The sequence below is a fragment of the Mesorhizobium sp. M1088 genome, assembly GCF_040318575.1.
Classification (GTDB): Bacteria; Pseudomonadota; Alphaproteobacteria; order Rhizobiales; family Rhizobiaceae; genus Mesorhizobium.
The window spans coordinates 1-57,216 of the sequence record NZ_JAMYMO010000038.1 but is presented as its reverse complement, the minus strand read 5'-3'; the positions used below and the strand labels follow the sequence as shown (position 1 = coordinate 57,216).

At 61.1% G+C, this 57,216-nt stretch carries 53 protein-coding genes and 4 pseudogenes (1 of these 57 only partly in view); 39 read left to right on the top strand and 18 right to left on the bottom strand.

The window, feature by feature from the left end:
- Positions 1-105 carry the 5' portion of a hypothetical protein gene (locus tag NKH49_RS28345; RefSeq protein ID WP_352594214.1) on the bottom strand. Its footprint begins 87 nt before the window's first position, so the window shows 105 of its 192 coding nt (coding positions 1-105); its start codon is at positions 103-105; its stop codon lies beyond the left edge, outside the window.
- A gap of 1,059 nt (positions 106-1,164) precedes the next feature.
- On the opposite strand from NKH49_RS28345, the gene NKH49_RS35000 reads away from it, so the two are divergent.
- Positions 1,165-1,509: a Y4lK-related protein gene (locus NKH49_RS35000; protein WP_502907957.1), complete on the top strand. Its 345-nt coding sequence runs from the start codon at positions 1,165-1,167 to the stop codon at positions 1,507-1,509.
- A gap of 123 nt (positions 1,510-1,632) precedes the next feature.
- Complete coding sequence (locus NKH49_RS28340) at positions 1,633-1,929, top strand: hypothetical protein (RefSeq protein WP_352622119.1); 297 nt, start codon at positions 1,633-1,635, stop codon at positions 1,927-1,929.
- Here the strand turns inward: NKH49_RS28340 and NKH49_RS28335 are convergent.
- Positions 1,813-2,397 carry a hypothetical protein gene (locus NKH49_RS28335; RefSeq protein WP_352928914.1) on the bottom strand — a complete coding sequence of 195 codons (585 nt, stop codon included), beginning with the start codon at positions 2,395-2,397 and terminating at the stop codon, positions 1,813-1,815. The genes NKH49_RS28340 and NKH49_RS28335 overlap by 117 nt on opposite strands.
- Before the next feature lie 889 nt (positions 2,398-3,286).
- Here NKH49_RS28335 and NKH49_RS28330 point away from each other — a divergent pair.
- From NKH49_RS28330 to NKH49_RS28320, 3 genes and pseudogenes are all read left to right on the top strand, one after another.
- Positions 3,287-3,583, top strand: a complete 297-nt coding sequence (locus NKH49_RS28330; protein WP_352622114.1) for a DUF982 domain-containing protein — start codon at positions 3,287-3,289, stop codon at positions 3,581-3,583.
- Complete coding sequence (locus NKH49_RS28325) at positions 3,525-3,935, top strand: DUF982 domain-containing protein (protein ID WP_352529051.1); 411 nt, start codon at positions 3,525-3,527, stop codon at positions 3,933-3,935. Before NKH49_RS28330 ends, NKH49_RS28325 begins: the two co-directional genes overlap by 59 nt.
- 891 nt (positions 3,936-4,826) lie before the next feature.
- Positions 4,827-5,391, top strand: a pseudogene (locus tag NKH49_RS28320) (ArdC-like ssDNA-binding domain-containing protein); the annotation flags it as partial.
- Between the two features lie 353 nt (positions 5,392-5,744).
- On the opposite strand, the gene NKH49_RS28315 reads toward NKH49_RS28320, so the two are convergent.
- Positions 5,745-6,398 (bottom strand): TetR/AcrR family transcriptional regulator, encoded by a 654-nt coding sequence (locus NKH49_RS28315; RefSeq protein ID WP_352517369.1) that lies wholly within the window; start codon positions 6,396-6,398, stop codon positions 5,745-5,747.
- Positions 6,399-6,670: 272 nt separating this feature from the next.
- On the opposite strand from NKH49_RS28315, the gene NKH49_RS28310 reads away from it, so the two are divergent.
- From NKH49_RS28310 to NKH49_RS28280, 7 genes are all read left to right on the top strand, one after another.
- On the top strand, positions 6,671-7,786 hold the full coding sequence (locus NKH49_RS28310; RefSeq protein WP_352928911.1) for a sugar ABC transporter substrate-binding protein: 1,116 nt from the start codon (positions 6,671-6,673) through the stop codon (positions 7,784-7,786).
- A 69-nt stretch (positions 7,787-7,855) separates the two neighbouring features.
- A complete protein-coding gene (locus NKH49_RS28305; protein ID WP_352928909.1) occupies positions 7,856-8,821 on the top strand; it encodes an ABC transporter permease in 966 nt (321 codons plus the stop codon).
- Positions 8,822-8,829: 8 nt separating this feature from the next.
- The gene (locus tag NKH49_RS28300; RefSeq protein ID WP_352517367.1) at positions 8,830-10,335 is read left to right on the top strand and encodes a sugar ABC transporter ATP-binding protein; all 1,506 of its coding nucleotides are present in this window, start codon (positions 8,830-8,832) and stop codon (positions 10,333-10,335) included.
- An 8-nt stretch (positions 10,336-10,343) separates the two neighbouring features.
- Complete coding sequence (locus tag NKH49_RS28295) at positions 10,344-11,285, top strand: ABC transporter permease (RefSeq protein WP_352642360.1); 942 nt, start codon at positions 10,344-10,346, stop codon at positions 11,283-11,285.
- Positions 11,286-11,358: 73 nt separating this feature from the next.
- Entirely contained in the window at positions 11,359-12,330 is a 972-nt protein-coding gene (locus tag NKH49_RS28290; protein ID WP_352928907.1) for a zinc-dependent alcohol dehydrogenase, read from the top strand.
- A gap of 24 nt (positions 12,331-12,354) precedes the next feature.
- Complete coding sequence (locus tag NKH49_RS28285) at positions 12,355-13,851, top strand: aldehyde dehydrogenase family protein (RefSeq protein WP_352496354.1); 1,497 nt, start codon at positions 12,355-12,357, stop codon at positions 13,849-13,851.
- The gene (locus tag NKH49_RS28280) at positions 13,851-15,503 is read left to right on the top strand and encodes a GMC family oxidoreductase (protein WP_352928905.1); all 1,653 of its coding nucleotides are present in this window, start codon (positions 13,851-13,853) and stop codon (positions 15,501-15,503) included. Before NKH49_RS28285 ends, NKH49_RS28280 begins: the two co-directional genes overlap by 1 nt.
- Before the next feature lie 51 nt (positions 15,504-15,554).
- Here NKH49_RS28280 and NKH49_RS28275 read toward each other — a convergent pair whose 3' ends face one another.
- The gene (locus tag NKH49_RS28275; RefSeq protein WP_352928903.1) at positions 15,555-16,373 is read right to left on the bottom strand and encodes an aldo/keto reductase; all 819 of its coding nucleotides are present in this window, start codon (positions 16,371-16,373) and stop codon (positions 15,555-15,557) included.
- A 138-nt stretch (positions 16,374-16,511) separates the two neighbouring features.
- Between NKH49_RS28275 and NKH49_RS28270 the strand changes: the two genes are divergently transcribed.
- From NKH49_RS28270 to NKH49_RS28260, 3 genes are read left to right on the top strand one after another with little or no spacing between them, the layout of a single operon-like run.
- Complete coding sequence (locus tag NKH49_RS28270) at positions 16,512-18,083, top strand: acyl CoA:acetate/3-ketoacid CoA transferase (protein WP_352578182.1); 1,572 nt, start codon at positions 16,512-16,514, stop codon at positions 18,081-18,083.
- Positions 18,080-18,850, top strand: a complete 771-nt coding sequence (locus NKH49_RS28265) for an enoyl-CoA hydratase/isomerase family protein (protein WP_352928901.1) — start codon at positions 18,080-18,082, stop codon at positions 18,848-18,850. Before NKH49_RS28270 ends, NKH49_RS28265 begins: the two co-directional genes overlap by 4 nt.
- 40 nt (positions 18,851-18,890) lie before the next feature.
- Entirely contained in the window at positions 18,891-20,150 is a 1,260-nt protein-coding gene (locus NKH49_RS28260; protein WP_352928899.1) for a glycerate kinase type-2 family protein, read from the top strand.
- Between the two features lie 42 nt (positions 20,151-20,192).
- Here NKH49_RS28260 and NKH49_RS28255 read toward each other — a convergent pair whose 3' ends face one another.
- The gene (locus tag NKH49_RS28255) at positions 20,193-21,209 is read right to left on the bottom strand and encodes an aldo/keto reductase (protein ID WP_352928897.1); all 1,017 of its coding nucleotides are present in this window, start codon (positions 21,207-21,209) and stop codon (positions 20,193-20,195) included.
- 156 nt (positions 21,210-21,365) lie between these two features.
- Here NKH49_RS28255 and NKH49_RS28250 point away from each other — a divergent pair, with 156 nt between their 5' ends.
- From NKH49_RS28250 to NKH49_RS28205, 10 genes and pseudogenes are all read left to right on the top strand, one after another.
- The gene (locus tag NKH49_RS28250) at positions 21,366-22,508 is read left to right on the top strand and encodes an acyl-CoA dehydrogenase family protein (RefSeq protein ID WP_352496361.1); all 1,143 of its coding nucleotides are present in this window, start codon (positions 21,366-21,368) and stop codon (positions 22,506-22,508) included.
- Positions 22,505-23,284: a 3-ketoacyl-ACP reductase gene (locus NKH49_RS28245; protein WP_352928895.1), complete on the top strand. Its 780-nt coding sequence runs from the start codon at positions 22,505-22,507 to the stop codon at positions 23,282-23,284. Before NKH49_RS28250 ends, NKH49_RS28245 begins: the two co-directional genes overlap by 4 nt.
- 8 nt (positions 23,285-23,292) lie before the next feature.
- A complete protein-coding gene (locus NKH49_RS28240) occupies positions 23,293-24,441 on the top strand; it encodes a dihydrodipicolinate synthase family protein (protein ID WP_352928893.1) in 1,149 nt (382 codons plus the stop codon).
- Between the two features lie 3 nt (positions 24,442-24,444).
- Entirely contained in the window at positions 24,445-25,302 is an 858-nt protein-coding gene (locus NKH49_RS28235) for a sugar phosphate isomerase/epimerase family protein (protein WP_352578188.1), read from the top strand.
- Between the two features lie 18 nt (positions 25,303-25,320).
- Positions 25,321-26,085 carry an electron transfer flavoprotein subunit beta/FixA family protein gene (locus tag NKH49_RS28230; protein ID WP_352928891.1) on the top strand — a complete coding sequence of 255 codons (765 nt, stop codon included), beginning with the start codon at positions 25,321-25,323 and terminating at the stop codon, positions 26,083-26,085.
- Positions 26,086-26,107: 22 nt separating this feature from the next.
- On the top strand, positions 26,108-27,040 hold the full coding sequence (locus NKH49_RS28225; RefSeq protein WP_352529017.1) for an electron transfer flavoprotein subunit alpha/FixB family protein: 933 nt from the start codon (positions 26,108-26,110) through the stop codon (positions 27,038-27,040).
- A 16-nt stretch (positions 27,041-27,056) separates the two neighbouring features.
- Positions 27,057-27,532: pseudogene (locus NKH49_RS28220) on the top strand (NAD(P)/FAD-dependent oxidoreductase); the annotation flags it as partial.
- 723 nt (positions 27,533-28,255) lie between these two features.
- Positions 28,256-29,389, top strand: a complete 1,134-nt coding sequence (gene wecB / locus NKH49_RS28215; protein ID WP_352928889.1) for a non-hydrolyzing UDP-N-acetylglucosamine 2-epimerase — start codon at positions 28,256-28,258, stop codon at positions 29,387-29,389.
- Between the two features lie 130 nt (positions 29,390-29,519).
- Entirely contained in the window at positions 29,520-30,245 is a 726-nt protein-coding gene (locus tag NKH49_RS28210) for a hypothetical protein (protein WP_352928887.1), read from the top strand.
- A 183-nt stretch (positions 30,246-30,428) separates the two neighbouring features.
- The gene (locus NKH49_RS28205) at positions 30,429-31,247 is read left to right on the top strand and encodes an aldo/keto reductase (protein ID WP_352928885.1); all 819 of its coding nucleotides are present in this window, start codon (positions 30,429-30,431) and stop codon (positions 31,245-31,247) included.
- A gap of 117 nt (positions 31,248-31,364) precedes the next feature.
- Here NKH49_RS28205 and NKH49_RS28200 read toward each other — a convergent pair.
- Positions 31,365-31,592: pseudogene (locus NKH49_RS28200) on the bottom strand (DDE-type integrase/transposase/recombinase); the annotation flags it as partial.
- A gap of 876 nt (positions 31,593-32,468) precedes the next feature.
- On the opposite strand from NKH49_RS28200, the pseudogene NKH49_RS28195 reads away from it, so the two are divergent.
- Positions 32,469-32,998, top strand: a pseudogene (locus NKH49_RS28195) (transposase family protein); the annotation flags it as partial.
- Between the two features lie 139 nt (positions 32,999-33,137).
- Here NKH49_RS28195 and NKH49_RS28190 read toward each other — a convergent pair.
- Positions 33,138-33,644 carry a flavin reductase family protein gene (locus NKH49_RS28190; RefSeq protein WP_352578191.1) on the bottom strand — a complete coding sequence of 169 codons (507 nt, stop codon included), beginning with the start codon at positions 33,642-33,644 and terminating at the stop codon, positions 33,138-33,140.
- A 27-nt stretch (positions 33,645-33,671) separates the two neighbouring features.
- Positions 33,672-34,256, bottom strand: a complete 585-nt coding sequence (locus NKH49_RS28185) for an FAD/NAD(P)-binding protein (RefSeq protein WP_352578192.1) — start codon at positions 34,254-34,256, stop codon at positions 33,672-33,674.
- Positions 34,257-34,535: 279 nt separating this feature from the next.
- On the opposite strand from NKH49_RS28185, the gene NKH49_RS28180 reads away from it, so the two are divergent.
- The gene (locus tag NKH49_RS28180; RefSeq protein WP_352928883.1) at positions 34,536-36,566 is read left to right on the top strand and encodes a conjugal transfer protein TraG; all 2,031 of its coding nucleotides are present in this window, start codon (positions 34,536-34,538) and stop codon (positions 36,564-36,566) included.
- 102 nt (positions 36,567-36,668) lie between these two features.
- Here NKH49_RS28180 and NKH49_RS28175 read toward each other — a convergent pair whose 3' ends face one another.
- Complete coding sequence (locus tag NKH49_RS28175) at positions 36,669-37,040, bottom strand: hypothetical protein (RefSeq protein WP_352928882.1); 372 nt, start codon at positions 37,038-37,040, stop codon at positions 36,669-36,671.
- Between the two features lie 56 nt (positions 37,041-37,096).
- Between NKH49_RS28175 and trbB the strand changes: the two genes are divergently transcribed.
- The 10 genes from trbB to NKH49_RS28125 are packed head-to-tail and all read left to right on the top strand — an operon-like array spanning position 37,097 to position 46,429.
- On the top strand, positions 37,097-38,065 hold the full coding sequence (trbB, locus tag NKH49_RS28170) for a P-type conjugative transfer ATPase TrbB (protein WP_352928880.1): 969 nt from the start codon (positions 37,097-37,099) through the stop codon (positions 38,063-38,065).
- An 11-nt stretch (positions 38,066-38,076) separates the two neighbouring features.
- The gene (locus NKH49_RS28165) at positions 38,077-38,385 is read left to right on the top strand and encodes a TrbC/VirB2 family type IV secretion system protein (RefSeq protein WP_352528997.1); all 309 of its coding nucleotides are present in this window, start codon (positions 38,077-38,079) and stop codon (positions 38,383-38,385) included.
- On the top strand, positions 38,385-38,657 hold the full coding sequence (locus NKH49_RS28160) for a VirB3 family type IV secretion system protein (protein ID WP_352928878.1): 273 nt from the start codon (positions 38,385-38,387) through the stop codon (positions 38,655-38,657). The genes NKH49_RS28165 and NKH49_RS28160 overlap by 1 nt, the downstream gene beginning before the upstream one ends.
- On the top strand, positions 38,651-41,101 hold the full coding sequence (gene trbE, locus NKH49_RS28155; protein ID WP_352928876.1) for a conjugal transfer protein TrbE: 2,451 nt from the start codon (positions 38,651-38,653) through the stop codon (positions 41,099-41,101). Before NKH49_RS28160 ends, trbE begins: the two co-directional genes overlap by 7 nt.
- On the top strand, positions 41,098-41,823 hold the full coding sequence (trbJ, locus tag NKH49_RS28150) for a P-type conjugative transfer protein TrbJ (protein WP_352928874.1): 726 nt from the start codon (positions 41,098-41,100) through the stop codon (positions 41,821-41,823). The genes trbE and trbJ overlap by 4 nt, the downstream gene beginning before the upstream one ends.
- Before the next feature lie 36 nt (positions 41,824-41,859).
- Positions 41,860-43,182 carry a P-type conjugative transfer protein TrbL gene (gene trbL, locus NKH49_RS28145; RefSeq protein ID WP_352928872.1) on the top strand — a complete coding sequence of 441 codons (1,323 nt, stop codon included), beginning with the start codon at positions 41,860-41,862 and terminating at the stop codon, positions 43,180-43,182.
- Positions 43,183-43,914: a conjugal transfer protein TrbF gene (gene trbF, locus NKH49_RS28140; protein WP_352928870.1), complete on the top strand. Its 732-nt coding sequence runs from the start codon at positions 43,183-43,185 to the stop codon at positions 43,912-43,914.
- Entirely contained in the window at positions 43,904-44,932 is a 1,029-nt protein-coding gene (gene trbG / locus NKH49_RS28135; protein WP_352928868.1) for a P-type conjugative transfer protein TrbG, read from the top strand. Before trbF ends, trbG begins: the two co-directional genes overlap by 11 nt.
- 10 nt (positions 44,933-44,942) lie before the next feature.
- The gene (locus tag NKH49_RS28130) at positions 44,943-46,160 is read left to right on the top strand and encodes a TraB/TrbI/VirB10 family type IV secretion system protein (protein ID WP_352928866.1); all 1,218 of its coding nucleotides are present in this window, start codon (positions 44,943-44,945) and stop codon (positions 46,158-46,160) included.
- Between the two features lie 11 nt (positions 46,161-46,171).
- Positions 46,172-46,429: a DUF2274 domain-containing protein gene (locus tag NKH49_RS28125; RefSeq protein ID WP_352622081.1), complete on the top strand. Its 258-nt coding sequence runs from the start codon at positions 46,172-46,174 to the stop codon at positions 46,427-46,429.
- A gap of 196 nt (positions 46,430-46,625) precedes the next feature.
- Here NKH49_RS28125 and NKH49_RS28120 read toward each other — a convergent pair whose 3' ends face one another.
- The 9 genes from NKH49_RS28120 to NKH49_RS28080 form a co-directional block, all read right to left on the bottom strand.
- Entirely contained in the window at positions 46,626-46,901 is a 276-nt protein-coding gene (locus NKH49_RS28120) for a VUT family protein (RefSeq protein WP_352928864.1), read from the bottom strand.
- Positions 46,902-47,221: 320 nt separating this feature from the next.
- A complete protein-coding gene (locus NKH49_RS28115) occupies positions 47,222-47,581 on the bottom strand; it encodes a pPIWI-associating nuclease domain-containing protein (protein ID WP_352706185.1) in 360 nt (119 codons plus the stop codon).
- A gap of 5 nt (positions 47,582-47,586) precedes the next feature.
- Positions 47,587-48,249, bottom strand: a complete 663-nt coding sequence (locus tag NKH49_RS28110; protein ID WP_352706183.1) for an FRG domain-containing protein — start codon at positions 48,247-48,249, stop codon at positions 47,587-47,589.
- A 107-nt stretch (positions 48,250-48,356) separates the two neighbouring features.
- A complete protein-coding gene (locus NKH49_RS28105) occupies positions 48,357-49,511 on the bottom strand; it encodes a hypothetical protein (RefSeq protein ID WP_352706181.1) in 1,155 nt (384 codons plus the stop codon).
- Complete coding sequence (locus NKH49_RS28100) at positions 49,511-49,855, bottom strand: hypothetical protein (RefSeq protein WP_352706179.1); 345 nt, start codon at positions 49,853-49,855, stop codon at positions 49,511-49,513. The genes NKH49_RS28105 and NKH49_RS28100 overlap by 1 nt, the downstream gene beginning before the upstream one ends.
- Positions 49,855-50,457 (bottom strand): 7-cyano-7-deazaguanine synthase, encoded by a 603-nt coding sequence (locus NKH49_RS28095; protein WP_352928861.1) that lies wholly within the window; start codon positions 50,455-50,457, stop codon positions 49,855-49,857. Before NKH49_RS28095 ends, NKH49_RS28100 begins: the two co-directional genes overlap by 1 nt.
- Positions 50,454-51,641, bottom strand: coding sequence for a nucleoside 2-deoxyribosyltransferase (locus NKH49_RS28090; RefSeq protein WP_352928859.1), 1,188 nt, complete (start codon positions 51,639-51,641; stop codon positions 50,454-50,456). Before NKH49_RS28090 ends, NKH49_RS28095 begins: the two co-directional genes overlap by 4 nt.
- The gene (locus tag NKH49_RS28085) at positions 51,638-52,030 is read right to left on the bottom strand and encodes a hypothetical protein (protein ID WP_352928857.1); all 393 of its coding nucleotides are present in this window, start codon (positions 52,028-52,030) and stop codon (positions 51,638-51,640) included. The genes NKH49_RS28090 and NKH49_RS28085 overlap by 4 nt, the downstream gene beginning before the upstream one ends.
- A 56-nt stretch (positions 52,031-52,086) precedes the next feature.
- A complete protein-coding gene (locus NKH49_RS28080; protein ID WP_352928856.1) occupies positions 52,087-52,797 on the bottom strand; it encodes an endonuclease III domain-containing protein in 711 nt (236 codons plus the stop codon).
- A gap of 649 nt (positions 52,798-53,446) precedes the next feature.
- On the opposite strand from NKH49_RS28080, the gene NKH49_RS28075 reads away from it, so the two are divergent.
- Together NKH49_RS28075 and NKH49_RS28070 are read left to right on the top strand one after the other, a co-directional pair.
- The gene (locus NKH49_RS28075; protein WP_352928854.1) at positions 53,447-55,252 is read left to right on the top strand and encodes an ATP-dependent nuclease; all 1,806 of its coding nucleotides are present in this window, start codon (positions 53,447-53,449) and stop codon (positions 55,250-55,252) included.
- Positions 55,245-57,023: an ATP-dependent helicase gene (locus NKH49_RS28070; protein WP_352928852.1), complete on the top strand. Its 1,779-nt coding sequence runs from the start codon at positions 55,245-55,247 to the stop codon at positions 57,021-57,023. Before NKH49_RS28075 ends, NKH49_RS28070 begins: the two co-directional genes overlap by 8 nt.
- Positions 57,024-57,216 lie beyond the last annotated feature (193 nt).

Genomic DNA, 57,216 nt, shown 5'->3' with positions numbered 1-57,216 from the left:
CAGGTCCAAGGCTTCGCGTCCCCTTCGACTCATCGGGTCATCGCCACAAAGGTAGTCATACGCTCGATCTAAATGCACTCGGGCGGCGGAAAAATCGCTTGTCATAGGACCCTCTCTAACTGCCCGCATTGCCGTCTACGAGGTGAAGGTCGCGCAATCGTCAATATCTACAGACAAATCTGAATTAAATCGGAGATGATCGGGGGAGTAGCTAGGATGTCACCCACGGTGACTGAACCGATCGACATCGACGCCGAGGTCTCGGCATTCCTCGCGCGGCTGGAGGCCGAAGTCCCCTGACATGATGCCGCCGTCGAGCCCGCCGACGGGTCACTCGCTGGCGCTCGGTCGGATCATAAATGCCGAGCACCCCGTTCCGAGACCACCTTTGACTTCCGTCATTCGATGCAGACGCGCGGAATCGGCCCCGATCTTTGCGGCGTAGAGCCAGAGGCCGGCCGCCAGGTCCCAGGCCGGTTGGCTCCAATCGCGCTAGGTCGTGTGGATCAGGTTTGTCCACACCACTTAGCTAGGGGCGACAATATGCCATCGAAGAAGAAATGGCGCAGGTATTGGGTATCGATCCGTCGGAGCACCCAATCCCGCCCGCAACGCGGTTCGCAGCCATCTCGACCGATTGGTGGACTCCTGACTGCGGGATCTAAGGAGCTTTTCCTAGTCTATAGCTAAATTGAAAGACGCCGGACCCCCGATCGAGCCAACCGCGACCCAACCTACTGGACTCCAGAGCGAATAGAGCGCGTGCGGCTCGAGCGACTTGAGAGGAAAAGGAAATGGCGCCTCGGCATGACTGACTCCGACTGCCTGAGCGCCGGCATCGCCTTTCAGTGCGCGCAAGGGGAGCGTTCCGGTGGCCAATGCTGCTGTTGGAACGGAGCAGGTGGGTTGTTCTAGCAACACGGTTGAGTGTCCGGGGTGCCAACAATGAACAAATGCGCAGGAACACTCGATCCGCGCATTCGGCAGGCCTGCCTACAACCTGTGCAAGTGCACAGGTAGCGAAGGTGCGCGCGTTCAAGCACGTTTGAGTGTCGGCGCAATTTCCATGCCGACCACCAACGGAGATTTCTGCGATGACCAACAACATGCGACTAATGAAAGCGAGCGAGATTCCGCCTTCGTTAACAAGGTGATCGAGGCTGGCTGCGACATCTGCGCATCGGCCACTTAGGCTATTCGCTAGGCGACGATGACGGGAAGGTACCCTGGCGCAAGGTAAAAAGAATCGTAGAAGAGTTTGGGGATCGTGATCACCTGCTACCGGAGATCGTTGCCTACCTTCGCTCGAGTTGGTCGGTATATAGAACCCGAGTCGTCAACGAGCGAGGGCCGGGAGAACGCACTAAACACGCACTCGAAGTTGGAGCCCGCCGCGCCCGCTGCAAAAGTCTGCGACGACTTTGGTGCCTTTTTGGAAACTTCCCCGGTTGGACGGTATGGGTGGTCTCCAGCGGCACCGATGGAGCAACGTTTGGTGACGTTATATAGACGCCCGAGAGCCGTGGCGCACTGGCAGAAGACGGCTGGACACCTTTGACTTCGCATCAACCTTGACGAAACTCTTCCCTGGAATTGGATACCTGTCACCGTGACCTACGCCGAGGCCGCTTGATGGCGACAATAACCCACGTCTTCACAATCGACCACGTTTCGCAAATGATCGGGGAGGATCTCGAGCTCCTTCAGGCGATCGTCAGCAACGATGACAATCTCAGCTCTGGCAGTATCATCAGTGTCCATGACGGTAAGGAGAAGGCAATAACCGCTCTCACCGACGACGGCATTGACGAGCTAACACAGATGCTTACCCATGCTCGCCGCTCGGCCGAAAAGTGGAGCGACTTCCTCGATGACTTCGTCTCGGATCCCGACAGCATCGCGCGCATCAAGGCGAGGTCTTCGGCGTAAGACCGACGGCTGCGGCAAAGTTGAGGACAAGCCGATCAATATGGTTAACTTTGCCGCCACCTCGTCCAGAGTAGCGGTAAGCCGGTTTATCTGCGAGGCGGTTGCAGCCAGCTCCGGGCCGTAACGGGTCACGAGATATTCCCAGTTCTGGCTGAGGGAGTGAAGATGTTGGGCGGTTTTCGCGCGAAGGCGCAGCCTCGCTTCCAAGGCGAGTTCCGTGCGCGCCGACAGATCGTGCTGCATTTTGCGGATCTGATTGGGGCTGTGCCCACGGTGGAGCAAAAGCGCGGTCAGATAGAGTTCGATCGCGTGGATTGCCGACAATCTGAACGGCGCTCGAGTGAGCGGCTTGCCTGGCCGGCCGAGCCGAAGCAGCAGGGTTGCCGCCTTGCGGTACTCTTCCGCAAGCTCGTGGATCTGCAGCGGGAAGGCTAGCTCTCCTGGGTATTTTCGTTCTTCAATCTCCATTCATGCAATTAAAATGCCACGCAGAAGTTTTGGTAAAGAGCGAACAATCGTATTCTTCGGCACTTTCCATTTCTTGGCATCGCTATCGCACCGAGCAAGACCTGCGGCAGTGGGGATCTGCGTCGACGCGACCGCAGTGGTTCTCGACGGATGAGAAGGGCGCATGCCGCGCCTGGCTTATCAATGCCTCGCGGATCGGCGCGGGAAGAGATCAGGTGGGCGTCTCCCTGCGGGCCGGGCTGCGGGCTTCGCTGAAGCCGGCCTGCGGTCGTCTTCACCCCTTCGGGCACGCATCCCTGACGCACCCGCTGCCGCAGCCCCGGCGCTTGGCCTGGCTTGAGTAGGGATAAAGCGCCTTACCTCGTTACCGAGGCGGTTTCTTCATCTCCGCTGCGAACCCCGGCGTGCGCGTTTTACCGCATCCGCCTCTCCATGCGTGACTTCGACTACGGGCCGAGGGTGCCTGGTAGCATTCCAGGGGCTCGTTCAATCCATTCCCAGGCGCGGGCGCCGTGCGCATACCGCAGGCGTTTTGTGTCGGCGAACTTGGCGAGTTTTCTTCTATGCAATCTGCATCACTGACCGGGTTGAGCTCGTCAATGACGTAGGCAAGGATTCGAGCTTCCCTCGGCTGGGGTGTCGATCCCGCCGCAAAGGAACTGCAACTTGCCGTTCGAATGCAGAGCATACCGAACGAAGCGGAGAGAACCGGCCACCGCTTGACCATTGAGAGCGCCTTGAGATGCTTCGGCCAATGGCCGATGGCATCACGCCCGCGTTTCCCTCTTGAAGCGTCATCGCGCCGACAACACTTTGTGCGACGATCGGCGGGCGCCGATGTGGCCCCTGCCTCACGTGAACTGGCTGTTCAGCAGGTCGGGAGGAACAAATGAAGGCCGAGGCTTTCAGCAGCCCCATTTTCGTGAAGCGCTCCACCTACATCGTGCAAGAGATTGCAAGTCTTGCCGAAGCCATCGATCTTCTCGATGAATGGCCGCCAGATCGCAGAGATCGTGCCCACGAAACTGCCCTTAGGACGTGCCATGATGCCTACGATGGGCACAAGCCTGTAGGTGCGGCGCGTAACGCGCTTTACGACTTTGCAAAGCAGGTTGGCATATTAGAGGATGCGACCTCTGCGATGCAGTGGATTGCTGCCTGCAAAGCGGGCACCGCAAAAGTCTAAATCCTATTCGCCGATGCGACTGGGGCGAGGCGCGAGTAACATTCGGTTTAGCATTCGGCCTGTCGCCGCAGACTGGCTGTCAAGGAGGGAAGGGGGAGGGGAGATGGCCGGCTCGAGCAGATTCGAAAGGCCAGTCATTGTGCAGGTCGGCCGCCATGGCTCAGAGCGTATCGTGCTCGACGTCAATGACGCCGCCGCTATCTTGCTGCGGGATATTGGTCGTCAGACCGAGAAGAGTAGGATAGCAATGGACGTGTGTCTGCAGGTGCTGCGTGGGAAGGCTCGGTCGCCAGCTGCTCGAGGCGCTTTCGTCGTGGCCGCACTCGAAGCAAAGATACTGCGCGGCGATTAAACCGAGCTCTGGCACGGGTCATCTCTTCGGCCTCTCGCTGCCTGGTACAGCCGTCGGATATGACCCATCAGAGCGCGGCAAGGGAGGTTGAAGCGCGTCGTCGCCGTGCTCGCGAGCGACCCGCAAGCCCAAGGGATAGGCCAACTGGCCAACTGCGCTGCGCCCTCGGCTCGCGTTGCCGCCTATCCTGTTTGCGGATTGAGACGCATACTTCCTGGAGCGCCGGACAGCAGACTTTCTATTGTTGGAGGCTGAGCGGGAGCCGGCGCAGCGCTGCGGCCCGATCCGGCGTGGAGAGCGCGGGCGGGGCTTGGCTTCTCAACGAAAGCACCGGCCCAAACTAAACTCATCACATACCGTCGCTATGTTATGGCAGCTGCACCATATCCCGCTTTCGCCGGCAAGGGGCTCGGAACGAAACTCCGGAGTAGCCGGGAACGGTCGAATCCGGCGCAAAGGTGTGGACGGAATCAGGCCGGCGTCACCACGGCTTCCTCAATGATGTGATGAACTTATCCTACGGCATAGTCAGGAGCTCCTCGTCAGCGCGATGATCACCGCTCGGCACCATTCCCAGAACGTTCAAAGCAAATGTAGCCCTGCAAGTCGCTCTTGAGCGATATGCCGGTCAGGGCGATTTGATAGCTGCTTCAGGCCGTCGCTTCGCGATGCGGTTTTGTTTTGTGTTGCCAGCCCCCGCTCGCGGGGTGGGCGACGCTCCTTTCTAAGCCCGCTGCGGCGTGCCGCAATGCCTGCTTGGCTCACATTCTCCACTCCGTTGCGGCCCTCCGGGTGCGGCCCGCCTCGTTCAGCGGGCCAAGCCAGTCGCTTTCTGCCGCCCACCCCACTCACGGGTAAGGCGCGGGAGATTAGCGACCGGAAACGAAGATCATGCGCAGACCGGCAAGCGTGGTGCCCGTGGCGAAGTGGGCGGGAACAAGAACGAGGCTCCAAGGGGCGAGCCTTTATTGCGAGATCACCGACCGCATCATCGCAGATTTGGAGCGGGGCTCGCTGCCTTGGGTCAAACCCTTGGGGCAGCGCCAAATCAGCTCTTGGCTTGCCGAAGAATGCCGCCACCGGTCGCAACGTTCCGGCATCAACATCCTGATCCTGTGGGGCGCGCTGATCGAGCGCGGCCACCCCGGCCAGAACTGGCTCACCTTCCGGCAGGCGCTTTCGCTTGAGGCAATGTCGAAAAGGCGAGCACGGCTCGACTATCGTTCATGCCGATCGCTTCATCCCGAAGAACGAGAAGGAACGCGCTAGAAAAGAAGACACCGAGCCGCAGGCGGTGCCCTTCCTCAAGCGTTTCACCGTCTTCAATGTCGCGCAGTGCGAGGGCCTGCCCGAGCAGTTTTACACCCAGTCTGAGCCGCTGCCCAAACGCGAAATCATCCCGCAGGCCGAGGCGTTCATCGCTCCCAGCGGCGCAGAAATTCGCATCGGCGGCAATCGCGCCTTCTACACGCCGGGCGGCGACTTCATCCAACTGCCGCCGCAGCCCGTTTGTTTGCCGAGGCCTCGCGGACAAGCGACAGGCAAGGTACGCGTGCAACCCAAATCCCTCCCTGGCCGAGCAGTTCGCCATACTGGCGGCATGACAGCGGCCGGTCTCGACCACCTTCATGACGCAGAAAAACTTTGCAACACAACCCATCCGCCGCCGCCAGCACCTGCTTGCGTGTCGCTTCGGAGGGTCGGCCGGTTCCCGAAAGCACGTAAGATGCCGTTGCGACCGACGCCTGCCACCGCCGCGACTTCCTTGATTCCGGACCGTTTCAGGGAATGTGCCGCCGGCCGGTAACGTCAAGCGGCAACGAGCCGCATGATCGTATCGATATTGAACTGGATGCGCTGCTCCAGGGCGTCCTTGGCCATCAGGTCCCGCTCGTAGATGATCGAACCGGTGAAGCGGTTTGTCAGGTAGTAGTAGCCGACGGCCGCGATGGTGATGTTGAGCTGCACGGGATCGATGCCGTCGCGGAGGACGCCCGCCTTCACCCCGCGCTCAAGGATGCTCGAGACCAAGTTCACGAGCTTCCTGCTGGAGACCTTGACGATCTCCGACTTTTTCAGGTGCTTGGCTCGATGCAGATTTTCGCTGTTGACGAGCGTCAGAAATTCCGGGTTCTTCAGGTAGTATTCCCAGGTGAAGCGCACCAGTTTTTCGAGCGCTGCCTTCGGGTCAAGATCTTCCAGGTGCAGCTTCTGCTCGGCGTTGCGAATATCGAGATAGGCCTCTTCGAGAATGGTCTGGAACAGGCCCTCCTTGCTCTCGAAATAGTGGTAGATCATGCGCTTGTTGGCCTTCGCCTTCTCTGCGATGTCGTCGACGCGCGCCCCACCCAAGCCTTTCTTTGCAAATTCTTTTTTTGCCGCCTCGAGGATGCGCGCTTTGGTGGCTTCCGCGTCGCGGATGCGCGGTTTTCGTCCCGGTTTTTCGTTTCGTTCGCCCGTCATGTTTTGCGCCTGCCCTCTGCCGCGGTCGGGATTTCTTCCCTGCAACTCATACACGCGCGTCGCCGTCCGTCACAGCCGTTCGACGCGATTGCTTGTCTTGTCTTGATCATACTGAAACCGCTTGACTTGGGCAAACTAAAAGAAGTAACTGGTTAGTGCGTTAAATGGCGTAGGTCACGCCGGAGCGCCTCGCCCGAAGGCAAGGCTCTCCTGTCGACAGCAGCGCCAGTCGTGACGCGCGAAGCGTTTCAATCGAAGATTGGGAGGAACCAATGTCGACCTTTATCAAGGATTTCATCGAGCGCGAAACGGTCAGCCGTCGCAATTTTCTGTTCGCAGCTGCGGCCGGCATGGGCGCGGCTGCCGTGCCGGGACTATTCGGTGGCGGCATCGCACGCGCCGCGCTGGCAGACCCGGCGATTGCCTGGAGCTACCGCGACCGCGCCTCGGCATACTGGAACTCTGTCGTCTCCGGCGGCGAGGCCTTCGTGGAGTCGCTCGGCAAGCCGAAGAGCACACTCATCAGCCTTATCAACGAGGGCTCGACGGAAAAGTCGCTCGCTGACATCAAGGCCTTCCTTGCCAAGAACAATGGCAATTGCGCCATTGCCTGCGATGCCAATGACAGCCCGAACGCCCGTCCGGTCGTCGAGGCCGTTCAAGCTGCCGGCGCCTATGTGTCGACGATCTGGAACAAGACCGACGACCTGCACCCCTGGGACTTCGGCGACAACTATGTCTCGCACATGACTTGGTCGGACGAAAAGCCGGCGGAAGAAACCGCCCGCATCCTCTTCAAAGCCATGGGCGGTGAGGGTGGCGTGGTCCATCTCGGCGGCATCGCAGCCAACAATCCGGCCGTCGAGCGCCTCAACGGCCTCAAGAACGCACTGAAGGACTTCCCGAAGGTCGAGCTGCTCGATGCCGAGCCGGCCGACTGGGACACACAGAAGGGCGCGGCACTGATGGCCTCGTTCCTGACGCGCTACGGTGACAAGATCAAGGGCGTGCATTGCGCCAATGACAACATAGCCTACGGCGTCATCGAGGCGCTGCGTGCCGAGGGCATCGAGAACATGCCGATCGTCGCCTATGACGGCAATCCGGAAGCCGTGCAGATGGTCATGGATGGTCAGCTACTCGCCACCGTCTTCACCAATCCGCATTGGGGCGGCGGCATCAGCGCTGCACTCGCCTACCATGCCGCCATCGGCACCTTCAAACCTTCCGAGGAGCCGAAGGAGCATCGCGAATTCTATGGCCCGACGATTCTCGTTACGGCCAAGGACGCGGCGGAATTCAAGGCGAAGTACCTGGATTCCGTGCCGGCCTACGACTGGAAGGACTTCTGGGGCCCGTCGAACGGTCAGATCCAATACAAGTCCTGACCATAGGCAGGGCGGCAGCCGTACGCTGCCGCCACATCTCCTGCGAAATTCATTAGAGGGGTGTCTGACGTGACACGTCGCCTTTCGCGCGAAACCTTGATCAAGTGGGCGCCGCTACTGGTGCTGATCGCGCTGCTGATCTTTTTCACCGCACTCAACCCGACCTTCTTTTCCTTGCGGAACTTTGCCCGTATCGCGATCGCGGCGGCCCCGGCGCTCATGGTCGCCGTCGGCGTCACCTTCATCATCGTCATGGGTTCGATCGACCTTTCCATGGAGGGAACGGTCTCGCTCACGGCGGTCTCCTTCGCCTTCATCTTCGCCCAGCTTGGCGGCACGCTCGCCGGCTTCGGCTGGATAGCCATTCCGCTTGTGCTCGTGCTCGGCGGCATGCTCGGGCTCTTGAACGGGCTGGTGCATGTGAAACTGAAGATCCCGTCCTTCATGGCAAGCCTCGCCATGGGCTTTGTCGGCACCGGTGCCGCGATCCTGCTGACCGGCGGTGATATCGTGAAGGTCAGCGATGCCACCTTCCGCGGCCTGCTCACGGTGCGCTGGCTCGGCTTCCCGCTGATGGTCTATGTCGCGGCCCTCTTCCTGTTCGTCGGCAGGTTCATCCAAACCCACACGACGCTCGGCCGCAATTTCTACGCTGTCGGCGGCGGCGAGGACCTCGCTCACGCCTCGGGCCTCAACGTCGCCCGCGTCCGCGTCACCGGCTTTGCGCTCGCCGGCGTCTTCTACGCCATCGCCGCGATCCTCGTCGTCGCCCGCATCGGGCAGGCGGAATCTGTGACGGGCGCAAACTTCATGTTCGTCTCCATCACCTCTGTGGTCGTCGGCGGCGTGGCGCTCTGGGGCGGCATCGGCGGCGTGTGGAACGCGCTCGTCGGCGTTCTTATCGTCAACGTCATCGACAACGGCATGGTCGTCATCGGTCTGCCCGATTTCCTCCAGGACGGAGTGCTGGGCCTCCTCGTCATTCTTGCGGTGGTGCTTTCCACCGACCGCAAGATGGTTTCCTTCGTTAAGTGAGGAGCGCCATGTACGAGCTGAAAGCCGTCGACAAGAAATTCCCCGGCGTCCACGCGCTGAAGTCTATCAATTTCCACATCAAGCGCGGTGAGATCGTCGGTCTCGTCGGTGAGAACGGCGCAGGCAAATCCACGCTGATGAAGGTCATCTACGGCGCCTACCAGCCGGATGGCGGCCAGGTCCTTATCAACGGCGCGTCCGTTCGCTTCGCCAATCCGCGCCAGGCGATGGAAAAGGGCATCGGGATGGTGTTCCAGGAACAGTCCCTGATCCCGAACCTCTCTGTCATGGAGAACATCTTTCTCGGCTACGAGCGCCAGTTCGTCCGCTTCGGCGTGGTCGACTGGAAGGCGATGGCGAGCGCGGCCAAGGCGCAGCTCGCCAAGGTGAAGCTCGACATCGACCCGGTGACGGTGACCTCGAAACTCTCCTTCGCCCAGCGCCAGCTTGTCGAACTCGCCAAGGTTCTGACACTGGAGGAGCGGGTGAAGGGCGACCTCGTCATCCTGCTCGACGAGCCGACCTCGGTTCTATCGAAGGAAGAGGTCGAGCTGCTCTTCAAGCTTGTGCGGGAGCTGACGACGCGCGCCTCCTTCATCTTCGTTTCGCATCGCATGGAAGAGGTGATGGAGCTCTCCGACCGCATCTATGTCATGAAGGACGGCGAGGTGGTCGACGTGGTAGAGCGGGGCGGCGCGACGGCGGAGGCCATCCAGCACAAGATGGTCGGCCGCAACGTCGACAAGCAATATTACCGAGAACACCTGCAGAAGCCGTTCGATGGCTCGAAGGTGCTGGTCGAGATGGCGGCCGTCGGACTGCCGGGCAGCATCCAGGATATCTCGTTCAAAGTGCATGCCGGTGAAGTCCTGTGTCTCGTCGGCACGGAAGGTTCCGGGCGCGAGGCGATCCTGCGCACGATCTACGGCATGCTGACGCCGGCGACCGGCCGTCTCAAGATCAAGGGCGCTGACGCCACAGGCTATTCGCCGCGCCAGTCGGTCGCCCATGGGGTCGGCTATGTGCCGCGCGAACGCAAGATCGAAGGCATCGTCGCCGGCATGAACGTCTACGAGAACATGACGCTCTCGCAGATGCGGAACCATTCGAGCGGGGGGGTACTGCGCGTTAACGAGGAGCGGGCGCTGGCGCGCGACTGGATCAAGAAACTCTCGATCAAGGCACATTCGGAATTTGCCGATTGCGGCAATCTCTCGGGCGGCAATCAGCAGAAGGTCGTGCTGGCCAAATGGCGTTCCGCCGGCTCCGACATCATGTTGCTCGACCACCCGACGCGCGGCCTCGACATCGGCGCGAAGGAAGACGTCTACGACATGATCCGCGCGATGGGCGCGGCAGGCGTCGGCATCGTGCTCGTCGCCGATACGCTGGAAGAAGGGATCGGCCTGTCGCACACCATCATCGTCGTCAAGGACGGGCGCATCCAGAAGCAATTCGCCTGTAAGCCGGGCGCCAAGCCCACGCCCTTCGACCTGCTGCACCATATGATCTGAGGGAAGAGATGGATATTCAGCGCCTCAAACCGCACCTACCCTGGATCACGCTGGTCGTGCTCGTCGCGATCGTCGGCGTCAACGATCCCGGCTTCCTGCGCCCTTCGAACCTACTCGGCATCGCCGGGGATATCGTGCCGCTCTTCATCATGGCGCTCGGGCTCACCTTTGCTATCTATATCGGGGGCATCGATCTTTCGGCCCAGTCCATGGCGAACATGGTGACGGTCGTCGCCTCCGTATATCTCGCCTCCATGGGGGCGTGGGTCGCCGTGCTGTGCGTGCTTGCCGGCTTCCTGCTCGGCATGCTCTCCGGTTATGTGACGACGCGGCTTTTCGTGCCGTCCTTCATCTCCACGCTCGCTGTCGGCGGTGTCGCCTTTTCTATTGCGCAATGGCTCTCCGGCCAGCGCGCACTCAACATGGATGCCACACAGCGCAACGAGACCTTCGGCTGGATGATCGGCCGCACCTGGGGCGTGCAGCATGAGCTGCTGATTGCCGCGGCGCTCGTCGCGATCTGCCTCTTCATCGAGCGACGCACGACGCTTGGCCGTGCCCTGAAGGCCGTCGGTGCCGGCGAACTCGCGGCCGCGGCCTCAGGCCTCAATGTCGCCCGCTACAAGATTCTTGCTTTCGCGATCTCGGGCGCACTCGCCGCCATTGCCGGCCTCCTCTTTGCGGTGAAGCTTTCGGGCGGTGCGGCGACGATCGCCAACGGCTTCCTGCTGCCGGCCATCGTTGCGGTGCTCGTCGGTGGTACCCCGCTGACAGGTGGCGTCGGCGGTGTCGTCAACACCGTGGTCGGTACGCTCATTGTTGCCGTCATCCGCGCCTCGATGCTCTATTTCGAGATCGACGCGACGCGCCAGCAGATGGTTTTCGGCGTCGTGCTGATCGTCGCCATCGCGCTGACCATCGACCGCGCAAAGCTGCGCACCGTGAAGTGAGGATCTGGCCATGAGCACCATGCGCGCCGCTGTCCTCACTGCGCCGAAGCGCTTCGAACTCCGCGACGTTCCGGTGCCGTCCGTCGGGCCGGATGATGTACTGGTGCGGGTAACGCGCACAGGCATTTGCGGCACGGATATCCATATCTTCAACGGCCACTACGCCGCTGACCAGTTGCCGCTGATCCCCGGCCATGAGTTCTGCGGCACGATTGCTGAGATGGGCACCAATGTGCGCCATCTGGCGCCTGGTACGCGCGTGGTCGTCGACATTAATATCGGCTGCGGCACATGCTTCTGGTGCCGGCGTAATGAGGTGTTGAACTGCGCCGAGGTCACCCAGGTCGGCATCGGCAGGGATGGGGCTTTCGCCGAATTCGTCGCCGTGCCCGCGCGCCTCGCGATCCCCGTTGAGGCTAACATCGCTGACGAAGTTCTCGTCCTCACCGAGCCGGTCGCCTGCGTCGTCCGCGCCGCGCGCAAGGCGAGGGCGACCTTTGGCCAGTCGGTCGTAATCTTCGGCGCAGGGCCGATCGGCAATCTTCATGTGCAGATGATGCGGCTCGTCGGCGCGGCCCCCATTATCGTCGCCGATCTGTCCGCCGAGCGCTCCCGGATGGCTCTCGAAGCCGGCGCGGATGCGGCGGTGTCCGATCCGGCCGAGCTCAAGAAAACCGTGCTGCGGATGACCGGCGGACGCGGCGCGGATCTGGTGGTCGAAAGCGTCGGCAACAGAAAGCTCTATGAACAGGCTTTCGACCTGACGCGCCGCGGCGGGCACATCGCCTTCTTCGGCATCACGTCGCGGGGCGAGACGGTCCCCATCGATATCCTCCGCACGGTTCTGGAGGAGACGAGCCTCAAGGGCTCCGTCGCGGGCATGGGGGAGGATATGCATGACGCATTGACCCTTCTATCGCATGGCCGGTTCCGCACGGATGATTTCACCAAGGCGAGCTACTCCCTGGAGAATATCCAGGCGGCTTTCGACACCCTCGGGGAACGGCCGCACGACCTGAAGACGCAAATCGCCATTACGGCGTAAGACCTATCGAAGTGGAGGTATCCCGTGGACCAGAAAAACCCGTTCCTTTCTGCCCCGGCCGCAGCGCGCACCTTCGGCTTTTTCGTCGATGGCGAGTGGAAAGACGGCGCGCAATACTTCGAACGCACGTCGCCCGGCCACGGCACGCCTGTCACGCGCACGGTTCGTTGCACGGTCGATGATCTGAACGCCGCCGTCGCCGCGGCGCGCCGCGCCTTCGAAGATCGCCGCTGGGCTGGCCTTTCGGGTGCGGCCCGCGGAAGCGTCCTGTTGCGCGTTGCTGAAATCTTGCGCCGCCGTCGCGACGAAATCGCCTATTGGGAGGCGCTGGAAAACGGCAAGCCGATCTCCCAAGCGCGAGGTGAAATCGATCACTGCATCGCCTGCTTCCAAACGGGCGCCGGTGCGGCGCGCATGCTGCACGGAGACAGCTTCAACTCGCTCGGCGACGATCTCTTCGGCATGGTGCTGCGCGAGCCGATCGGCGTCGTCGGCCTCATCACGCCCTGGAACTTCCCGTTCCTGATCCTCTGCGAGCGCGTGCCCTTCATCCTCGCCTCTGGCTGCACGATGATCGTGAAGCCGTCGGAAGTGACCGCTGCAACGACGCTGCTGCTCGCCGAAGTGCTGGCGGAAGCGGGCCTTCCGGCCGGTGTCTACAACGTCATCACCGGTGCCGGCCGCAGGATTGGCCAGGCGCTGTCCGAGCATCCTGACGTCGACATGCTGTCCTTCACCGGCTCGACAGCCGTCGGCCGCTCCTGCGTCCACGCGGCAGCCGACAGCAACTTCAAGAAGCTCGGCCTGGAGCTTGGCGGCAAGAACCCCATCATCGTCTTCGCCGATGCCGATCTGGAAGACGCCGCCGACGGCGCGGCCTTCGGCATCAGCTTTAACACCGGGCAATGCTGCGTCTCCTCCTCGCGCCTGATCGTCGAGCGCTCCATCGCCGCCGAATTCGAAAAGCTGCTCGTCGAAAAAATGAAGAAGATCCGCGTCGGCGATCCGCTAGACGAGGCGACTCAGGTCGGGGCCATTACGACAGAGGCGCAGAACGCCACGATCCTCGACTACATCGCGAAGGGCAAGGCCGAGGGCGCAAAACTTCTCACCGGCGGCGGGCCGATCAATCTTGGTCGCGGCCAGTATATCGCGCCGACGCTCTTCTCCGGCGTTTCATGCGACATGGTCATCGCCCGCGACGAGATTTTCGGCCCCGTGCTGTGCTCCATGCATTTCGATACGTTGGAAGAAGCCATCAAGCTTGCCAATGACACGGTTTACGGTCTTGCGGCGAGCGTCTGGACGAAGAATATCGACAAGGCACTGATGGTGAGCCGCCGGGTTCGCGCCGGGCGCTTCTGGGTCAACACGATAATGGCCGGCGGTCCCGAAATGCCGCTCGGCGGCTTCAAGCAGTCCGGCTGGGGCCGAGAGGCCGGGATGTATGGGGTAGAGGAATATACGCAGGTGAAGTCCGTTCATGTCGAGATCGGCAAGCGCACGCATTGGATCGCATGATGGCCGCTGGCTATGACTATGTGATCGTCGGCGGCGGTACCTCCGGGTGCGTGCTGGCGGCGCGGCTTTCGGAAAACCCGTCCGCGCGAGTGTGCCTCATCGAGGCGGGCGGGCGCGATACCAATCCGCTCATCCACATGCCCGTTGGCTTCGCTAAGATGACGACGGGGCCGCTCACTTGGGGCCTGAAGACCGCGCCCCAGAAGCACGCCAACAACCGTGAGATCCTTTACGCGCAGGCCAAGGTGCTCGGGGGCGGGTCGTCGATCAATGCCGAGGTTTTCACGCGTGGTGTGCCCGCCGATTATGATCGCTGGGTCGAGGAAGGCGCGGAAGGGTGGGGCTTCGAGGACATCCAGAAATATTTCCTGCGATCGGAGGGCAATTCGATCCTCTCCGGTGCCTGGCATGGAACGGATGGCCCGCTCGGCGTCTCCAACATCCCCGAGCCGCAACGCATGACGCGCGCCTTCGTGCAGAGCTGCCAGGAGTTCGGCATTCCCTACAATCCGGATTTCAATGGCCCGGTGCAGGAGGGGGCGGGCGTCTACCAGACGACGACGCGCGACAACCGGCGCTGCTCGGCGGCCGTCGGCTATCTGCGTCCGGCCCTGAAGCGTCCGAACCTGACGGTCGTCACCGGTGCGCTTGTCCTGCGCATTGTCTTCGAGGGACTCCGTGCGGTGGGCGTCGACTATGAGGCCGGCGGCTACCGCACGACGGCGCGGGCGGAAAGCGAAGTGCTTCTTACCTCTGGCGCCATCGGCACGCCGAAGCTGATGATGCTCTCCGGCGTCGGGCCGGCCGATGCGCTCAACAGCCACGGCATCGAGGTGGTGCAGGACATGGCCGGCGTAGGGCAGAACCTCCAGGACCATTTTGGCGTCGACATCGTCGCGGAACTGAAGAACCACGATAGCCTCGACAAATACAACAAGTTGCACTGGTCGATCTGGGCAGGCATTCAGTACACACTCTTCAAGTCCGGCCCCATCACCTCCAACCTCGTGGAAGGTGGGGCGTTCTGGTATGGCGACAAGGCGAGCCGCATCACCTCCAACGTCGTGCAGGGTGGGGCGTTCTGGTATGGCGACGAGGCGAGCCCGACCCCGGACCTGCAGTTCCACTTCCTTGCGGGCGCGGGGGCGGAGGCAGGCGTACCGAGCGTGCCGAAGGGCGCGTCCGGCATCACGCTCAACTCCTATACGCTTCGGCCAAAGTCGCGCGGAACCGTGACCTTGCGCTCGGCCGATCCGCGCGCCTTGCCCGTTATCGATCCGAACTTCCTCGGCGACCCCGACGATGTAAGGATTTCCGCTGAAGGCGTGAAGATCAGTCAGGAAATCTTTGGCCAGCCTTCCCTGCAGAAATGCATCAAAATGTTGCATTTTCCCGATAGAAACGTGCGCACGCAGGAAGACTATGTCGCCTATGCGCGCCAATACGGGCGTACCTCCTATCACCCCACCTGCACCTGCAAGATGGGGCGGGACGAGATGTCGGTGGTCGACCCGCAACTGCGCGTCCACGGCCTCGATGGCATCCGCATCTGCGACAGTTCCATCATGCCGAGCCTCGTCGGCTCCAATACCAATGCGGTGACTATCATGATCGGCGAAAAGGCATCGGACATGATCCGCGGCAATGCCTGATCGATCGAGGCGTCTCAAGCAAAAGGGCGGCCTTGCGGCCGCCCTTTTGCGTCAGTCCCATTGGGGGACCCAGGGCAGTTGCCCCGGCTTGACAATGCGGTAACCGGTCGCGTTCAGGGCGTCGATCCTGTCCATGTCGATGGACGACAGCGTGAAATCCATGATGTCGAAATTCCCCCGGATGTTTTCCGGCTTCGTCGACATCGTGTTGAGCGGCACACCCTTCTGGAGAGTCCAGCGCAGCACGACCTGTGCAGCAGATTTTCCGTAGGTTTTGCCGATCTCGGCGAAAAGACGGTGCTTGAACACTTCGCCGCGGGCGATGGACGCGTAGGAGGAAAGCGGGATGCCCGTCTCCGATGCGGGGGCGAGGAGCTTCTGCTGGTTGACCAGCGGGTGAAACTCCACTTGGTTGGTGACGAGCGGTCCTTCGACCACGGCGCGCGCCACATGCATCATGCGTGCGGTATAGTTCGAGACGCCGATGGTATCCGTAAGACCCCTGTCCCGGGCGGATTGCAGGAGGCGCAGGGATGGCGCGACGTCACCGTCTGCCGGCGGCCAGTGCAGGAGAAGCGCATCGAGGCGATCGATCTGCAATGACTTCAGGCTGGCCTCGACCGAGGGCAGGAATTTTTCTTCTGAATAGTTGTCTGGATGCACCTTCGTGGTAATGCAGAGCTCTTCCCGCGCGACGCTGCAGACTGCGAGTGCCGCACCCGTATCGGCCTCGTTGCCGTACATCTGCGCCGTATCGAACGCTCGGTAACCGGCGCCGATGGCGGCAGCGATCGCGTGTCTGAGGTCGTCTCCCTTCAGCGGAAAGGTGCCGAAGCCGCGCTGAAAGCTCTTCTGGAAATAGATGTTCATGCCTCCTCCTTGGCTGTCTGGGAGCATCGATGGCGCCATGCGCGTCGACGCGAAAAACCTGCTTGCCTGATTGCCCAGGCCGTGTTTAATCTATAACTAGTTAGTTACTTAATGCAATGCGGAACGGAGGTGAAGTCGATGAAGAAGGTAAAGACGGCGGAGGAGGCGGCCCAACTCGTCAGGGATGGTGCGGTCGTTGCAGTCAACTCTTCGTCGGGCCTGTGTTGCCCTGAGGCCGTTCTCAAGGCGCTAGGCGAACGCTTTGATCGCGAAGGCCATCCGCGCGGTCTCACCTCCATTCACCCGATCGCGGCCGGCGACTTCTTTGGCACCCGTGGTGTTGATCACATCGCCAAGCCGGGCATGCTGAAGAAGATCATCGGCGGCTCCTATCCCTCGGGGCCAAGCAATGCCGAGCCGCCGCTGGTCTGGCAGATGATCCTCAAGGAGGAGCTCGCCGCCTGGAACGTGCCCTCCGGCATCGTCTTCGACATGCTCCGGGAGGGCGCCGCCAAGCGTCCGGGCGTGCTCACCAAGGTCGGCATGGAGACCTTCGTCGATCCCGATCAGGAAGGCTGCGCGATGAATGCGAGTGCGCGCGCCGAGCCGATCGTTCAGCGGGTTTCGTTCGCGGGAGAGGACTGGCTGCATTTCCCGGCGCTTCGCCCCGATGTTGCGATCATCCGTGCGACGACCTCCGACGAGAAGGGCAACCTCACCTTCGAACAGGAGGGTGCGACTCTCGGCGCTATGGAAATGGCGCTGGCCGCCCGCAATTCCGGCGGTCTGGTCATAGCGCAGGTCAAGCGGGTGGCGGCCAGCGGCACCCTGCGGCCCCATGACGTGCGCGTCCCCGGCATCCTCGTCGACGTCATCGTCGAGGCGCCCGATCAATTGCAGACGACGGCGACGCCCTATGACCCGGCGATTTCCGGCGAGCTCTTCCGGCCGCTCGAAACCTTCCGCCTGCCGGCCCTCGATGTTGGCAAGGTCATCGCCCGCCGCGTGGCGCGGGAACTGCAGGATGGCTGGGCCGTCAATATCGGCTTCGGCATTTCGGCCAACGTGCCGCGCATCCTCATCGAGGAGGGGCTGCACGGCAAAATCACCTGGGTGATCGAGCAGGGCGCCGTCGGCGGCGTGCCGCTTCTCGATTTCAAGTTCGGCTGTGCCTCCAACGCCGAGGCCTTCGTCGCCTCGCCCCATCAGTTCTGTTACTTCCAGGCGGGCGGCTTCGACTGCTCGCTCCTGTCCTTCCTGGAAATCGACGCCGAGGGCTCGGTCAATGTCAGCCGCCTGGCGGCAACGCCACACCGCACCGCTGGCGCCGGCGGTTTTGTCGATATCACGTCGCGTGCGAAAAAAATCGTCTTCTCCGGCAATTTCAATGCAGGCGCCAAGATGCACATCGAGGACGGCCGGTTGGTGATCGACATGGAGGGCCGCATCGCCAAGTTCGTGCCAAAAGTTGATCAGGTCAGTTTTTCTGGCAAGCGCGCCCGCGCGCAGGGGCAGGAGATCACATGTGTCACGGAGCGCTGCGTAATAGAGCTTGATACGGACGGACTTGTGATAACAGAGATCGCCCCCGGCCTCGACCTTCAGCGTGACGTCCTCGACCAGGCGGCGACGCCGTTACGCGTCTCGCAGACGCTCAGGGTGATGGACGATGCGCTATTCCGCGCTGGCACCATGGGGCTGGCGCTGTGAGCGATCCGCGCATCGAACTCCGAATCGAGGGACACCTTGCGCGGCTCACCCTGCGACGGCCGGAAAAGCTGAACGCGATCGACGAGGACATGGTCGATGCGCTGTTGCGGGCCTGCCGTACCATCGAGCGCTCGGATGCCCGAGTTGCGATCCTGTCGGGAGAGGGCGGCACCTTTTGCGCGGGGGGCGATATCGAGGCGTGGAGCAGCCTCGACGCCGACACGTTCTCGCGCCGCTGGCTGCGCGACGGACACGGCGCCTTCGATGCGCTGGCCCGCCTCACGGTTCCACTGATCGCGGTGCTGAACGGCCACGCGCTCGGCGGCGGGCTGGAGCTTGCTGCCTGCGCGGACCTGCGTATCGCCGAAGCGCATGTGAAGATCGGCCAGCCGGAGGCCGGCCTCGGCATCATTCCCGGCTGGTCCGGCACGCAGCGCGCCTCGCGCCGCTTCGGCACGCAGCTTGTCCGCCGCATGGCGCTTTTTGGCGAAGTCTACTCAGCTGATGAGGCCATCGCGCTCGGGCTCGTTGATCAGGTCGTGCCCACGGGCGAGGGTGGCGCCGCCGCACAGGCCGCCGCGGCCCGCGTGCTGAAGCGATCTCCAAGGGCGACAGAATTGACGAAGATGCTGATCAATGCCGCCGAGCACGAGGAGAGCGAACGGGTCGTAGAGGCCTTGGCCGGCGCGGTGGCGGCTGCATCCGAAGATCTCACGGAAGGGCTGGCGGCCCACAGGCAGAAGCGGCCGGCGCGTTTCGACAGATAGCTTTCGGTCGTCCCATACTCCTGATCCGTTTGGCGGTCTCATGAAGCCTGAAGACAAAGATTTTCTCGCACAACTCTTTCGCGCAGCGATCGAAGCCGCGGCTCCCGAAAAGGCCTTAAGCACATATCTACCGACCCGACCCAAAGGAAAGACCGTCGTCATCGGCGCGGGCAAGGGCGCCGCGCAGCTTGCCGCGGCTTTCGAAAGGCTGTGGGATGGCCCACTGGAAGGGGTTGTGGTGACGCGTTATGGCTATTCGGCGGCCTGCCAGAGGATCCGTGTGCTGGAGGCTGCCCATCCCGTTCCGGATGTTGCGGGGCTTGAAGCGTCTCAATCGCTTTTCGACGCTGTAAAGGGGCTTGGTGAGAATGATCTCGTCGTGGCGCTGATCTGTGGCGGCGGGTCCGCCCTGCTCCCAGCCCCGCCCGGCGATCTCACGCTGAAGGACGAAGCCGCTCTAAACAGCGCGCTGCTGGCGGGCGGTGCGCCGATTTCCGTCATGAACGCTATTCGCAAGCAGGTCTCCGGCATTAAGGGTGGGCGGCTCGCCGCCGCATGTCATCCTGCAAGGGTTGTGACGCTCGTTGTCTCCGATGTGCCTGGCGACGACCCGGCGCAGGTCGCCAGTGGACCGACCGTGCCGGATGCAAGCAATCGCAAAGAGGCGCGCGCACTGGTCAAGACATGGGGTGTCAAGCTGCCCGAGCGGATCCTGGCTTGGCTTGATGAAGACGTGGGCCAGCCGCCATCGCCTCATGACTCAGCCTTTGCCAGTCATGAGGTCCACATCATCACTTCTGCCCGCCTCTCACTGGAGGCTGCCGCGCAACGGTCGGAGGGGCTCGGCGTGCCCGCCGTCATTCTATCGGACTGCATAGAGGGGGAGGCACGCGACGTCGCGGGTGTTCACGCCGCTATCGCTCGCGAGGTCGCCAGCCGTGACCGCCCGTTCTTGCGTCCCGTCGTCATCCTCTCCGGCGGAGAAACGACGGTGACGATCAAGGGACGTGGCAAGGGTGGACGCAACACGGAGTTTTTGTTGTCGCTCGCGCTCGCAGGCGAAGGTGTGCCGTTTGCAGCACTTGCCGCCGATACGGATGGTATCGATGGCTCAGAGGACAATGCGGGGGCCTTTGCCGACGGCGCCAGCATGGGGCGCCTGCGGGAACTGGGGGCGGATCCTGCCGCACTGCTTGCCGGCAACGACGCCTGGACGGCGTTTCATCGTTTGGGCGACCTGTTCGTGCCCGGCCCGACAGGAACCAATGTCAATGACTTCAGGGCAATCCTGATCCGTTAGAGGTTGCCCGCGCCGCTTGTTGCAGCGCGGGCTGATGCGAGCTCAGCCCGGAACGGGTGCGTCCTCGCGCAATAGGCCCTGCCTCTTGAGATCCGCCCAGAACTCTGCCGGGATCGGATGGGAGAACCAGGCAAGGTTCTGGTCAAGCTGTTCGACCGTGCGCGTGCCCGCCATGAAAGAGGGTACGGCAGGATGGGCGAGCACGAATTGCAGTGCGGCGGCGGCCAGCGGCACGCCATGCGCCGCACAGACCACCTCGATTTTCGCGACCTTTTCCAGGATGTCGCGCGGCGCCGGCGCGTAATTGTACTTCGCCCCTTCCTTCGCGCCGGTGGCAAGGATTCCCGAATTGAAGCCGCCGCCCACGACGACCGCCGCGCCACATGCCTCGCACAGCGGAAGGAACGCGTCGAGCGCGTCCTGTTCGAGGAGGGTGTAGCGGCCGGCCAGCAGGAAGCAGTCGAAATCGTGACGGCGGAGGGCCTCATGGCAGACCTGCCATTCGTTGACGCCGACGCCGATCGCCTTCACGACCTTTTCCGAGCGCAGCCGCTCCAGCGCGCGCCAGGCGCCGTCCATCGCCTGCTCGAACACTTCCGGCTGCTCGCTCCCGCGTGTGAAAACGTCGATGTCATGGATGAAACACATGTCCATCCGCTCCAACCCCAGCCGCTGCAGGCTGTCCTCGAAGGCGCGCATCGTGCCGTCGTAACTGTAGTCGAAATGCATGGTGAAGGGCGCAGCATTCGTCCACGGCGCAAAATCGATGGTGTCGCGCCGTGCCGGTCGCAGCAGGCGCCCGACCTTGGAGGAGAGGACGAAATCGTCTCGCTCCTTCCAGCGCAGGGCGTGGCTCGTGCGCAGTTCGGCAAGCCCGTGGCCATACATCGGCGCGGTGTCGAAGAACCGTACGCCGGCGGCCCATGCGCGTTCGAACATATCCCCGGCTGTGGCTTCGTCGATCTCGCGGAAAATGTTGCCGAGGGGCGCGGTCCCAAAGCCGAACGTCGTGACGTCAAGTTCTGTTCGGCCGAATTTCCTCTTTTCGCCAGGGTGCATGCCTCTCCTCCATAAGTAACCAGTTAGTGAATAAATAAGCATGGACCAAACGCCTGTGCAAGCAGCTTTCTTCCCGGTCTCAGATTTTTCCGACTTGACGTCTTTAGACTGGGGAATGTATATAACCGGATAGTTACTAAGTGGGAGTCGAGGGCCATGTATCTCACTGAAACGCAGGAGCAGGTGCGAGAGATGGCGCGCGCCTTTGCCGACGAAATGATCCGGCCCGTGGCCGAGGAATTGGACCGCGAGGAACGCTTCCCGGCGGCTCTTTACGACGAAATGGCAAAGCTCGGCCTATTCGGCATAGGTGTGCCGGAAGCCCTCGGCGGGCCGGGCTTCGACACGCTGACCTATGCCCTTGTGATGGAGGAGTTGAGCCGCGGATATGCTTCCGTCGCCGACCAGTGCGGCCTGGTCGAACTGATTTCAAGCCTGTTGGTGCGCCACGGCACTGAAAGCCAGCAGGCCCTGCTGCCGGAAATACTCGGCATGCGCTCGAAGGTCGCCTACTGCATCACCGAGCCGGAGGCGGGCACTGATGTTTCGGGCATCCGCACGACGGCCGAGCGCGACGGCGACGGCTGGCGTTTGAACGGCGGCAAGATCTGGATCCACAATGCGCCGGTGGCCGACTACGGTTTCGTGCTGGCGCGAACCGACAAGCAAGCCGGCAATCGCGGCATGTCGATCTTCATCGTCGACCTGCATGCGGCCGGCGTCGAGAAGGGGCCGAAGGAGCACAAGATGGGCCAGCGCGCCAGCCAGGTCGGCGCGCTGAACTTCACCGATGTGCGCCTTCGGGCAGATGCCCTGCTCGGCACCGAGGGGCGCGGTTTCCACATGATGATGTCGGTCCTCGACAAGGGGCGCGTCGGCATTGCGTCACTCGCCGTCGGTATCGCACAAGCCGGCCTGGAGGCCGCCCTCGACTATGCCGGGACGCGCAAACAGTTCGGCAAGGCGATCGCCGACTTCCAGGGCGTGCAATGGCTTCTGGCCGACATGGCGAAGGACATCGAGGCCGCACGCCTGCTCGTCCATTCTGCCGCTTCGAAAATCGACAGCGGCGCGGATGCGACCAAAGCCTGCTCCATCGCCAAGTGCTTTGCCGGCGACATGGCTGTACAGCGTACCGCCGATGCCGTGCAGGTCTTTGGCGGCTCCGGCTATATCCGCGGCTTCGAGGTGGAGCGGCTCTACCGCGATGCAAAGATCACGCAGATCTATGAAGGCACGAACCAGATCCAGCGCATGATCATCGCGCGCGAACTCCTGAAGAAAGGCGCTAGGGCATGAGCGCCGCGTCTGCCCGGCCGGTCGCGCTAGTCACCGGCTCCTCGCGCGGCATCGGCCTTGCCATTGCTGAAGCTCTGGCGAAGGAAGGATTTGCGGTCGCCGTCAACGGGCCGGCTGAGGACGCCGAACTTGCCGCCGCGGTCGAGCGAGTCGCCGCCCATGGCGTCCCCGTCGTCGCCGCCGCGTTCGATGTCGCTGCGATCGGCGGTCACGGTGCGGCGATCGATGCGGTCGAGGAAAAGCTCGGGCCGCTTACCACGCTCGTCAACAATGCCGGTGTCGGCGTGCTCAAGCGCGGAGACATGATGGAGGTCTCCGAGGAGAGCTGGGACCGGTGTTTTGCCGTCAACACGAAGGCTATGTTCTTCCTGAGCCAGGCCTTCGCGCGTCGTCTGCTTGCACGCGCGCGGCCGCCACTCTTCCATTCGATCGTCAATGTCACGTCTTCGAATGCGGTCGCGGTGGCGGAGCAGCGCTCGGAATACTGCGCCTCGAAGGCCGCCGCCGCCATGGTCTCCAAGACTCTCGCCGTCCGTCTCGGGCGCGAGAACATTGCAGTCTATGACGTACAGCCGGGCCTGATTGCCACCGAGATGACCGCGCCGGTTATCGAGGCCTATCGAGAACGGGCCGCGCAGGGCCTCACGCTTTTCCCGCGTGTCGGCGAGCCGGAGGAGGTCGGTGCGCTAATTGCCTCGCTTGCGACCGGCCGGCTTCCCTACACAACCGGACTGTCGATCCCAGCCGATGCCGGCATGCTCGTCCCGCGCTTCTGAGGTTTTTCATGAAAATCGCCCTTCCCGATACCGCTGGCCGCCTTGCGGACTATGCCCTGACCGGAACGCCAATCGCCGCCGCCCCGCTTGGCAGGAACGCGGCGCGAACAGTCTACTCGGCCGCCCACGTCGTCGCCGATCCCTTCACTGCGAACGATCCGTCGGGTCGCGCCAAGGTCGACTGGGCCAAGACGATGGAGTTTCGCCGCTATCTCGCCGGCCTCGGCCTCGGCATTGCCGAGGTGATGGATACAGCGCAGCGCGGCATGGGTCTCGACTGGCCGGGCGCACTGGAGCTGATCCGCCGCACCGGCGAGGAACTGCCGGATGCGGTGGTCGCCAATGGCTGCGGCACGGATCATCTCGACCCTGCGGCAGTGGCGAGTCTGGACGATGTGCGCCGGGCCTATCTGGAACAGGCGGAAGCCATTCAGAAGCTCGGCGGCCGCCTCATCCTCATGGCCTCCCGTGCTCTGGTGCGCGTCGCAAAAAAGCCGGAAGACTACGTCAGGATGTATTCCGATGTGCTCGCCGCCTGCGACGAGCCGGTAATCCTGCATTGGCTCGGCGATATGTTCGATCCGCAGCTTGCCGGCTATTGGGGCGACGCGGCGTTTGAACCCGCCATGCAGACGGCGCTCGCCGTCATCGAAGCGAACACGGCCAAGGTTGACGGCATCAAGATCTCCCTTCTCGACAAGGAAAAGGAGGTCGTCATGCGCCGTCGTCTGCCCGCCGGCGTGAAAATGTATACGGGCGACGACTTCAACTATCCGGAACTCATCGAAGGTGACAGCGAGGGCTTTTCGCACGCCCTTCTCGGCATCTTCGACCCGCTCGCGCCGGCCGCCGCCTATGCGGTGGAGCGGCTGGGCGACGGCGACAAGGCGGGCTTCCGTGCAACGCTCGACCCGACCGTGCCGCTCGCTCACTTGATCTTCCGCGCGCCCACCCAATACTACAAGACCGGCGTCGTCTTCCTCGCCTGGCTGAACGGCTTCCAGGATCACTTCGTGATGCTGAACGGCGCCCAGGCGATGCGGCCGCTGCCGTATTTCGTCGAGGTGTTCCGTCAGGCGGACCAGTGCGGCCTGCTGCGCGATCCCAACCGCGCCGTCGAGCGCATGAAGAAGTTGCTCGCTGTTTACGGGGCGTAGGCGATGCGCGATTTCTCGACGGACCATTTGGCGCTCGCGCTCAACACCGCCAGCCTCGGACACAACTTGGATGGCCACGGTGCAGGCTGGTCACCGGAGCGGGTGATTGATGCGTGTGCTGCCCGTCGTTTCGGCTCGATCGTCTTCTGGCGCCGCGAAGTCGGTGCGCGGGCGAACGAGATTGGCGAGCGGGTGCGCTCGGCAGGCCTTTCCGTCGCCGGGCTTTGCCGCACACCGTTCCTTGTCGGTACCGAAGCGATCGACAGGACAGCGGTTCTCGATGAGGCGAGGGCGTCCATCGATATGGCTGCCGGTCTGGGTGCCACTGTGCTGACGATTGTGGTGGGCGGCGTACATCCCGGCACCAAGGGTACTGCCGAGAGCTTGAAGATTGTCGCTGAACGTGTTGCCGACCTCGCACTCTATGCGGCGGACCGCAATGTCAAGCTGGCGCTGGAGCCTCTCAATCCCGTCTACGCCGGGAACCGCTCCTGCCTGACGACCGTGCGTGACGCTGTCGATATCTGCGAGGCGGTCGATGCGCCGAACCTTGGCATTGCCGTTGACGTCTACCATGTCTGGTGGGACTGCGATCTTGACACCCAGTTGCAGCGCGCCGGCAAGGACAGGATTTTCGGCTATCACCTTTGCGATTGGCTTGCCGACACTCGCGACGTGCTGCTGGACCGCGGTATGATGGGCGACGGTGTTGCCGATCTCAAGACGATCCGCGCGAGTGTCGAAGGCACCGGCTACACCGGTCCCTGCGAGGTTGAGATTTTCTCCGCTAACAATTGGTGGAAGCGTGATCCCGGCGAGGTGCTTGACGTCATGGTCGAACGTTTCCACGCCCTCTGCTGACGAATTTGGAGTTGAGCCATGAAGATCTTGGTCCCAGTCAAGCGCGTTGTTGATTACAACGTAAAGATCCGCGTGAAGGCGGATGGCTCCGGTGTCGAGCTTACGAATGTCAAGATGTCGATGAACCCGTTTGACGAGATTTCGGTTGAGGAAGCGCTACGCCTCAAGGAAGCCGGCAAGGCTGAGGAAGTGGTTGTGGTGTCGATCGGTCCTGCGAAAGCCGAAGAGACGCTGCGCACCGCGCTCGCGATGGGCGCCGATCGCGCCTTGCTGGTCGAGACGGAGGACGCCGTCGAGCCGCTCGCCGTCGCCAAGATCCTCAAGGGTGTCACCGAGGCCGAGCAGCCCGGCCTCGTCATCGTCGGCAAGCAGGCGATCGACGACGACAGCAGCCAGACCGGCCAGATGCTCTCGGCCCTTCTTGGTTGGGCGCAGGCGACGTTTGCTTCCAAGGTCGAGATCGACGACGGCAAGGCGCCAGAGGGCACAGCCAGGGTGACGCGCGAAGTCGACGGTGGTCTCCAGACGATCGACGTGAAGCTTCCGGCCGTCGTTACGACCGACCTTCGCCTCAACGAGCCGCGTTACGCGTCGCTGCCGAACATCATGAAGGCGAAAAAGAAGCCGCTCGACAAGAAGACGCCGGTCGACTTCGGCGTCGACACCGCCCCGCGCCTCAAGGTGCTGAAGACCCAGGAACCGTTCGGCCGCAAGGCAGGCGCCAAGGTTAACTCGGTCGCCGAACTGCTTGAAAAGCTCAAGACCGAAGCCGGCGTGCTCTAACGTCGGAAAGGGAGACTAAACCATGGCCATTCTTCTTCTGGCAGATCACGACAATGAAACCCTTTCCGACCAGACCGCAAAGGCGCTGACGGCCGCTTCGAAGATCGGTTCCGACGTGCATGTGCTCGTCGCCGGCTCCGGCGTCAAGGCTGCGGCCGATGCGGCTGCAAAACTCTCCGGCGTTTCCAAGGTGCTGCTTGCCGACGACGCCAGTCTTGCCAACAATCTCGCAGAACCGCTGGCGGCGCTCATCGTGTCGATCGCCGGCAATTACGATGCGGTCATCTCGGCCGCGACCTCGGTCGGCAAAAACATCCTGCCGCGCGTTGCCGCGCTGCTCGATGTCGCGCAGATCTCGGAAATCGTCGAGGTCGTCTCTGCCGACACATTCAAACGGCCGATCTATGCCGGCAATGCCATCCAGGTGGTGCAGTCGACTGACGCCAAGAAGGTGATCACCGTACGCACGGCGTCCTTTTCCCACGCCTCCCAAGGCCCATCTGCTGTCGTCGAGGAAATCTCGACGGCAGCCTTTTCTTCAGAGCTTTCGACCTTTGTGTCGAACGCACTTTCGACCTCGGACCGACCGGAGCTGACCTCGGCGAAGATCATCATCTCCGGCGGTCGGGCGCTCGGCTCGTCGGAGAAATTCAAAGAAGTCATCCTCCCCATTGCGGACAAGCTTGGCGCCGCCGTCGGTGCGTCGCGTGCGGCCGTCGATGCTGGCTATGCACCCAACGACTGGCAGGTCGGCCAGACCGGCAAGGTGGTCGCCCCGGACCTTTACATCGCCTGCGGCATCTCCGGGGCCATCCAGCATCTGGCCGGCATGAAGGATTCGAAGGTCATCGTCGCGATCAATAAGGACGAGGAGGCGCCTATTTTCCAAGTTGCCGACTACGGTCTCGTTGCGGATCTCTTCGAGGCCCTGCCGGAACTCGAAAAGGCGCTTTGAGGACTTAGCTGTTTCGATGACGATCGAACTCTCCGAACGCGAGAGCATGGAATTCGACGTCGTGATCGTCGGCGCGGGGCCTGCGGGCCGGCGGCGATCCGGTTGAAGCAGGTCAATCCTGATCTCACCGTCCTCATGCTGGAAAAGGGCTCGGAAGTCGGCGCCCATATCCTGTCGGGCGCCGTTGTCGATCCCATCGGCATCGACCGCCTGCTGCCTGACTGGCGCGTGGACGATAGCCATCCGTTCAAGACCACGGTGACGGACGACCATTTCTTGCTGCTCGGCCCGGCCGGCTCGATCCACCTGCCGAACTTCGCCATGCCGCCCTTGATGAACAATCCTGGCAACTACATCGTATCGCTCGGCAATGTCTGTCGCTGACTGGCGACCAAGGCGGAAGAGCTCGGCGTCGAGATCTATCCCGGCTTTGCCGCAACCGAAGTGCTCTACAACGACGAGGGCGCGGTGATCGGTGTCGCCACCGGCGACCAGCACGGAAAGATGGTTAGTCCTCTGTTGCGATAGACCATCATCGGGTTACCTCCTTCCGAGAGTTCCCATTCTGTCAGCCTAAAATCCCCTTCGCTTTTCGAACGAAAAGCCAATCCAGAACCCCACAGCCATTCTCCGCCAATCACTGCCGGGACTGTGGTGGGCGATCAGGGAAAGAGTGAAGAGTCAGCGACGCCTTGAAGGGCGGTCCAACGCCAACGTGGACCAACGCGGCCAATTTTTTCTTCTTTGCACCAGATCCGCGCCCTCTGTCGGCTTTGTCGGGTCCGTGACACACAGTCTCTTTATCGGGTCCGTCACACACCGATTTTTTGTTCCTTTGGCTAAATAGCTGTAAAGCAACCACAAAGTTTTTTCTTCGGCTCGATCAGCCAAATTGGCACGAGTTTTGTGTCTCTTCGTGAGGAGTGGCGGCAGCAACTGCCGACCAGCATTGATGGCGCGGTCAGCCGCGATGGATCAAACAAAGAAGGAGATCTGCGTCAGATCGCATTCTGTGGGAAGGGCGCATCGCCAAGTCCACCAGAAAGCGACGCTCGCATTCCAGTCGACCTCGGCTAGAGGATCCTCGTTGTCCGCTGTGATTGGCCAAGACGTGGTTTGCTTCGGCCCTGATGGATGGCCCCCCTGTGCAATTCCTTGGCAACCGCGGTCGCCGGCGACCCCTCAGATTCATTCGGAGAGACGATCATACCCAAAGTGGCATTCATTTTCGGTACTCGTCCTGAGGCGATTAAATGCGCCCCAGTCATCAACGCAATGAAGCTCGACCGCAGGTTCGAGCCACTCGTTGTTTCCACGGGGCAGCATCGCGAGATGCTTGATATCACTTTAACGGAATTCGGTATTCGACCGGACATCGAACTAAACGTCATGCAACCTCGCCAGACCTTGTCGCAGGTCACACATCGAATACTGGAAATGCTCTCCATGCAAATGGAACAATGGGGAATGGACGCGGTGATTGTTCATGGCGATACCGCGAGCACCCTGGCAGGCGCCCTGGCCGCCTTCCAGCACCGAATCCCCATCATCCATCTCGAGGCGGGCTTACGTAGCGGCAACATTGCATCGCCATTTCCAGAGGAGGCCAATCGGCGCCTCGTCGCCCAGATAACGGATCTCCACCTGGCGCCGACCATCCGGAGCAGCGAGAACCTCATCCGCGAAGGTGCCCGTGAGGATCGTATCACTGTCACCGGCAACACGGTCGTCGATGCACTTCACTGGGCGGCCGAAAATGCTCCCGCCTTCGCCGAGCCCGCACTTGCCGACCTTAAGAACGATACGCGGCGAATCGTGGTCGCCTCAGCACATCGACGCGAGTCGTGGGGTGCACCGATGCACGAGATCGCAAGAGCTCTGGTGCAGCTCTCATCCCAGGAGAACGTGCGTGTCATCATCCCATTGCACAAAAACCTGGCAGTGCGCGAAGTCATGTTGCCCTATCTGAGCAACCAGGCGAATATTACGGTGGTGGATCCGCTACCGTACCGGAATTTCTGCAGCCTTATGCTGCGCTCGCACATCATCATCTCGGACAGCAGCGGCGCAGAGGAAGAAGGCCCTTCACTGGGCAAACCGACGCTTGTTTTAAGGGACATCACCGAGCGGCCGGAGGCTGTCGAAGCTGGCACGGCGCGCCTTGTGGGCCGCAGCACCGCCCGCATCCTGAGTGAAGCGACCCGACTGCTGCGCGATCCGGACGAATATTCACGAATGGCCCAGCCCGTGGATGCCTACGGCGATGGAAAGGCGACAACTCGGGTTATCGATGCAATCGCGAGATATTTCGCTGCACAGACGGCACGCGAGGCGCGGCTGGCCAGCTGATGGGCACCAGATGTCAGCGGCGTGGCGCGCACCGATCTTTGGATTTCGCTGCGATCCACGCCCTCCCACGAACACCACCATGTCCCTGCGGACGGACCGGACCGGGCGACGATGACAAGAGAGGAAGCTCATGGCTAGGCGTAACAACCGGCGAGACCTCAATTTCTCCAATGCTGTGGTTGACGCCGAACTGATTGAGGGCGCTTCGTCATTCGCACTTCACGGGCGCAATATCGTGTTCAACATCGGTGATACCGTCGTTGAGATCGCTGGTAAGCCTCGGCAAACAATCCGGCCATTTTCATCGACCACGCTTATTGACGCGGTTATCGAGAACGCACAGGCAATGATTGTGATCCGTGTTCGCGAGACAGAAGGCGCCAGGGCGAGCACTCTAGGGTGGCCGCGATATGCGGAGACGATCACCGACCCGACCGCGGAAATTCTCGGACTGCCGCTCTACCGCTCATCGCAGGACGACCTTATTGAAATTCGTCTGAGCGGTGCAGCGGCAATGCTTGCCGGGAACCCGGAGACCGACGGCATGACTTTTGCCGCGAAAGCCAATCTTTGGTTTGCTCCGGAAGCGACGGACTGCCTGATCCACAATCTGCATCCATTCATCGAGACCCATGTGCAGATCATGGGAGTGGGACGGATGCAGAAGTTTCAGACGCAGCAGCGGGAAACACTGACCGAAGAAATCCTGATGGCTCCGGGCTCCGCCCAGCCATTCTTCGATTGCACAAGCGATAGTATTGGTGGGTTTCTCTACCCCTGGCATCAGTATTACGCGGATACGGATTGCATGTGGCTAGCTTTGGAGCTTCATCCGTTCGCTGGATCGCATGATTGACGTCGGCTCCATCCACAACGGACGTTGACCACTGCATTGATGAAAGGACGTCAGTCGGAGAATGGCCGTGGCAGAGAGGGAGGCGATCCAGTCGATCGATCGCGCCGTGGTTTGGGACAGCATCCATCTATAGCAGCTCAACGTGCACACGGTTCGCTACGGCTCCTGGGAAAGGAAAGGAAAATGTCGATCTGCTTTCGGCCGGGACATGAACGTTCGTTTGGAACATATCCGCTCAAGGGCGAGGATTTGGAGAAGGCATTTGCCGCTGCGTACGAGGTCGGCTATCGATCATTCGACACAGCTCAACTGTACGGAAACGAGGCCGACTTGGGCGCGGCCATCCGCCGGGCTAACGTCTCGACAGACGACCTTCTCATCACCACGAAAGTGCATCCCGAGAATTACACCGAGGAACAGTTCCTGAAATCGGTGGAGGCGAGTCTGAAGGCTCTTGGCGTGTCGAGGGTCGCCCTTCTGCTCCTTCATTGGCCCGATCCGTCCGGGGACAATCGCAAGTCTCTCGCCCTACTTCGGGACGCGAAGCGTAAGGGACTCGCGACCGAGATCGGCATATCTAATTTCACGGCCTCAATGATGCGGGACGCGCAATCATTCACCAATGGCGAAATCGCGATCAACCAGGTTGAATTCCACCCGCTTCTCGATCAGTCAATTCTGCTCGACATGTCCTTTCAGACGGGCGTTCCGCTGGCTTCGTTCTCTTCGGTCGCGAGGGGGGAGGTTTTCAAATATCCGCAATTTGGCCAGATCGGCATAGCCTACGGAAAGTCGGCTGCGCAGGTGGTGTTGAGATGGATTCTGCAGAAAGGCGTCGCCGTCAATACAATGTCAACCAAGCCGGAAAACATGCGGTCGAACTTCGACGTCATGGATTTCGTTCTATCTAGCGTCGACATGAAGCGGATCGACGCTCTCACATGCACGAACTTCAGGTGCGTGGACAAGAACAAGGTGCCGTGGACGCCGGAATGGGATTGACCGATTGCATGAGTATGCCATGAGCAACCGCTCTCTGCTTCCTGTCTCTCTGCAAAATCTCCCTGCTCGGTCCCAAAGTTTTTTCTGCGTCATGAAGGTGGTCGAGACCGGCCGCTGTCATGCCGCCAGCATGGCGAACTGCTCGGCCAGGGAGGGATTTGGATTGAATGCGTACTTGCCTGTCGCTTGCGCATCATGTGAAGCATTTCGATCCCGGACAGGATGATGCTGGCGGTGGCCGGCGACTTGAAGGCCAGCATCGGCCGCACACGGCGATTGAATGCGCCGATGGTCCTGCTCGATCCTGTTGTTCAAGTATCGACTTTTCCTGATCGTGATCGGTTTCAGCCAGCGTACTGGGCACCACCGACAAGGGCTGATCAATGACTGTTCGCCGGGCCGGGCAATGTCGGCGAAACCATCAAGTCCGGCGACGGCAAGGTGCTTGGCCATTCCGACGTGGCAACTCTGGTCGCGGCCATGGTTGGTTTGGATCCGGCAACGTCGCCCACGGGGATCCGGCATCCAACCCAACGATGCGCGGTTTGGCGACGCCTAGCAGGTTGGAACCATCGCTGCGGCAATGCAGCAGTCCTGGATGGCTAATGAAAACAAGTCCAAGATGCCGGAGGCGCGCTTACACCGCACCACCGGGGTCTTCGCCGGAGCCAAATGCAGAAAAATCCAGGCGCGTGCTGAAACATCGTGAGGAATTCGATTTGGATTATGTCAGCTGATAAAACGACCCGAATTCAAATTCGATCGATCAATCAGCGCCCTTCGCCGGGGGGCTGTCGGTCCGCATCGCGCCTGACGGTACGCCGGTGCTCCTACGGCCGCCCTGTTGGCGAGGGCTTTCGGGTCATCGCACTGTCACGCTTCGGCTATCCGCCTTCCCCCTCATGCTCAGCCCTACTCGATGCGGTGGACGCCCCCCAACGGCATCGCGATGTGCTGTCGTTTCCGACTCTGACACCATGGTTCAAACCCCCGCAGTTTACTGAAGAGATTCCACAACTTCGTAAGCTGCGGCAGGAGAGAAAAAGCAACAGCTAGAAAACCGCCACCGAGTTCCATAATATGCGTTGCACCTTTTTAAGATGTCCTGATCTGGCAAAATAGGAATGTCGCTCCTGCTTGTGCCTTGCCACTCTCTCGCTTCGAGAGCGGGGAGATTGCATCTTGGGACTGAAATCGCATTGAGGTCTTGTCGATGTTATAGAGCGGCGGATGACGAGCGTTGCCGCCGCAAGCGTGTTGGGAATTACTGCTCGGCAAGTCCAACGATTGATGAAGACATTCCTGGGCGACGGCGCGGCGGCTCTCGACAAAAGGCGCGGGGGCGACGCTCCAACAATCGCATCATCAATGGCATTCGCGACTTCGCTTTGGAGCTGATCCGCGAACACTATGTCGACTTCGGTCCGACGCTTGCCCACGAAGAGTGATCGAGCGGCATCAAATCGCCGTCAGCAGAGACGCTGCGCAAATGGATGACGGAGGCCGGGATCTGGACATCGGGCCGTGAACGCAAGCGCCGCGTGCACCAGCCGCGCGGACGGCGCGACTGTCTCGGCGAGATGGTGCAGATCGACGGCTCGCATCACTGGTGGTTCGAGAATCGTGGCCCCAAATGCGCCATGCTCGTCTTCATAGACGACGCGACCGGCAAGCTGCTGCATCTGCGCTTTGCGGGGTCGGAGAACACGTTCGACTATTTTCATGCCGCAAGGCGCTGGGGCAAGCCGCTGAACTCGGTGGACGAAGGTTTCGACCTTGCCCTTCGCGCGATGGGGCGCCGTGGCCCAGTGCCAGGCTGATGGCGCTTTACATCGCTTCGCGCGGTTTAGCTCAATCAAGCTGTTTGGAAAGGAGCCGAACCCAACAAGCTCACGATGATCCGTATGCGCCGTGATGATAGATCAGCGCCGGGCCTGGCTCTCCGCTCACCACCTGCCGGACGCTGCCGAGGATCAGCGCGTGGCTGTGACGAATAATCGTGTCCTCGACCGTACAGTCGACCGCGGCGAGCGCGCTGTCGAGTGCCAATGCGCCGCTTGTAAGGCTAGACCAGCGGGCTCCCTCGTAACGCGCCGCCCCCCTCAGGTCACCGCGTCCGGCGAAACGGTCGGCAATCGCCATCTGGTCGGCACGCAGCACATTCACGCAGAAATGCCCATGCCGGCTGATGGCTGCCCAGGTAGACGAGTTCAGGTTGATGCTCACAACCATCACCTCTGGTTCGACCGATAGGGAATGGGCGGTGGTAACGGTTGCGCCCGTCCGTTCGTCGCCAACACCTGCGGTCACCACGGAGACAGCTCCGGCCAAGTGTCGCATCGCAAATTTCAGGGGAATCCGGGTTTCCACTGGGGGAACGCGTTCGGTCAGTGTCATCTGGATAGCCTTATCGTGTTTGCAGCTTCATGACACCTTGTGGCGCAACGCCGTTTGATATCCAAGCCATTCGTCGATTTCAGCGGCGATGCGCTCGGCATGGGCGGTGACTTCGGGAATTCCCATCAATTCGCCAACGCTGCCGCGCGCCAGTGGCCCGCTGACGAAAATGCTGTCGGTCGGGCGCCCGGATGTGCCGACCGCACGGCCTTGACTGTCGGTCTCCAAACCAAGACCAATCGGGTCGAGCCGGACCAATCCCATCCGCTCGAGCGCCGCGATCGCTGTGTTGGTCCGCAAGACATCGGCGTGCGCCGGTCCGGTCGTCACGATCACACTGTCGAAAGCATCGACAACGAGGCTGCGTTGGCCACGCAGCCGCTGCCGCACGCGAATGCATCCGTCTGCCTGTTCGGCGCCGACAATCGATGCGGCGCGATAGGCAAGCCTGCCCTCGGCAACGCGGCGATCGAGCACGGCCGCGATCTGTGGCGCAACGCGGAAGCGATGCACATCCCACAGCGCACGAAGATGACGCACCACGCGACGCTGCTCGGCTAGCGGCAAGGCCTGCCAGATGGCCTGTCCCCGACGCCGGACGGCATCAAGCACCGGGTGCCAGTCCCCTGACGCTTGGCATCATCGTGGCCCGGATGCGCCTTCCTCACCACACACAGCCTTCTTCAATGTGCCCCGCGCAGATGCCAACATTTCTGCAACCAAACCGCGTACCTGGCACGCCGATAGGTTGCTGCGGCGGATTTTCGCTGTTCGCAGCTGAACAATACCTATCAACCTTGTCATCGCACCTAGTCGCACGTAGAGGCCGTTCGAATTCTCATCGCTCGGCGCGATGTTTGGTCCGTCTGCCCAGAAGAGCGGAGCAAGCCATTGACACCCACGAAGTTGCTGATTGGGCAGATCGCTGTCGTATTCGCAATTGTCATTCTTGGCGTGTGGACTGCAACCCAATGGTGCGCCCACATGCTCTCCTATCAGCCGCCACTCGGCGCGCCATGGTTTGTCGCGGCGGCCTGGCCGGTCTACAAGCCGTGGAAACTGTTCGAATGGTGGTTTCAATTTGACGCCTATGCGCCTGAGGTTTTCGACAAGGCCGGCATGCTTGCTGGAGCCAGTGGGTTCCTAGGCTGTGCCGCCGCGATAGCTGGCTCCCTCTGGCGCGCGCGGCAGCGCGGATTGGTCACCACCTATGGTTCCTCACGGTGGGCCGCGACTCGGGAGATCGAGAAGGCAGGGCTGTTTCAGCCGGCCGGCGTTTTCCTTGGCGAACTAAAGGATCGCTATCTGCGCCATGACGGACCGGAACACGTCATGGCCTTTGCGCCGACACGTTCGGGCAAGGGCGTCGGACTGGTCGTTCCGACGCTTCTTTCCTGGACCGGCTCGACCGTCATTCACGACATCAAAGGCGAGAACTGGCAGCTGACCTCCGGCTGGCGGTCGAAGTTCTCGTACTCCCTTTTGTTCAATCCCACCGATCCGAGATCGGCGCGGTACAACCCGCTGCTGGAAGTGCGCAAAGGTCCAGATGAGGTCCGCGACGTTCAGAACATCGCAGACATTCTCGTCGATCCGGAAGGCGCGTTGGAGCGGCGGAACCATTGGGAGAAGACCAGTCATTCACTCCTAGTTGGCGCCATCTTGCACGTGCTCTACGCCGAAGAGGAAAAGACGCTTGCCCGCGTCGCCACCTTCCTGTCGAACCCGCAACGCTCATTTGCCGCGACACTGCAGCAGATGATGATGACCAACCACCTCGGCGCGGCGGACAAGCCTGAGGCCCATCCCGTTGTGGCGTCGGCGGCCCGTGAGGTGCTGAACAAGTCAGAGAACGAGCGTTCGGGCGTTCTCTCGACCGCCATGTCGTTTCTCGGGCTCTATCGTGATCCAACCGTGGCCGCGGCAACATCGGCCTGCGACTGGCGCATTGCCGACCTTGTGGATGCCGAGCGACCGATGTCGCTCTATCTGGTCGTGCCGCCGTCGGATATCTCGCGCACCAAGCCACTGGTACGATTGGTGCTCAATCAAATCGGCCGGCGGCTGACCGAGCGGCTGGAGGGGGATCCAAAGAAGAGCCGCAAGCATCAGCTCCTGATGATGCTGGATGAATTCCCGGCGCTCGGTCGGCTCGACTTCTTCGAGACTGCGCTCGCCTTCATGGCAGGCTACGGCATCCGCGCTTATCTGATCGCGCAATCGTTGAACCAAATCTCCAAGGCCTATGGCGAGAACAACGCCATTCTCGACAATTGCCATGTGCGGATTGCCTTTTCCTCCAATGACGAGCGCACGGCCAAGCGTATCTCGGACGCGCTCGGTACGGCGACGGAGCTCAGATCCATGCGCAACTATGCCGGCCATCGGCTGGCGCCCTGGCTTTCGCACGTCATGGTGAGCCGCCAGGAAACCGCACGGCCGTTGCTGACGCCGGGCGAGGTGATGCAGCTGCCGCAGGAAGACGAATTGATACTGGTTTCGGGGTTGCCGCCGATCCGCGCGAAGAAACTGCGCTATTACCAGGATCAGAATTTCACCGAACGGGTGCTGCCTTCGTCGGCGCTACGCGAGGGTCCCTACGCGGACTCCCCTGCGTCACGCCCGGACGATTGGGTCGGACAGGTGCGCGGCGTTGACCGCCGTCTTGCTGCCGAGGGCGACAGCACCGGCGCAGCAATCGAAGAGGACGGCGGTCTCCAGCAGCAGCGTCATCCAGGTCTGCCCGAAGACCATCCCCTCCTTGCCCAAGAGCCTGATCAGGAGGATTTGCTCAAGCCTGCTGACGATGATAGCGAGGCGGCTGCCGACCAACGCGTGATGGACCGAATTTCCACCGCAGCACGTGCGTACGGCCTCAACGAGGGAATGGGCGACGACAAGGACATCGTGCCCGGCTTCTGAACGGCGCTCAAAGGCAGAGCGCATCTCAGCGTAGATAACGGCCATAAGCAATTTGGGGTGTCTGGCCGATGCTTGTTCCTGCCGCTGGCGCATCAGCCTCGGTCAGTTGGAACGAGCTTCATGAAGCCCCACCGCATTCGCCACCAGTTTCTGCTCGAACTCGAGTTGAGCAAGAGGCTGGATAAACTCAGTCGTGATCCCTCGACCACCAAATCCGCGATCGTGGCAAAGGCGGTCGAGGCCTTCATCGAGCGGCGCGGTGAGAACGAGCTCGATCAGCGCTACGGTGTGAGGCTCGACCGTCTTTCCCGCGACCTCGGCCATGTCAGGCGCGATGTCGAGGTGATCCTGGAGAGCTTGGCGCTCTTCATCCGCTTTTCGATCACGCTTCATGCGCACACGCCGGTCCCGAACAGGGCGACGCAGGCGATTGCCCAGGAGCGTTTCGACAAATTTGTCGAACAGGTCGGCCACCAGCTCGCTTCTGGGAAACGGTCTCTTGGCAAAGACAATCGTGGGGGAGGGGAAGGATGAGTTCTCATCCAGAAGCCGAGCATCGCCGCCGCGCAATGCTGCGCACCGCCATGGGCCCGGCGATCACCGAAGCCCTTGCCGATCCGACCGTCATTGAGGTGATGGTCAATCCCGACGGTGCGCTGTGGCTCGACCGGTTGGGTGAAGGCCGGGGCGATACCAGCGTGCATATGCACCCGTCCGAGGCGGAACGCATCATTCGCCTGGTCGCGTCACACGTGCGCGACGAGGCGCATGCGGACAATCCGATTGTCAGTGCCGAACTTCCGTCGGGCGAGCGCTTTGAGGGTCTGCTGCCGCCGGTCGTGCTAGCGCCATGCTTCGCCATCCGAAAGCCTGCGGCAAAACTCTACACGTTGGCCGACTATGTCGCCGATGGCATCATGCTGCAGGTGCAGGCCGATGCCCTGAGGAAGGCGGTGCGCGAGCGGCGCAACATCCTGGTCGCCGGCGGCACGTCGTCGGGCAAGACAACACTTGCCAATGCGCTGCTGGCACAAGTCGCCGATTGCGACGAGCGGGTGATCCTGATCGAGGACACGCGCGAACTGCAATGCGCGGCGAAGGATTGCGTCGCCTTGAGGACGAGGCGGGGGTCGGTCACGCTCGCCGATCTCGTGCGCTCGACGCTGCGGCTCAGACCCGACCGCATCATCGTGGGCGAAGTCAGGGGCGCGGAGGCCCTGGACATGCTGAAGGCATGGAACACCGGGCATCCCGGCGGCATCGCCACGGTTCACGCCAATTCGGCGCGCTCCGCCCTCTACCGGATCGAGCAACTCGCCCAGGAGGCCGTCGTCACCGTTCGCCGCCGCCTCATAGCCGATGCCATCGATCTGATCGTGTTCATCGCCGGGCGCGGATCCTCGCGCCGCATCGACGCGATCGCCGAGGTCACCGGTCTCGACGGCAGCGGCGATTACGTCGTCGCCCCGCTCACGCTTTCGCAACTCCAGCAGCTTTGAAAGGTCACCCCATGCGCAAGAAGCTTCGCTTCCTTTCGTCCACCGCGCTCGCGTTTCTTCTCACCGTCCCGGCCCACGCAGCGGGCTCCGGCATGCCTTGGGAACAGCCGCTGCAGCAGATCCTTGAGTCGGTGCAGGGACCGGTCGCCAAGATCGTCGCGGTGATCATCATCATCACCACCGGCCTGACCCTTGCTTTCGGTGACACGGCAGGCGGTTTTCGCCGGCTGATCCAGATTGTCTTCGGCCTGTCGATCGCCTTCGCGGCATCGAGCTTCTTTCTCTCCTTCTTCTCCTTCGGCGGCGGGGCACTCGTCTGATGGCCACCGGAGATCAGCATATCGAGGGTTTCGAAGTCCCCGTTCACAGGGCATTGACTGAGCCGATCCTGCTGGGCGGCGCGCCGCGAGCGGTGGCGATCCTCAACGGCACGGTGGCCGCGGCAATAGGCCTTGGCCTGCAGCAGTGGATCGCCGGACTGGCGCTCTGGATCGCCGGCCACACGCTCGCGGTCTTTGCCGCTCGCCGCGATCCGGACTTCGCCAGCGTGCTTGTCCGTCATCTTCGCCTGAAGGGGTGGCTTGCATGCTGAACCTTTCGGAGTATCGAGGCAAAGCCGATCGGCTTGCCGATCATCTGCCCTGGGCCGCTTTGGTCGCGCCCGGCATTGTGCTCAATAAAGACGGTAGCTTCCAGCGAACCTTCCGGTTCCGTGGCCCCGACCTTGAAAGCGCTACCGAAGCCGAATTGGTCGGCATCTGCGCACGAGCCAACAATGCGCTACGAAGGTTGGGCTCCGGATGGGGGTTGTTTTTCGAGGCCGAGCGCGTTGAAGCGCTGGGCTATCCGAGGTCGGCTTTTCCCGATGCTGCCTCATGGCTGGTCGATGAGGAACGGCGCGCGGCCTTCGAGGGCAAGGTCGCGCACTTCGAGAGTCGCTATCATCTGACCTTGGTCTTCATGCCGGCGCCAGATGGCCAGGCGCGGGCGGAAAGCGCACTGGTCGACTCGCATCACTCGGGAGGGGCTAGAGACTGGCGCCAGGAGGTGGCGTGGTTTCGCGACGAGACCGACCGCGTCGTGGATTTGCTGTCCGGCTTCATGCCGGAAGTGCGCGCCCTCGATGATGCCGAGACGCTAACCTATCTGCACGGCACAATCTCGACCTACCGCCATCCGGTCGCCATGCCGGAAACGCCAATGTATCTCGACGGTGTTCTGGTTGACGCGCCGCTTACCGGCGGCCTGGAGCCGATGCTGGGTGAGCAGCATCTGTGCACCCTCACCATCCTTGGTTTCCCGAACGTCACCCGGCCAGGGATCCTCGACGCGCTCAACCATCAGGATTTCGCCTATCGCTGGATGACGCGCTTCATCCCGCTCGACAAGACGGAAGCCACAAAGACACTGACCCGGTTGCGGCGGCAGTGGTTTGCCAAGCGCAAATCGATCGTCGCGATCCTCCGCGAGGTTGTGACCAACGAACCGGTCCCGCTCGTCGACAGCGATGCCGACAACAAGGCGCTTGATGCCGACGAAGCACTTCAGGCGTTGGGCGGCGATCATGTCGGCTTCGGCTATCTCACCACTACCGTGACGGTGTGGGACGAGGATCGCCAAGCCGCCGCGGAGAAACTTCGCGCGGTCGAGCGCATCGTCAACGGACTCGGCTTCACCACAATCCGTGAAAGCGTCAATGCGGTCGAGGCGTGGCTCGGCTCGTTGCCCGGCCATGTCTATGCCAACGTTCGCCAGCCGCTCATTCATACATTGAACCTTGCCCATCTCATGCCGCTATCGTCGGTTTGGGCCGGTCCGGCGACAAACGAGCATCTCGCGAAAGTCACCCGGATCGAAGCACCGTCGCTTCTTGTTGCCGAGACCAGCGGGTCGACCCCGTTTCGGCTTTCCACCCATGTCGACGATGTCGGTCACATGCTGATCGTTGGTCCAACTGGTGCCGGCAAGTCGGTTCTGCTTGCCCTCATCGCTCTGCAGTTCCGCCGCCATGCCGGCGCACAGGTTTATGTCTTCGACAAGGGCAACTCGGCTCGCGCGGCGACACTCGCCATGGGTGGAGACCACCATGGGCTTGGTGCGGACGGTGCGCTTGCCTTCCAACCGCTGCGCAATGTCAACGACCGGGCTGTCCGCAGCTGGGCAGCCGAATGGATCGCCGGCCTCATCGCCCATGAGAATGTCACCGTCACGCCGGAGGTGAAGGAGGCAATCTGGTCGGCACTCACCAGCCTTGCCACCGCGCCGGCGCAGGAACGCACGGTGACGGGCCTCTCGGTTCTGCTTCAGTCCAATGGGCTCAAGGCCGCGTTGATGCCCTACACGCTCGACGGTCCCTTCGGCCGGCTGCTCGATGCCGATGAAGATCGGCTGGCTTTGTCGGATGTGCAGTGTTTCGAGACCGAAGAGCTGATGCACCAGGATGGCGCCGTGCTGCCGGTGCTCACCTATCTCTTCCATCGTCTCCAGGAGCGGTTCGACGGGCGGCCGACGCTGCTTATGCTCGACGAGGCTTGGGTTTATCTCGACAACCCGCTCTTTTCCGCCCGCATCCGCGAATGGCTGAAGGTGCTGCGAAAGAGGAACGTGTCGGTGATCTTCGCCACGCAGTCGCTTGCCGACATCGCTGGCTCTTCCATCGCGCCGGCGATCATCGAGAGTTGCCCACAGCGCATTTTTCTTCCCAATGACCGTGCCGTGGAACCGCAGGCGCGGGTGGCCTATGAGCGATTTGGTCTGAACGAGCGGCAGATAGAACTGGTCGCCCGGGCGACGCCGAAGAGGCAATACTATCTGCAGTCGCGCCGCGGCAACCGGCTCTTCGAGCTCGGGCTCGGCCCGATCACGCTTGCGCTTTGCGGAGCCTCCGACCCGGCCACGCAGACCCTGATCGACAGGGTCCTGTCGGAGCACGGACAGGACAGCTTTGCCGCCCGGTTCCTGGGTGCGCGCGGCCTCGATTGGGCTGCCGAGCTTCTCCAGCAATTCCCTCAACCAGACAAGGAGCAATCGTCATGATGCGGCGCCGCCTTCTCACCAGCCTGATCACCATTTCCCTAATCGCAAAACCGATGGCCGACTACGTCCAGCCGGCCCACGCCCTAATCGTGTTCGATCCGTCGAATTATGCGCAGAACGTGCTGACAGCGGCACGTTCCCTGGAGCAGATAAACAACCAGATCCAGTCGCTTCAGAACCAGGCGACCATGCTGCAGAACATGGCGCGCAACCTTCAGCGCCTGGATTTCTCTTCCGTGGGCCAGCTCACAGGTTCGCTCCAACGGATCGACGGCCTGATGACCCAGGCCAGCGGCCTGAGCTTCGATCTCGACAAGCTTCAGAACCAGTGGCGTGTGCAATATCCGGAAAGCTACGACGCCACAATCGAGGTCAGCGATGTGGCGAGCGCCGCGCGCGAGCGCTGGCAAAACGCCATGCAGGCGTTCCGCCAAACCATGAGCGCGCAGTCGCAGATCGTGGAGAACGTGCGGGCCGACGGCGACCTGCTTACCGACCTCGTCAACCGCAGTCAGGGCGCGGCAGGTGCCCTTGAGGCAAGCCAGGCCACCAATCAGCTGATCGCGCTTTCGACCAAGCAGCAGATGCAGATCCAGACGCTGCTCGCGACCCAGTTCCGGGCTGAAGCCGAAGATGCTGCCCGCAAGGCGCAGTCCGAGGAAGCCGCCCGCGAGACGACGAAGCGTTTCCTGGGCACCGGTACGGCCTATCCCGGCAACTGATCAGCAGTTCTTCAAGACAACGAGGAAGGCGGCGACATGAATGACCTCGGCGTCATCGATCGCTTCATGGAGACTTTTACCCGCTATATTGATAGCGGGTTCGGTCTGCTTTCGGGCGACGTCGCCTTTCTCACCACCATCCTGATCGGCATCGACATCACGCTGGCAGGCCTGGTCTGGGCGTTCGGCGGCGAGCCCAATGTTCTTGGCCGGCTTGTCCGAAAAGTGCTCTATGTCGGCGCCTTCGCCTTCATCCTGAACAATTTTAAGAACCTCGCCGACATCATCTACCATTCCTTTGCCGGGCTCGGCATCAACGCATCGGCCGGCAATCTGTCCGCCGACAGTCTCCTGCGGCCAGGCCGCATTGCCGCGGCCGGCTTCGAGGGCGCCTGGCCGCTGCTCAATCAAGCGAGCCAGCTAGTCGGCTTCCCCGAGATCTTTGGCAACGCGCTGACCATCTTCGTGCTGCTTCTCGCCTGGTTCCTGGTCCTCATCGCCTTCTTCATTCTTTCAATTCAGCTCTTCATCACCATCCTGGAGTTCAAACTCACCACATTGGCCGGTTTTGTTCTAGTGCCTTTCGCGCTCTGGAACCGCTCGGCGTTTCTGGCCGAGCGCGTGCTCGGCAATGTGATCTCGTCGGGCATTAAGGTGATGGTGCTTGCTGTCATCGTCGGCATCGGCTCCACGCTCTTCGGCGAGTTCGCTTCCGCGCTGCAAGGCAAGGAGCCGGACTTGGCCGCGGCCATGTCACAGGTACTGGGCGCGTTGGCGCTGCTTGGGCTCGGCATTTTCGGGCCGGGAATTGCCTCGGGTCTTGTCTCGGGCGCGCCGCAGCTTGGCGCGGGAGCCGCACTCGGAACCACCGCGGCGGCCGCCGGATCAACGCTCGTTGCCGGAGGTGCGGCGCTTGCCGGCGCTCGCATGGCAACCGGCGGCGGTCTCGCCGCCGTTCGAGCCGGCACGGCCATGGGATCGGCTGCTTCCACAGCTTGGCAGATGGGGCGTGCAACATCGCCCGAGTCCGGCCTCTCCGGCGTAGCTGCTGGACTGCAAGGCGTTGCCGGCGCAGCTGCCGGCGCCGCGATGCGGGGAATGCGATCTGCAACAGAACCATTCCGGCGCAGCGCCGATGCCGGCCGCGATGCCGCCTGGACCGCGGCGGGCGGCACGCCGACCGCATCAATGACCGGAAACCCTGCCGCGTCAGGTGCCAATGCCGCGCCGGCGTGGGCGAGGCGCTTGCGTTCCGAACAGACCGCGCGCGCCCATCGCCACGCCGCCACGCAGGCCGTCCGCGATGGCGATCGGGGTGGAAGCGGCGCCAACCCCTCTCTCAACGATAAGGAAGACTAGATGCTCTTCAAGCGACCAGTTCAACGTTACGGGAAGACGCCCCACCCCGTCACACCATACCAGAAGGCCGCCCAACTTTGGGACGAGCGCATCGGCACTGCGCGCGTGCAGGCAAGGAACTGGCGCCTGATGGCCTTTGGCTGCCTCGCTCTGGCCACCGGGCTCTCTGGTGGACTCTTGTGGCAGTCGATGCAGGGCCGCGTTGTGCCTTATGTTGTCGAGGTCGACCGCTTCGGTGAGACACGGGCTGTCGCGCCGGCAATCCAAACCTACGAGCCCACCGATGCCCAGATCGCCTGGCATCTCGGCCGCTTCATCCAGAATGTCCGCTCTGTTTCCACCGATGCGGTGTTAGTGCGGCAGAATTGGCTGTCGGCCTACGACTTTGCCACCGACCGTGGAGCCCTCTTTCTCAACGAGTACGCTAAGGCCAACGACCCGTTCGGCAAGATCGGGACGCGCAGCGTCTCGGTGCGGGTGACGAGCGTGGTTCGAGCGTCCGACAGCTCCTATCAAGTCAAATGGACCGAGCAGGTCTTTGAGCGCGGCAGCCTCGCCAGCACAACGCGTTGGACCGGGATCCTCACCATTGTGATCCGGCCACCGAACAATACCGATCAGCTGCGCAAAAACCCGCTCGGCGTCTTCATCAACGCAATCGACTGGTCGCGCGAGCTCGACAGTGCCGCGCAAACTTCCGTTCCCCCAAAGGAGCCCGCCAATGATAAATAGACTCTCGTCTCTCCGCACTGCGCTGATCCTGTCGGCGTCGGCTGCGGTCATTTCCGCCTGTGCCTCGAAGCCGGTGCCGCCGCCGCAGATTTCCTATGACCATGCTGACTTCAAGCCGGCCGCGATTGAGAAGGCGCCGGGGAAGCCCGTCAAAGTCGTGGAAGTGCCGAAACCGCTGCCGCTGCCTGGCCAGTTGCAGCCCGAGCCGGGCAAGGCTGCTGAAGACAAGCGCTCGCCTGAAGAACGTGTCGCCGATGCCAACAAGGCGGCGACGCAGCAACCCACCAAATATGGCTATGTGAATGCGGTGCAGGTTTACCCCTTTGCCGAAGGCGCGCTCTACCAGCTCTATGCCGCACCGGAGCGCGTCAGCGATATCGCTCTGCAGTCAGGCGAGAAACTCCAATCCGTGTCGGCCGGCGATACAGTGCGCTGGGTAATTGGCGACACCGTCAGTGGCTCCGGCGATGACCAGCGCACCCATGTGCTGGTGAAGCCCTTCGCGCCAGGACTTGCCACCAATCTGGTGATCACCACGGACCGGCGAAGCTATCACCTGCAGCTTCAAAGCACGGATAAGACCGCCATGGCGGCAATCTCCTGGACCTACAGCGAGGACCAGATCATCGCGCTACGCCGGCGCAATGCGCAGGCCGAGGCTGCTATGCCAGTGGCGTCGAATGTGGCTCTCGAAAATATTCGCTTCCGCTATTCGATTACCGGCGACATGCCGCCCTGGAGGCCGACGCGCGCGTTCGATGATGGCAGCAAGGTCTACATCGAGTTCCCGCGCCGCATCGATCAGGGCGAGGCGCCGCCGCTCTTCATCGTCGGTGCTGACGGGGACAACCAGCTCGTCAACTACCGCATCCGGGGCAACTATTACATCGTCGATCGCCTCTTCGCCGCGGCCGAACTGCGCCTCGGCGCCAAGCAGCAGCACGTGGTGCGCATCACGAGGACGGACGGCAGGCAAGCGCCGCGGCGGATATTGCTCTTTTCGCGGTCCAGCAGGTGAGGGACGGCCCATGACGGATACTTCCCGCTCCGATGCTCCACCGAAACTCGATCCAGAACAGCTCCAGCTGCGGGCCTCGCCCCGCCGCGCTGTGCGCTTCAAGCGCGGCATTATTGTCGCCGTTGCAGCTGTTGGTTGCGGCACCGTTCTAGGCGTCACCATGATGGCGCTGCAGGGACCGGCGCTGCGCATCAAAGAGCAGGCTGAAGAGCTTTACAACACTGAGCGAAAGCCAACCGCGGAGGCAATTGAAAGGCTGCCTAAGGACTATTCCGGGATCAAGCCCAAGCCTCCGGTGCTTGGACCACCGCTCCCCGGCGACCTCGGCCGCCCCATCCTTGAGCACCAACGCAAGCTGGGCATCGCGCCGGACCAGGAGGTTTCGGCGGAGGAGCAGCGCCTTGCACAGCAGGCGATGGAGGCGCGCGAATCGCAAGTCTTCTTCCGGATCGAAAATCGACCCCGGCAAGCAGATGCCGCCGGCAACGGGCAGGGCGGGCGTCCACCCTTTGAGGCAACGGCTCCACAATCCGATGCCGCACGCGATTCAGCTTCCGTTGCACCGGCCGAGGGCGACCAAAACAATCAACAGCGCAAGCTCGATTTTGTCAGCCAGCGGAACACAAGTGGAATCTACAATCTGCATGCACTGCAGACGCCGGCTTCGCCCTATCAGCTGATGGCCGGCAGCGTCATCGCAGCGAGCCTGATCACTGGCATCAATTCCGACTTGCCCGGCCTCGTCGTCGCACAGGTCACCGAGAATGTGCAGGACACAGTCACCGGCAGCACCTTGCTCATTCCGCAAGGCTCTCGCCTGATTGGCACCTATGACAGCGTTGTTGCCTTTGGACAAAGGCGCGCGCTGCTGGTCTGGCAACGGATACTGCTGCCCGACGGCTCTTCGATCGAAATTGACAATCTGCCGGCAACAGACACTGCCGGCTATGCGGGGCTTGAGGACAAGGTGGATTTCCATACCTGGCAGCTGATCAAAGGCGTTGCGCTGGCCACCTTGCTAGGGGTCGGCACGGAGCTGAGCCTCGGGGAAGAGGAAAGCGACCTGGTCAAAGCAATCCGCGAATCCGCTCAGCAGAACGTCAGTCAAGCTGGCCAGCGCATCACCGAGAAGAACCTCAATATCCAACCCACCATCACTGTCCGGCCCGGTTGGCCACTGCGCGTCATCGTGCACAAAGATCTTGTGCTGCGGCCGTACCCGAATTGACTGGAGTCATCATGACCAATCTGAAACTCGGCAAACTTCCGGATCGGACACCTTCGAAGATCACCATAAGCGTAAGTGCAGACATGAACCAAGCACTGAAGGACTATGCGGCGCTTTATCGTCAGACCTATGGCGAGTCCGAATCGGTAGCGGAACTGATCCCGTTCATGCTGGCGGAGTTCCTGGAGAGCGATCGAGCGTTTGCCAAGGCCAGAAAGGAAGTCGACAAGTCAGAGAAATCGCGGCAGCCAATTTCAGGGTCCGAATAAGTGACAGCGACCAGTGAGTCCGAGGGGGCACCTTTCTAGGCGGGCAAATGCATTGAAGCAATTTGCCGGCGACAAGCCGAAACATAGGGCACAATAGACGAGCTGATCTGCCCCGAACCAATGCCAGCTCTGCGCCGCAAATAGGACATTCGTCGGCCGCCAGAGGCCCTCCGAAAAGCGGACGTTCTCTGCGTGATTATCGTTGATCCGATACGTGGCCTCTTTGACTGCACACGCTGATCAACGTCAATGCAAAATATCTCCGTCTGCGCTGCATCGCGATAAGCAGCGGCGCTACAGTGAGCACCATCCAAGCTTTTCCGATGGCTTGACCCACGATGTAGTCTGGCTCTCCAAAAGCGATCTGAACGAATATTACGCTGTCCAGCAGCAGACCGACGACACTGCTCGCGACGGACGCGAGCACCAACCCGCGTCGTCGCAATCCTGTGAAAACCAGCAGATCAATCATCTCCGCAATCAAGAACGATGAAACGGAGGCGACGGCCTAGAATGGCGACGCGATTACCGCGGCAATGGCGCCACATTAACACGGCAGCGGCCGCCCAGCTAAGCCCAAGCGATTCCTGAACTAGGTCCCGAAGTACGAAGGCTAGGTCTGCAAGCAGGACTCCTGATGGTGCCAGGATGCCGGGCCACACCGGGAAGAGACACGGCCCATCGGGGACGCAAAAAGTGCCAACGTGTGCGATGAGCCAGTCCGCCGCCGGCACACAGCCGATGAAGGCTGCTAGAGAAACCCACCCCGCCGCGCGGTTCAGTCCGATGAAACTAGATATCGGACGCATCATTCTCGCCGGCTTCGCCATAAAATGACGAGGTGTCGACCGTCATATCTTGGATGACCGGCACTTCGTCGACCAGACTGCCATGAAAGGTTCCGGGGAAACTCTCAGACGTCTCCAACGGATCTGCGGTGTCCATTCCGTAACGCAGGACGACATACCAGGTCAGCGGTCCCTGGAAGTCGTTGCCGTCAAAACGGATCTCTTTCTCAAATGTCTCTATGGTGTCGACCTGGGTGGACGATGAAAGCGCGTCGAGGTCTGACCAAGCTTGCGTTTCCTGGTAATCCTTGGCCTGGACCGCTTCTATGACCTGCTGCCGCCGCGCGGTTGTGTTGTCATTCATATCCGTCACCCGATCATTGCGGTGCCGATGCCGATGCGTTCGACATAGCGCCACTTCAACATTTCGCAGAGGCCTACTATGTCCGGATAGATGTGACTGTGATCCACACCCATCTTGAAGAGCGTTCTGCGGAACCTGGGCCTCATTGCTGATGGTATGACGAACTTATCAGAGTTCTCCGGCACCCAGGCTCTGTCCGGCTGGTGATGAACCGAGAAGAGGCCCCGTTGGTTCACTATCCTGGGAGCCGACTTTGCCGGGACAAGAAACATCACGCGATCGATCGTGAAAGGGTCTGGGTTCTTCAACGGGTCAACAATGTCGTCGGCGGGAATATTGACCGCATGCACGACTGCATCGTCTTTTGGATTTCCGCTCGATATCGCAAAATAGCAAGCCACCAACGGGTTAGTGGTCCAATCGAGCAGACGCGTCGGAAGGCCATGATGTTGAGCAACAGCAAGCCAATTCCAGGCGCCGGTGACGGGTAGCTGGAACATCGGCTCGGCGGACTGCTGAAATGCTCGAAAGACCCTTTCCTCGTTAATGGCAGAATATACCGCAGGTGGTCGTCCGACGGTCGGAATGTGCTCATGCAATACCGAGCCGCATCCGCGAAACACGCGCATCGGATGCGCCTTTGCGTCAATGAACTCTATGAATTTCATCCACCGCGCCTGAGTGTCGCGGACCATCTCCTCAAACCTCTCCGGGCCGGGCGCGCCGTGCGGACGCCTGTCGGCCACGTAGGGAGATGTCTTGCGAGGCGGCAATGTCATTGCGACGGGACCTTCATCGCGTGGTAGAGTGCGGTTGGGTAATCGCCCGCGATTCGCGAGGCTGGAAAGCACAGCTCAACCGTGCGCCGATCGCGCTCGGGCCAGAACACAACCTTCGGCTCACCTACCTGCTCACGAATTTCTGCGCTGAGTGCGATGTTCTCGCTTGATCCCATGATCAGGAGGTCGATCGGCCCTTTCGCCTTGTCTTGGTCTATGAACGCGAAGGCTGGCGCTCCGCCCAGGGTCTCGATCCAACCTTGCGTTTGAACAACCAGCGACTTTGCCTCAAAGCAACCGACACCAAGGACCCGCAAACGTTGTTCGTTCATCCGACTGACACGAAGCTGCGACAGGTTCTCCGCAGAAACCAGGGGCAGTCGAGCATCCTCGATGAAATGTGCGATGCTCCTTGCCGCAAAATCAGCTGCTTCCGCAGGTTCCAGTCCGCGTTCGCCCCACGCATGCGCAAAGGCGGCCGCAAGAACGTCTCCGACGCCAATCCGGAAGTAACTCTCAGCGTTGTAGCTGGGAATGGAAATGGGGGGGCCGCCGAAGAACACCTGGATACCTCCCAACCGATCCCGGCACAGCAGAACCTGTGGAGACGGCTTTGAGTCAAAAATGTTGTCGGCTGCCTGCGTAAGTTTCTCCGGAGTTGGCATTGCCCCGCGTCCGAAGCCGCCGAAACCGAGGAGTTCCTCGCTTGACACGATCATCGCCAACCTCTCAGCCGTCGATCCATTTTTGTGGTATGGCTCGTAAGAATTCTGAGGGTCGTAGACGACAGTTCGGCCTTCTACCTTTGCGCTGCCCTCCATAAACCCGAAGCGCAACACGACGTCGCCTTGCAGTTCCAAAGCTGCTTCCTGCTGATCGACGTCCAGCGCGTCAGGGATGAACGACTTCTGCAACGTATCGAGATACTCGAAAATCAGCTCGTGCTCGGTCGGTACTAGGTTCCCGACGATGCCAAAACTGGAGAGCGTTGCCTTGGCGTCATCTCTCCAGATCGAGGGCACATAGGTGTGGAGCACGGTATCGTCCGATAGCCCGCTAGCCGCAATGGCCGCGCGCATCCCTGATCCGAACAATCGTTCCCACTTGGGATACTGGCAGCGTTCAAGATAGGTCGAGCCGGCGATGATCATTATGCCCTCTCCACCGCTACAGAACACCGAGAGGCAGAAACGAACTGTATGGTCGCGATGTAGCGCGCCCCACCCTCAACGCAGCCGATCAGCTGTGCCAGACCTTGAAACGCAGCGAGCGTCCCCACGATCTCGCCGGCATTCGTTGCGCAAACGAGGCTGCGCCATTGGCCATTCATCGAAATCTGAACGATGAGCTCGTCGCCCTTCTCCAGTCCTGGTACCTCGTCTGGTCTGAAACCTACGAGATCCAGTTCAAAACTCAGATCGCAGCCGTCTTCGAGCACCACGGGCTTGCGATTGGTCGCGGCCTGGCGGGCGCCGCTCGGTGCATAGCCCCCCATCAGGCCGCTCCTCTCTTGGATCGAGGGTAAGTCGTCTCCACGCACTCACGATGTTTGAGGCAGCCATTGCACTGACCGCAGGCATACTCGTGGACATGACAGGAAAAGGTAAGGCCGATCAGCTCGTATGGGAAACCTGAGGTGCGCAGAAGCGTCTTCGTCGACATTCGCCGCGCCGGCGCGCTGACGCGCACCTGCCCCTCCTGAAGCGCGAGGGTGCGATCGAGCGCCTTCAGGAACGGCGCCTTTCCATCAGCATGATGGTCCGTCGACACGGAACCGAGAAGGATCTCGGTCAGACCTTCGGGCATGAATTTCATCGCCGCAAGCGTCACCAGCATCTGGTTGCGGTATGGCCAGAACTCCGCCGCTGAGGCACCAGGCGCCTCATCCTTCCCAGCCATCGCACCCGATCCAAGCGGAGTGAGATCGGCGCAGATCGTGCGATGCTCAAGACCGATCCGGCTGCACAGCGCGGCTGATGCGGCAATCTCCCCATTGGCGGCGCGCTGACCATAGTTGATCGTGACACACAGTTCCGGCCGCAGCCACCAGGCCAGCGCCGAAGAGTCCAGCCCACCGGAGAACAGCAGCGCCCTCATCTCATGGAACTCCAAATCGCCTGGTAGATCGCGGTCGTGAAATCGCCAGTGATCAGACAGCCGGTGCCTTCCAGCATTGTGAGACTTTCGGGACGCGGTGATTCAGCCAGCGCAACCACCGGAATTCCGAGATTTCGAGCGTACCCGACCTCGAAAAGAGTGCCCGCGTCTTCCCCGTCAATGACCGCGAGAACCGCGTTGCAAGTGCGGAGGCCCTTCAAATCCTGGCCGGCGATGTATTCAGCGCCACCGTGCGAGCCCACCTCATGGATGGGCGAGAACGTTTGTCCGCCCAACATCTCCAGGCAGCCTCGCATCTCATCGACAAGCCACCGCTGCGCCAGCGTGAAAAAAGGCGCAGCAATATACACGTGACCGGCCGTTCCCTCGGCAGGGCATCGCGTCAGCTCTTCGACGCCTTCGAGCAAAACCTGTGGTTCACGCGTTGAGACGTACCGGGCAACGGCGCGAGAGGCGAAATCCGCCGCCTGTGCTGCCGGCCAATCCCGCTCGCCCCATAGATGAGCGAACACCGCGCTGAAAATATCGCCAGACCCCAACTTGAAAACGGTTTCGGATCGGTAGGCGGGCAACTGCACATTTCCGCCGGGCTGAATGACGACAACTCCGAACGGGCCGCGTTTGACCACAATCACGTCGGCCTTGAAGCGATCACGCACGGTCTCATACGACCAGATGTCGCGTCCGTCTTCGCCCGCGCCGTATTCGAGCTCCGCCTCGTTGAGAACGATCGCGAGTTCCTTTGCAGTGGAACCGTTGGCGTGAAAGAGCAACGCCGCCGAAGGATGCTGCGGGTCGTAAATCGCCCGCCTGGCACCGATGACGGCGTCACCCTCGACCATCCCAAAGCGCAGCACGACATCGCCAGTCGCGGAAAGCGATGGAAGCTGCTTGCCAGGAGCGCCGATGAGCTCCGAAAACGATAACGGGTGGAAATAGTGGAAGGCAATATCGGAGGTAATCTCACGCAGATCCGTCGTCACGCCAAGCCCGTGCATCGTTTGGCGGACATCTTCGGCCCAACCGGTATAGGTGTAAGCCGTCAGGTGAGAGTCAGGTGAAAGCGCGGACAAAGCTACGGCGGCTCGCCCTGCTGAGCCGAAAATGCGCGACCAGTAGGGACGAACGCACTCCTCGCGGTAGACGCCACCGACAATGATCATGGTGTGCGACCACCAACGACATGACAGTGGCCCGAGCCGATTTCTGTGACCTCCACGCTATAGCGCACGCCGGCTTCTAGGCATTCGAGGAATGTTGCGTACTTCTCGAAAGCGTTGAACGATCCAACGATCACGCCATCAGACCTGATGGCTACAGCGACAGGGTGTCGATCCCGGAACTCTATATCTACCCGAAGAATGTCACCCTTCTTCAGTGCAACGAGCGCAGGAAGCCGAATGCCCTGCAGGTCAGTGTCGATGCGAATGTCGCATCGATCCGCTCCTTCTACTCCCCCCAAGCCAAGGCCGAGCTTGCTCTTGCTCGCTGTCGGCGCGCTCGAATGATCGGCGTTCCTGTTACCACCTGTCGGTATTCGCTTCCCAGCCATCGAATCAAGCCTCCCATTTCGAAGATTAGGAGGTTGCTCGATCGAAGGTAAGCGGGTCAGCCGAACAGTATGCGCATATCCCGCCACATAATTGCGTCTAGAAGGGAGGCCCTGACCTGGATCGCCCGAGCGAACTCAAGGAATTTCTTTTCAAGCGCCTCATAATCTTTTGGAAGGCGATATTTTGTGGGAAACAATCCCATCAACTCACCGGCCCGAAGGACATGAATATCAAGAATAGCGACCTCGTCGCTACCCAACCAGTTCCGCACAATCCAAGAAGCTGTCTTGGGGCCAATCCCGGGTAGTTCCAAGAGCTGCCGACGAAGGACAATCGGATCATCGGTTTCCGGCGGCTTCTCTCGGATCGCATTCAGCGCGACGTGCAGACGGTCGGCCCGCTGCCGCGGATAGCGGTATTTGTGCCGCCTACCCTCCACTAGCAGCGGCATGCTGAGCAAATCCTCGATTTCATGCCGGGAAGGGACCGGGTTCGCGGAGAATACGCCCGCCTCGTAGAGATGCTCCCAAGCGGCGCGGTTCAGCTCCATTTTCACGCCGTATCCGCCGAGCAAGCAGAAAGCCAAGTCTTCAGCCAGTGGCGTGCCTTTCGGGCTGATGTAGTCCTCAGGGTCATCGGCCTCGAACTCGGCCATCTTTGACCAGTACGCGGGACTTCCTGCCCAACCACTAAGCCCAAAGCGGACGCCCGGAAGAACTTCGTCCTCCGGGCCAAAACGACGAGACGTTTCCGAACTAGCGATCATGTTCGCAAATCTATATGTATTCCATATGCAAAGCAAGATTCCGGATATTGCCCGCAGGATTGATCTCAAGCGACGCGAGACCTCCATGACACAGATGGACCTAGCGGCTTGCCTTAATGTCGACCAAGGCCACTTATCGAAAGTTCTTGCTGGAAAAGAGCCTGTCTCGACGAAAATGCGACTTCGCATGGCCAGTCTGTTGAACTCTTGGCCGGCGCCGAGATCGGCTGACCCGGCACTCGAAGCTGAACTCATCTCAGAGCTACGCAGATCGCCGATCTTCCGAGAGTTTATTCGCGCAGCGCTCAAAATGCATAAATCGTAATGTCACAATATGCATTCGTAGCACCGATACTGGATTCGAGCGCAGAATTTCGCGGGCAACACGGTCTGCGAAGCCCCCGAATTCGAGTCGAGCTATCCAAGTTGAGCATGGCCAACATAGAGAGCGGTCAGACACAAACCGCTCTTGTCTGGGATGAGGTTTTTGGAGCGTTGTGAGGGAGGCTTCAGCAAACATGATCGCCAACGTAGCTAACCCGCGTTGGATTCGGTCGCATCACCGGCAATTTTGTCAGCGAATCGTCGTCGCACCCGCTACAACCGCCGTCAGGCTAAGCAACGACGCTCGGAAATCGGAGAGGTAGACTTGAAGCTTACACGTCTCAAAATTCGCAATTTCCGAAACTTCAAAAACCTGGACGTCCAGCTCGACGGAAGTGCCGTCATTGTCGGCGAGAACCGGGTCGGAAAAAGCAATCTGCTGTACGCACTCAGGCTGATTTTTGACCCGACGCTTCCAGACAGCGCAAGGCAACTCACGCTGGCGGATTTTTGGGACGGAGTGGCGACGCCAAGCGCAACCGACACGATCTCGGTCTCGGTTGAAATACAAGATTTCGAAAGCGATCTCGACGTTCTGCGCGTCCTGACAGATTTCCGCTTGGACGCCGATCCGTCCATTGTCCGCCTCTCCTACGAGTTTCGCCCGCTCGCCAACCTCCCCGGCGCTCCTGCATCCGACGATGATTACGAGTTCATCTGCTTCGGTGGAGAGAGTGAAACCAAGACATTCGGTCACGACGTTCGGCGACGAATAGTGATGGACTTGCTTCCTGCACTCAGAGACGCAGAGGCCGACCTGTCAAACTGGCGACGCTCTCCGCTAAGGCCTCTGGTCGAATCGGCGTTCGGCAGTGTTGACCGCGACGACCTAGAAGCCATCAAGGACGCGATCGAGACGGCTACCGCGCAGCTGACCGACTTCGATGCCGTAGATGAACTAGAAGACGATCTTCGGACACTCTTCCTGCAGCTCAGTGGTACCAAGCAAGATGTGAAACCGAGCCTTGGATTTGGAGCAACCGACATTGCCCGCGTGTATCGTAACGTCAGGCTGCTGATCGACGACGGCAAGCGGACGATTTCAGACGCCAGCCTCGGTTCATCGAACATCGTTTTCGTCGCGCTAAAGGCACTGGAGCTCAAGCGCCAGATCGACGAGAACAAGAGAGATCACACGCTCTTCGCCATCGAGGAGCCCGAGGCGCATCTCCATCCACACCTGCAGCGATCCGTCTATCGGCACCTGTTCACTGGCCTTGCTGGGCGAGATGATGTGGGCTCCATATCGATATTTCTGACAACGCATTCTCCGCATATCGCGAGCATCGCGCCCCTGAATTCCATCGTTTTGCTGAAGGATGCATTTAACGAGGGAACCGTAGCCACATCCGCCGCGCAGATGACCCTTACGACCACCGAGCGCGACGATCTTGCGCGATACCTGGACGTAACGCGCGCGGAAATCCTATTTGCACGCGGTATCGTTCTGGTCGAAGGAGATGCCGAGAAGTTTCTCGTTCCCGAGTTCGCAAAACAGTTGAATATCGACCTCGACAAGCTGGGGATTTCGATCTGCTCGGTCGCGGGAACGAATTTTAGGCCCTACGTGAAGTTCTTGACCTCCCTCGGGATTCCGATTGCCGTAATCACCGACTGGGATCCTGCACCAGGAAAAACACCGCTAGGCATCGCCCGCGCAACAAAGCTGTGTCTTCTGATCGAAGGACTTAAAGATGGAGGCAATGTTGCGGGCCTCAGAGATGAGATCAAGCGGGTCAACGATGATGAGGATGAAGACGACCTCGCGGAGAAATTCGAGGAGTTCGGCATCTTCACCAATGCGCACACGCTGGAAGTGGACCTCTTCAAGGGGGAGTTCGCAGACGAAATCCTGGACGTACTCGACACCGTCCAGTTCGGACCCACTCGAAAACAGAAGATATCTGATTGGCGCGCCGACAACAGCGACCTCGACGTCGACGAGTATCTCAAGATGATCGAGATGCCAGGAAAAGGCCGCTTTGCCCAGCGCCTCGCTTCCAAGATAGCCGGCATTGAACCGCCCGCATACATCCGCAAAGCGCTGGAGTTCGTGGCGGCCCGTGTCTAGCCCAAAGATCTATCTCCGAGCCGCCGAGGACCTTCGTGAGAATGAAGGTCAGTGGGACGCCTATGATTCAACCGGGCACTGTGTTGTTCTCGCCGGCCCGGGAAGCGGCAAGACCAAGATACTGACCCTTAAGCTAGCGAGAATGCTCGCCGAGGATGTAGAAGAGCCCCGCGGAATAGCGTGCATCACCTACAACAACGAGTGTGCGCGAGAGCTTGAGGACCGCCTCAGCGCCTTGGGGGTCGAACCCAGCAAACGCGTCTTCATCGGCACGGTTCACTCCTTCTCGCTGACGCAGATCATTCTCCCTTACGCAAAAGTCGCGCGGATGGGCTTGCCAGACGACTTTCAAGTTGCGACGCGGGCAGAGCGGGCACTTGCATTAGACAGAGCTTATCGGCGCATAGGCGGGGGACCGCAGAACCCGCAAAATTTGGATTTCCCGATGGGGACATACCGCCGTTCGATCCTGAACCGGGAAACGGCCCAGTGGCGAGAATCAGACCCAAGGATGGCGGCGCTCGTGGAAGCGTTTGAAGCTGAATTGCGATCGCTCGAACGCATCGACTTCGACGACATGCCCCTGTTGGCAGTTCGCGCACTACGGCAGCATGATTGGCTGCAGAGAGCGGTACTCGCCAAATATCCCATACTTGCTGTAGACGAGTATCAGGATCTGGGTCGAGCTCTACACCGTATGGTAATGGGCTTTTGCTTCAGCACTGGAATGCGCCTATTCGCGGTCGGAGATGTCGATCAGTCGATTTACGGATTTAACGGTGCGAATCCCGAACTGCTCCAGCAGATAGCCGATCGCACAGACGTTGAGACGGTGCAACTTCGCTTGAACTACCGCAGTGGGTCGCGGATCATCACAGCCTCCACTTATGCCTTGGGAGAAGACCGAGGTTACCAGGCAGCCGAAGGCTCGCCAGAGGGAGCAGTCTATTTCCACCCTCGGCCCGGAGGGAGCTATGATCAGCAGGCAAGCTATGTCTTCGATACGCTTCTACCGGCCATTCAAGAGAGATTACCGGACATCGGGATTGGCGACGTTGCCCTCGTGTATCCCGCGGCATGGATCGGGGATGCTTTGGCAACGGCTGCCGCGGCACGTTCCGTCGCGATACTGCGAACCGACGGGAACTCCATATACCCGCGCAACAGCCGCTTGATGAGATGGATCGAGCTATGCGCAGAATGGTGTTGTGGCGGGTGGCGAACCGGCGTGCCACGTTTCATCAGAGTCGCGAACGAAGGATCGAGGTTCTTTTCCGAGGAGCTGCCTGACGAAATTGCGCAGCTGGAATTCCAGAGACAGCTCGTTCAGTTTCTTTGGGATCGCCGCGATGCGACAGTGCACCTGCGCGACTGGCTCGAAAGCCTGTATACGGAGCTCCTGTCCGGCCTGCTCACCGGCGCTCGGTCTCTCCAGGACGAACGCGAGACGTTCCTGACGTTTTTGGACCGATGCACGGATGGAGACTGCAGCCACATGGTCCTGTCGGAGTTCGCCGGACAGAGTGACGGAGATCACCTCAAGCTGACTACGCTACACAGCTCGAAGGGGCGCGAATTTTCAGCCGTGGTTATGTTCGGAATGGATGAAGGCAGAATACCCCGCACGGGTGACTCGGGTCGAAGACTTGTCGAGGCACGACGGCTCTTCTACGTCGGGTTCACCAGGGCAAAGCGGGAGGTGCATATCGTGTATTCCGCGCACAATCCCTCGCAATTTGTCACCGAGGTGGAGGAGCGACTTATAGGCTAGCTGCGTGGTTTGTGGATCATAGTAAGTCTGCCGTTTGGTTTTTTCCCATCTGTCGAGGTTTCAAGGAGTCTGCTTTCGCCAGCGACCAACCGATAGTGTTGAAAAAGTCCGGGTTGCAGCAGTCCTGAAGCACTTCTCTATTCGGCATGTTGAGGTCAAGCGCTTTCGAGCTTGCGGCTTCTCCGGCGTTTGA

Coding starts and splice junctions, on each gene's coding strand:
- NKH49_RS28125 (WP_352622081.1), top strand. CDS start 46,172: ATGACCAATCTGAAACTCGGCAAACTTCCGGATCGGACACCTTCGAAG.
- NKH49_RS28225 (WP_352529017.1), top strand. CDS start 26,108: ATGGCCATTCTTCTTCTGGCAGATCACGACAATGAAACCCTTTCCGAC.
- NKH49_RS28245 (WP_352928895.1), top strand. CDS start 22,505: ATGAGCGCCGCGTCTGCCCGGCCGGTCGCGCTAGTCACCGGCTCCTCG.
- NKH49_RS28080 (WP_352928856.1), bottom strand. CDS start 52,797: ATGATCGCTAGTTCGGAAACGTCTCGTCGTTTTGGCCCGGAGGACGAA.
- NKH49_RS28090 (WP_352928859.1), bottom strand. CDS start 51,641: ATGATCATTGTCGGTGGCGTCTACCGCGAGGAGTGCGTTCGTCCCTAC.
- NKH49_RS28270 (WP_352578182.1), top strand. CDS start 16,512: ATGAAGAAGGTAAAGACGGCGGAGGAGGCGGCCCAACTCGTCAGGGAT.
- NKH49_RS28205 (WP_352928885.1), top strand. CDS start 30,429: ATGTCGATCTGCTTTCGGCCGGGACATGAACGTTCGTTTGGAACATAT.
- NKH49_RS28315 (WP_352517369.1), bottom strand. CDS start 6,398: ATGACGGGCGAACGAAACGAAAAACCGGGACGAAAACCGCGCATCCGC.
- trbJ (WP_352928874.1), top strand. CDS start 41,098: ATGATGCGGCGCCGCCTTCTCACCAGCCTGATCACCATTTCCCTAATC.
- NKH49_RS28280 (WP_352928905.1), top strand. CDS start 13,851: ATGGCCGCTGGCTATGACTATGTGATCGTCGGCGGCGGTACCTCCGGG.
- NKH49_RS28340 (WP_352622119.1), top strand. CDS start 1,633: ATGGCGACAATAACCCACGTCTTCACAATCGACCACGTTTCGCAAATG.
- NKH49_RS28095 (WP_352928861.1), bottom strand. CDS start 50,457: ATGAGGGCGCTGCTGTTCTCCGGTGGGCTGGACTCTTCGGCGCTGGCC.
- NKH49_RS28250 (WP_352496361.1), top strand. CDS start 21,366: ATGTATCTCACTGAAACGCAGGAGCAGGTGCGAGAGATGGCGCGCGCC.
- trbG (WP_352928868.1), top strand. CDS start 43,904: ATGATAAATAGACTCTCGTCTCTCCGCACTGCGCTGATCCTGTCGGCG.
- NKH49_RS28115 (WP_352706185.1), bottom strand. CDS start 47,581: ATGAATGACAACACAACCGCGCGGCGGCAGCAGGTCATAGAAGCGGTC.
- NKH49_RS28105 (WP_352706181.1), bottom strand. CDS start 49,511: ATGATCATCGCCGGCTCGACCTATCTTGAACGCTGCCAGTATCCCAAG.
- trbF (WP_352928870.1), top strand. CDS start 43,183: ATGCTCTTCAAGCGACCAGTTCAACGTTACGGGAAGACGCCCCACCCC.
- NKH49_RS28190 (WP_352578191.1), bottom strand. CDS start 33,644: ATGACACTGACCGAACGCGTTCCCCCAGTGGAAACCCGGATTCCCCTG.
- NKH49_RS28110 (WP_352706183.1), bottom strand. CDS start 48,249: ATGAAATTCATAGAGTTCATTGACGCAAAGGCGCATCCGATGCGCGTG.
- NKH49_RS28240 (WP_352928893.1), top strand. CDS start 23,293: ATGAAAATCGCCCTTCCCGATACCGCTGGCCGCCTTGCGGACTATGCC.
- NKH49_RS28255 (WP_352928897.1), bottom strand. CDS start 21,209: ATGCACCCTGGCGAAAAGAGGAAATTCGGCCGAACAGAACTTGACGTC.
- NKH49_RS28325 (WP_352529051.1), top strand. CDS start 3,525: ATGCGACCTCTGCGATGCAGTGGATTGCTGCCTGCAAAGCGGGCACCG.
- NKH49_RS28260 (WP_352928899.1), top strand. CDS start 18,891: ATGAAGCCTGAAGACAAAGATTTTCTCGCACAACTCTTTCGCGCAGCG.
- trbB (WP_352928880.1), top strand. CDS start 37,097: ATGAGTTCTCATCCAGAAGCCGAGCATCGCCGCCGCGCAATGCTGCGC.
- trbL (WP_352928872.1), top strand. CDS start 41,860: ATGAATGACCTCGGCGTCATCGATCGCTTCATGGAGACTTTTACCCGC.
- NKH49_RS28120 (WP_352928864.1), bottom strand. CDS start 46,901: ATGATTGATCTGCTGGTTTTCACAGGATTGCGACGACGCGGGTTGGTG.
- NKH49_RS28295 (WP_352642360.1), top strand. CDS start 10,344: ATGGATATTCAGCGCCTCAAACCGCACCTACCCTGGATCACGCTGGTC.
- NKH49_RS28300 (WP_352517367.1), top strand. CDS start 8,830: ATGTACGAGCTGAAAGCCGTCGACAAGAAATTCCCCGGCGTCCACGCG.
- NKH49_RS28085 (WP_352928857.1), bottom strand. CDS start 52,030: ATGGCTGGGAAGCGAATACCGACAGGTGGTAACAGGAACGCCGATCAT.
- NKH49_RS28235 (WP_352578188.1), top strand. CDS start 24,445: ATGCGCGATTTCTCGACGGACCATTTGGCGCTCGCGCTCAACACCGCC.
- trbE (WP_352928876.1), top strand. CDS start 38,651: ATGCTGAACCTTTCGGAGTATCGAGGCAAAGCCGATCGGCTTGCCGAT.
- NKH49_RS28160 (WP_352928878.1), top strand. CDS start 38,385: ATGGCCACCGGAGATCAGCATATCGAGGGTTTCGAAGTCCCCGTTCAC.
- NKH49_RS28330 (WP_352622114.1), top strand. CDS start 3,287: ATGAAGGCCGAGGCTTTCAGCAGCCCCATTTTCGTGAAGCGCTCCACC.
- NKH49_RS28230 (WP_352928891.1), top strand. CDS start 25,321: ATGAAGATCTTGGTCCCAGTCAAGCGCGTTGTTGATTACAACGTAAAG.
- NKH49_RS28310 (WP_352928911.1), top strand. CDS start 6,671: ATGTCGACCTTTATCAAGGATTTCATCGAGCGCGAAACGGTCAGCCGT.
- NKH49_RS28165 (WP_352528997.1), top strand. CDS start 38,077: ATGCGCAAGAAGCTTCGCTTCCTTTCGTCCACCGCGCTCGCGTTTCTT.
- NKH49_RS28210 (WP_352928887.1), top strand. CDS start 29,520: ATGGCTAGGCGTAACAACCGGCGAGACCTCAATTTCTCCAATGCTGTG.
- NKH49_RS28335 (WP_352928914.1), bottom strand. CDS start 2,397: ATGGAGATTGAAGAACGAAAATACCCAGGAGAGCTAGCCTTCCCGCTG.
- NKH49_RS28130 (WP_352928866.1), top strand. CDS start 44,943: ATGACGGATACTTCCCGCTCCGATGCTCCACCGAAACTCGATCCAGAA.
- NKH49_RS28275 (WP_352928903.1), bottom strand. CDS start 16,373: ATGAACATCTATTTCCAGAAGAGCTTTCAGCGCGGCTTCGGCACCTTT.
- NKH49_RS28100 (WP_352706179.1), bottom strand. CDS start 49,855: ATGGGGGGCTATGCACCGAGCGGCGCCCGCCAGGCCGCGACCAATCGC.